The sequence below is a fragment of the Pseudomonas fluorescens genome (assembly GCF_902497785.1).
Taxonomy (GTDB): Bacteria; Pseudomonadota; Gammaproteobacteria; order Pseudomonadales; family Pseudomonadaceae; genus Aquipseudomonas; species Aquipseudomonas fluorescens_BO.
This window is the reverse complement of record NZ_CABVHK010000018.1, coordinates 115,008-157,255: the sequence shown is the minus strand read 5'-3', so window position 1 is coordinate 157,255 and position 42,248 is coordinate 115,008. Positions and strand designations below refer to the sequence as shown.

At 60.4% G+C, this 42,248-nt stretch carries 33 protein-coding genes and 1 pseudogene; 21 read left to right on the top strand and 13 right to left on the bottom strand.

The features are described 5' to 3' along the window. Positions 1-412: 412 nt before the first annotated feature. Positions 413-1,300, top strand: coding sequence for a threonine/homoserine exporter RhtA (gene rhtA / locus F8N62_RS24935; RefSeq protein ID WP_150713163.1), 888 nt, complete (start codon positions 413-415; stop codon positions 1,298-1,300). 169 nt (positions 1,301-1,469) lie between these two features. Beyond that, on the top strand, positions 1,470-1,751 hold the full coding sequence (locus F8N62_RS24930; RefSeq protein ID WP_150713162.1) for a hypothetical protein: 282 nt from the start codon (positions 1,470-1,472) through the stop codon (positions 1,749-1,751). 14 nt (positions 1,752-1,765) lie between these two features. Here the strand turns inward: F8N62_RS24930 and F8N62_RS24925 are convergent, their stop codons facing one another. After that, on the bottom strand, positions 1,766-2,326 hold the full coding sequence (locus F8N62_RS24925) for a TetR/AcrR family transcriptional regulator (RefSeq protein WP_150713161.1): 561 nt from the start codon (positions 2,324-2,326) through the stop codon (positions 1,766-1,768). 92 nt (positions 2,327-2,418) lie between these two features. Between F8N62_RS24925 and F8N62_RS24920 the strand changes: the two genes are divergently transcribed. Together F8N62_RS24920 and F8N62_RS24915 are read left to right on the top strand one after the other, a co-directional pair. Then, positions 2,419-3,147, top strand: a complete 729-nt coding sequence (locus tag F8N62_RS24920) for an SDR family oxidoreductase (RefSeq protein ID WP_150713160.1) — start codon at positions 2,419-2,421, stop codon at positions 3,145-3,147. Between the two features lie 36 nt (positions 3,148-3,183). Beyond that, a complete protein-coding gene (locus tag F8N62_RS24915; RefSeq protein WP_150713159.1) occupies positions 3,184-3,774 on the top strand; it encodes a 2-hydroxychromene-2-carboxylate isomerase in 591 nt (196 codons plus the stop codon). Between the two features lie 18 nt (positions 3,775-3,792). Here F8N62_RS24915 and F8N62_RS24910 read toward each other — a convergent pair whose 3' ends face one another. The 4 genes from F8N62_RS24910 to F8N62_RS24895 form a co-directional block, all read right to left on the bottom strand. Next, complete coding sequence (locus tag F8N62_RS24910; protein ID WP_150713158.1) at positions 3,793-5,601, bottom strand: aminopeptidase P family protein; 1,809 nt, start codon at positions 5,599-5,601, stop codon at positions 3,793-3,795. Between the two features lie 63 nt (positions 5,602-5,664). Further along, on the bottom strand, positions 5,665-6,822 hold the full coding sequence (locus F8N62_RS24905) for a cysteine desulfurase family protein (RefSeq protein ID WP_150713157.1): 1,158 nt from the start codon (positions 6,820-6,822) through the stop codon (positions 5,665-5,667). 161 nt (positions 6,823-6,983) lie between these two features. Beyond that, the gene (locus tag F8N62_RS24900; protein ID WP_150713156.1) at positions 6,984-7,598 is read right to left on the bottom strand and encodes a LysE family translocator; all 615 of its coding nucleotides are present in this window, start codon (positions 7,596-7,598) and stop codon (positions 6,984-6,986) included. Positions 7,599-7,696: 98 nt separating this feature from the next. Then, a complete protein-coding gene (locus F8N62_RS24895; protein ID WP_150713155.1) occupies positions 7,697-7,966 on the bottom strand; it encodes a hypothetical protein in 270 nt (89 codons plus the stop codon). A gap of 311 nt (positions 7,967-8,277) precedes the next feature. Between F8N62_RS24895 and F8N62_RS24890 the strand changes: the two are divergent. Further along, positions 8,278-8,832: pseudogene (locus tag F8N62_RS24890) on the top strand (sigma-54-dependent Fis family transcriptional regulator); the annotation flags it as partial. A gap of 10 nt (positions 8,833-8,842) precedes the next feature. On the opposite strand, the gene F8N62_RS24885 reads toward F8N62_RS24890, so the two are convergent. Then, on the bottom strand, positions 8,843-9,208 hold the full coding sequence (locus tag F8N62_RS24885; protein WP_150713154.1) for an antibiotic biosynthesis monooxygenase: 366 nt from the start codon (positions 9,206-9,208) through the stop codon (positions 8,843-8,845). 96 nt (positions 9,209-9,304) lie between these two features. On the opposite strand from F8N62_RS24885, the gene soxR reads away from it, so the two are divergent. The 10 genes from soxR to F8N62_RS24835 all read left to right on the top strand — a co-directional run bounded on the left by soxR (position 9,305) and on the right by F8N62_RS24835 (position 16,995). After that, positions 9,305-9,772, top strand: a complete 468-nt coding sequence (gene soxR, locus F8N62_RS24880) for a redox-sensitive transcriptional activator SoxR (protein WP_150713153.1) — start codon at positions 9,305-9,307, stop codon at positions 9,770-9,772. Between the two features lie 243 nt (positions 9,773-10,015). Next, complete coding sequence (locus F8N62_RS24875; RefSeq protein WP_150713152.1) at positions 10,016-10,474, top strand: VOC family protein; 459 nt, start codon at positions 10,016-10,018, stop codon at positions 10,472-10,474. A 278-nt stretch (positions 10,475-10,752) separates the two neighbouring features. Beyond that, positions 10,753-11,955, top strand: coding sequence for a PepSY-associated TM helix domain-containing protein (locus tag F8N62_RS24870; RefSeq protein ID WP_150713151.1), 1,203 nt, complete (start codon positions 10,753-10,755; stop codon positions 11,953-11,955). After that, the gene (locus tag F8N62_RS24865; RefSeq protein ID WP_150713150.1) at positions 11,952-12,494 is read left to right on the top strand and encodes a thiamine pyrophosphate-binding protein; all 543 of its coding nucleotides are present in this window, start codon (positions 11,952-11,954) and stop codon (positions 12,492-12,494) included. The genes F8N62_RS24870 and F8N62_RS24865 overlap by 4 nt, the downstream gene beginning before the upstream one ends. Further along, on the top strand, positions 12,491-12,820 hold the full coding sequence (locus F8N62_RS24860) for a hypothetical protein (RefSeq protein ID WP_150713149.1): 330 nt from the start codon (positions 12,491-12,493) through the stop codon (positions 12,818-12,820). The genes F8N62_RS24865 and F8N62_RS24860 overlap by 4 nt, the downstream gene beginning before the upstream one ends. After that, complete coding sequence (locus tag F8N62_RS24855; RefSeq protein WP_150713148.1) at positions 12,817-13,389, top strand: DUF6162 family protein; 573 nt, start codon at positions 12,817-12,819, stop codon at positions 13,387-13,389. Before F8N62_RS24860 ends, F8N62_RS24855 begins: the two co-directional genes overlap by 4 nt. A 35-nt stretch (positions 13,390-13,424) precedes the next feature. Beyond that, positions 13,425-14,351 carry a metal ABC transporter substrate-binding protein gene (locus F8N62_RS24850; protein ID WP_150713147.1) on the top strand — a complete coding sequence of 309 codons (927 nt, stop codon included), beginning with the start codon at positions 13,425-13,427 and terminating at the stop codon, positions 14,349-14,351. 83 nt (positions 14,352-14,434) lie between these two features. After that, positions 14,435-15,193, top strand: a complete 759-nt coding sequence (locus tag F8N62_RS24845) for a metal ABC transporter ATP-binding protein (protein WP_191632436.1) — start codon at positions 14,435-14,437, stop codon at positions 15,191-15,193. Next, complete coding sequence (locus F8N62_RS24840; protein ID WP_003226663.1) at positions 15,193-16,092, top strand: metal ABC transporter permease; 900 nt, start codon at positions 15,193-15,195, stop codon at positions 16,090-16,092. The genes F8N62_RS24845 and F8N62_RS24840 overlap by 1 nt, the downstream gene beginning before the upstream one ends. Next, entirely contained in the window at positions 16,093-16,995 is a 903-nt protein-coding gene (locus F8N62_RS24835; protein WP_150713145.1) for a metal ABC transporter substrate-binding protein, read from the top strand. A 234-nt stretch (positions 16,996-17,229) separates the two neighbouring features. On the opposite strand, the gene F8N62_RS24830 is transcribed toward F8N62_RS24835, so the two are convergent. The 5 genes from F8N62_RS24830 to F8N62_RS24810 form a co-directional block, all read right to left on the bottom strand. Further along, positions 17,230-17,457 carry an MbtH family protein gene (locus F8N62_RS24830; RefSeq protein WP_150713144.1) on the bottom strand — a complete coding sequence of 76 codons (228 nt, stop codon included), beginning with the start codon at positions 17,455-17,457 and terminating at the stop codon, positions 17,230-17,232. Between the two features lie 81 nt (positions 17,458-17,538). Next, entirely contained in the window at positions 17,539-18,951 is a 1,413-nt protein-coding gene (locus F8N62_RS24825; RefSeq protein WP_150713143.1) for an aspartate aminotransferase family protein, read from the bottom strand. 41 nt (positions 18,952-18,992) lie between these two features. After that, a complete protein-coding gene (locus F8N62_RS24820; protein WP_150713142.1) occupies positions 18,993-19,514 on the bottom strand; it encodes a GNAT family N-acetyltransferase in 522 nt (173 codons plus the stop codon). Between the two features lie 193 nt (positions 19,515-19,707). Further along, positions 19,708-21,033, bottom strand: coding sequence for an ATP-binding protein (locus F8N62_RS24815; RefSeq protein WP_150713141.1), 1,326 nt, complete (start codon positions 21,031-21,033; stop codon positions 19,708-19,710). Beyond that, positions 21,030-21,713 carry a response regulator gene (locus tag F8N62_RS24810; protein WP_150713140.1) on the bottom strand — a complete coding sequence of 228 codons (684 nt, stop codon included), beginning with the start codon at positions 21,711-21,713 and terminating at the stop codon, positions 21,030-21,032. The genes F8N62_RS24815 and F8N62_RS24810 overlap by 4 nt, the downstream gene beginning before the upstream one ends. Positions 21,714-21,977: 264 nt before the next feature. Here F8N62_RS24810 and F8N62_RS24805 point away from each other — a divergent pair, with 264 nt between their 5' ends. From F8N62_RS24805 to dsbG, 6 genes are all read left to right on the top strand, one after another. Further along, positions 21,978-22,700, top strand: a complete 723-nt coding sequence (locus tag F8N62_RS24805) for a hypothetical protein (protein WP_150713139.1) — start codon at positions 21,978-21,980, stop codon at positions 22,698-22,700. A 48-nt stretch (positions 22,701-22,748) separates the two neighbouring features. Then, complete coding sequence (locus F8N62_RS24800; protein ID WP_150713138.1) at positions 22,749-23,483, top strand: hypothetical protein; 735 nt, start codon at positions 22,749-22,751, stop codon at positions 23,481-23,483. Positions 23,484-23,653: 170 nt separating this feature from the next. After that, positions 23,654-24,607 carry a sel1 repeat family protein gene (locus F8N62_RS24795; protein ID WP_150713137.1) on the top strand — a complete coding sequence of 318 codons (954 nt, stop codon included), beginning with the start codon at positions 23,654-23,656 and terminating at the stop codon, positions 24,605-24,607. Positions 24,608-24,695: 88 nt separating this feature from the next. Further along, positions 24,696-26,432 (top strand): protein-disulfide reductase DsbD, encoded by a 1,737-nt coding sequence (dsbD, locus tag F8N62_RS24790; protein ID WP_150713136.1) that lies wholly within the window; start codon positions 24,696-24,698, stop codon positions 26,430-26,432. Next, entirely contained in the window at positions 26,432-27,298 is an 867-nt protein-coding gene (locus F8N62_RS24785) for a TlpA disulfide reductase family protein (RefSeq protein WP_150713135.1), read from the top strand. Before dsbD ends, F8N62_RS24785 begins: the two co-directional genes overlap by 1 nt. Next, a complete protein-coding gene (gene dsbG, locus F8N62_RS24780; RefSeq protein ID WP_150713134.1) occupies positions 27,274-28,044 on the top strand; it encodes a thiol:disulfide interchange protein DsbG in 771 nt (256 codons plus the stop codon). The genes F8N62_RS24785 and dsbG overlap by 25 nt, the downstream gene beginning before the upstream one ends. Before the next feature lie 113 nt (positions 28,045-28,157). On the opposite strand, the gene F8N62_RS24775 is transcribed toward dsbG, so the two are convergent. Further along, positions 28,158-28,970 carry an alpha/beta fold hydrolase gene (locus F8N62_RS24775; RefSeq protein WP_150713133.1) on the bottom strand — a complete coding sequence of 271 codons (813 nt, stop codon included), beginning with the start codon at positions 28,968-28,970 and terminating at the stop codon, positions 28,158-28,160. Between the two features lie 173 nt (positions 28,971-29,143). Beyond that, on the bottom strand, positions 29,144-42,142 hold the full coding sequence (locus F8N62_RS24770; protein WP_150713132.1) for a non-ribosomal peptide synthetase: 12,999 nt from the start codon (positions 42,140-42,142) through the stop codon (positions 29,144-29,146). Positions 42,143-42,248 lie beyond the last annotated feature (106 nt).

Sequence of the window (42,248 nt, the reverse complement as noted above, 5' to 3'; positions counted from 1 at the left end):
TGCAACTTCAACCACTTGCGCTTCCGATCTCTCGTTAGCGGGAGGCGAATTCTACAGCGTTACTCGCTGCTGTCAACACCTCTTTTTCTCCGCTTTCGACCGAGAAGATCGAATCGTCAATAAGGCGAAAACACACTGCCTGATCAACTCCTTCTGGGCTTCGATGATCTGAAGCAACTCGCTGTCGAAAACCGCGTAACTCTTTGTTTACCAAGGAGTTTTCCGTTTCGACTGCGCCGGAAGTGGGGCGAATTATAGACTTCCAGAATCTGCCGTCAACCCCTAATTTACCTTCTCCATCAGATTGTTCGAAATCACTGCTTATATATAGACGCGCCCGCCACGAATGCGCAGTATATTGCCCAACACGCGAAACCATACTCTCGTTTCCTGCCTCGGACGATGCCCCACCATGAATGATCAACCCCGCAGCCTAGCCTCGACCCTGTTCTCGGTCGCACTGCTATTAATAGCCATGGCGTCGATCCAGTCTGGCGCCTCTCTGGCCAAAAGCATGTTCCCGCTTATCGGCGCACAGGGGACGACGACCCTGCGACTGATCTTCGCCAGCCTGATCATGCTGGTGTTACTGCGCCCATGGCGCGCGAAACTCACGGCCAAATCCCTGCGCACTGTCATCGTTTATGGAATGGCGCTGGGAGGCATGAACTTCCTCTTCTATATGTCATTGCGCACAGTGCCCCTCGGTATCGCCGTAGCGCTGGAGTTCACCGGTCCGTTGGCGGTTGCCATCTATGCGTCCCGTCGAGCGATCGATTTTTTGTGGATCGCCCTGGCCGCCGTTGGCTTGCTGCTGCTAATCCCTACAGGAGCCACCACCGCAGGCATCGATCTGACAGGCGCTGGCTATGCCCTCGGCGCAGGTGCGTGCTGGGCCTTGTACATTCTGTTCGGCCAGAAAGCCGGTGCAGACAATGGAGTGCAGACTGCCGCGCTCGGGGTGATGATCGCTGCACTGTTCGTTGCGCCCATCGGCATTGTGCATGCCGGCGCCGCGCTGCTGACACCCTCGCTGATTCCTGTGGCCATCGGCGTCGCCATATTGTCCACTGCCCTGCCCTACACGCTGGAAATGGTGGCCCTCACCCGCATGCCTACCCGCACCTTCGGCACACTGATGAGTATTGAACCTGCAATCGGCGCTCTTTCAGGTCTGCTTTTCTTGCAGGAGTACCTCTCACTGTCGCAGTGGATGGCGATCATGTGCATCATTTTGGCTTCAGTCGGTGCGACAATGACGATGGGCAGCGCCGCCAAACCAGCCGTCGCAGCAGATTGACAGGGGATGTGACGAAGCTCTGGCATTTAGCGCGCATTTAGGCCATGTTTAGGCCCGCAACCGACATCGGACATGGATTTTTCAGGACAGGGATTTCAGAAACGCTTCAAGTGAAAGCGAATGCAGCCAGACCCGGGCGCAAAGATCCGGGGACGCTTTAAGGACAGTAATGAAACGAATTTTGATACTGATCGCCGTACTCGCAATTGCGGGCTGCGCGGCGACCTCGGAAACTCATACCAAACGTGGCAAGAAGGGATTGCATATCAACTGTTCCGGCCTGTCTTCTTCCTGGGACAAGTGCTACACCAACGCCGCCAATTCGTGCGCGCCCAAGGGATACAAGGTCATCGCCAAGTCGGGTGATGGCGTGGAGGAACCGGGCGACTATCCATTCGGACTCAATCCTGCCGGCTATACCAGTCGCAGCATGATCGTCATCTGCAAATAGGCTGACCGGATTTATCAGGCCCGCGGGCCTGCGATCTGACGGCCAATCTCGTCGTAGCTGGACTTCAATACTGTGCGCTGAATTTCCGGAGTGGCCAGCATTCGCGCCACCACCAGCGCACCGATGCATTGCGACAGAATCGCCCAGGCCAGGCTGTCGCTCTGCAGGATCTGCGCCCAACTCTCCTGTAGTCGACAAATCCAGTGCTCCGCCTGCTGACGCACCAACACGTCTGACCGGGCAATTTCGGCACCCAATGCCGGCAACGCACAACCGGACTCCGGGTGCTCGACATGGGACATGCTCAGGTAATGCTTCAGGCAGCGCTCGAGTTTGTCACGGTCCTTGTCTGCCCCAAGTCGCTCCAGACTTTGGCCCAGCTCCCGCTCGACGATTGAAGCAAACAGCTCATCCTTTGATGAGAAATGACTGTAGAACGCGCCGCCACTCAAGCCGATTGCCTTCATCAGGCCGTCGACACCGACCGTGGCGAAACCCGATTTTTTCGCAGAAACCGCGCTGCTATCCAGCAACTTCTCTTTGGTTTCCAGTTTGTGACTGGCCGAGTAACGCATTGTCTTGCCCTCAGGATTGATCGTCTTGACGCCTGACGGATCGTAGCATAACGTTCGTTTAGTTAACGATCGTTTAGCAAAGAGGACCACGCATGAATAATAAGAAGGTCGTACTGGTTGTCGGCGCAGGGGATGCTACCGGCGGCGCTATTGCCAAACGTTTTGCGCAAGAAGGTTTCGTCGCGTGTGTGACGCGGCGCAGCGCGGACAAACTGCAACCCTTGGTCGACACCATCATCGCCGAAGGGGGTGAAGCCCATGGTTTCGCCTGCGATGCGCGCAAGGAAGACGACGTGATTGCACTGGTCGAGCAGATTGAAAGCGAGATCGGTCCCATCGAAGCCTTTGTGTTCAATATCGGCGCGAACGTGCCGTGCAGCATTCTCGAAGAAACCGCCCGCAAGTATTTCAAGATTTGGGAAATGGCCTGTTTCTCAGGCTTTCTCAATGCCCGTGAAGTCGCCAAGCGTATGGCCAAGCGTCAACGCGGCACCCTCTTGTTTACTGGCGCTACCGCCGGCGTGCGAGGTGCCGCTGGTTTTGCAGCTTTCGCCGGGGCCAAGCACGGCATTCGCGCGCTGGCGCAGAGCATGGCCCGCGAACTGGGGCCGATGAACATTCACGTTGCGCATATCGTCGTCGACGGAGCCATCGATACCGATTTCATTCGCGAAGGCTTTCCAGAGAAATACGCCACCAAGGATCAGGACGGCATCCTCAACCCCGAGCATATCGCCGAAAACTATTGGTATCTGCACAGCCAGCCCCGCGACGCCTGGACCTTCGAGCTGGATCTGCGTCCCTGGAGCGAACGCTGGTAAGCCCTCCCCCAACAACAATAAACAGAGCGCATCGACATGAGCAAAACCGTGGAGTTTTACTTCGACCTCGGCAGCCCCGCTACTTACCTGGCGTATACCCAACTGCCGAAGATCTGCGAGCAGACTGACAGCCAGCTGATTTACGTTCCGATCCTGCTGGGCGGCGTGTTCAAAGCGACCGGCAACGCGTCCCCTGCGACCATTCCGGCCAAAGGGCTGTACATGTTCCAGGACCTTGACCGTTTCGCCAAACGTTATGGCGTGCCGCTGAAATTCAATCCGCAGTTTCCCATCAATACATTGATGCTGATGCGCGCGGTTACCGGTATACAGTTGCGCCATCCCGCACGCTTCCAGGCTTTCATCGACTGCCTGTTTCACGCTCTTTGGGTTGAGGCTCTCAGCCTCAATGACCCCGAGACCGTGGCCTCCGTCCTGGCGCAGAACGGCTTCGATCCCCATGCAGTTCTTGCCCTGACCGCCGACGAAGAAGTCAAAGCGGCGCTCAAAGACAATACCGAGAAGGCTGTGAAACGGGGCGTGTTCGGCGCCCCTAACATGTTCGTCGATAACCAGTTGTTCTTCGGTCAGGATCGCCTGGACTTCGTCCTTGAAGCCCTGCGTTAACCGCTGATAACCAGCCGATCAGATAGCCGCGGTGCGGGTGTTCAACCACTCCAGCGCCGCACCATCGAGCAACGGGCTCAAGCGTTCGCGCACTTCGGCGTGATAGCTGTTGAACCACTGTTTTTCATCCAGCGTCAGTAGCGATGGCTCAAGGCAACGCGTGTCGATCGGGCACAGGGTCAGGGTTTCAAACTTCAGGAACTCACCGAACTCGCTCTTTCCTGCTTCACGGTTCAACACCAGGTTCTCGATCCGCACACCCCATCGGCCCGGGCGGTAAGTACCGGGTTCGATGGAGGTGATCATGCCCGGCTGCATCGCGGTTTGCGGTGCAGCGGCGGCTTGATAGGCGATCACTTGCGGCCCTTCGTGAACGTTAAGGAAATAGCCGACGCCATGACCGGTGCCGTGACCGTAATCGACGCTTTCGGCCCAGATCGGCGCCCGGGCAATGGCGTCCAGAAACGGCGACAAAATGCCTCGGGGAAATTGCGCACGGGACAACGCAATCACGCCTTTCAACACACGGGTGCAATCGCGTTTCTGCTCAGCCGTCGGCGTACCGACCGGCACCATCCGCGTGATGTCGGTGGTGCCGCCCAGGTATTGGCCGCCAGAGTCGATCAGCAACAGGCCGTCGCCCTCGATCACCGCGTGTTCTTCTTCCGTGGCGTGGTAATGCGGCATCGCCCCGTTGGCGTTGAACGCGGCAATGGTGTTGAAGCTCAACGACACGTAATCCGGACGACTCATGCGTGCGGCCGTCAGATGCTCGTCGATGGTCAGTTCGGTGATGCGCTCACGACCCCAGGCCGATTCCAGCCAGGCGAAAAACTCGCACAGCGCCGCGCCGTCCTGCTCCATGGCTTTACGGATGTGTTCAGCATCCGCCAGGCTTTTCTGCGATTTGGCCAGTGTCGTCGGATTCAGGCCTTCGACCAGTCTTACCCCGCTGTCCAGGTTGTCCAGCAGGCCCGCCGTGACGCGCGCCGGATCGACTTGCAGGCTCGCGCCACTCGGCACCGCGCACAACGCCTCGGTCACTTCGCTGTAGTCGCGCAGGGTCACGCCGTCCTGCTCGAGGATCGTGCGCAGCTCGGTACTGACTTTGCTCAAGGCGACGAACAAGGTGGCCTGCTCTTGGCTGATCAACGCGAAGGACACAAATACCGGGTTGAACGACACATCACCACCGCGCAGGTTGAACAGCCAGGCGATGTCGTCGAGGGTCGCGATGAAATGCCAGTCGGCGCCGCGCTCTTTCAGTACTTCACGCAGTTTGGCGAGTTTTTCGCCACGGCTGACGGTCGCTTGTGGCGGCAAATGCTGATAAATCGGCTCGTTCGGCAGCGTTGGACGATCGCTCCAGACTTCGCTCAACAGATCGATGTCGGTGCGCAGACGGGAGCCACGTTCTTCAAGTTTGCCACCCAGCGTGCGCGCCGAGGCCACCGCCATGACCGCACCGTCTACCGCGACCACGCCGCCTTCAGGGGTTTGTTCAGCCAGCCAGTCCAGCGGCCCCGGCTGACCCGGTTGCAGCTTGACCAGCTCGATGCCGCTGCCGTTGAGTTCCTTGGTCGCTTGCTCCCAATAGCGGCTGTCCGCCCAGACACCGGCAAAATCCGGCGTCACGATCAGCGTGCCGACCGAGCCATGAAAGCCCGACAGCCACTGCCGCCCCTGCCAATAACCGGGCAAGTATTCCGACAAGTGCGGATCGGCCGACGGCACCAGCAGAGCATGGATGCCCTCCCGACTCATCAGCTCGCGGGTATGTGCCAGGCGCTCTGGCACCGATCCATTGATCAAAGGCTGCGTACTCATCGTGTCTCCTGCTAATCACTTCATCATTATTGTCGAGCGCCGATCAACGCCGGCACTTAAGGCTTATTGCCAGAATGCCGGAGCACTGGCGCAGGCCGCTTGAATCAGATGCACCGCCTGGTCGATATCTTGCTCGGTCGTGAAACGCCCCAGGCTCAAACGAATGGTGCGACTCGCCGAGCGGGCGTCATGCCCCAGGGCCAACAGGACATGGGAGGGAGCATTACTCGCGGAGTTGCACGCCGAGGTCGCGGAAAACGCGATCGAGGTGCTCAACGCCGCGGCGTTGAACGCGCCTTCGTTGAAGGTCAGGCTCAGGGTATGGGGAATGCGCCGGGTCGGGCTGCCGTTGAGGCGCACGCCCGGAATGCTCAGCAGCGGCTCGAGCAAGCGTTCGCGCAGACGCGCGATGGTGGCTTTCTCTTCCTCGAACAGTTGCGCGGCCAGCGCGAAGGCCGTGCCCATGCCGGCAATCTGATGCGTCGCCAACGTGCCGGAACGCAACCCTCCTTCATGGCCACCGCCGTGAATCTGCGCCTGCAAGCGCTGCTGCGCGCGAGCACCGACATACAAAGCGCCGATGCCTTTGGGGCCATAGATTTTGTGCGCGGAGAACGACATCAGGTCGACCGGCAAACGCGTCAGATCGATCGCCACTTTGCCCGCGCCCTGAGCGGCATCGACATGAAACAGCGCGTCGCGAGCGAGCACCACCTCGCCGATGGCCTCAATGTCATTGACCGTGCCCAGCTCGTTGTTGACCAGCATCAGCGACACCAGGAAGGTGTCCTCGCGCATCGCCTCGCTGACGGCTTGCGCTGTGATCAATCCATCGGCGTCCGGCACCAGATACGTCACGGCAACACCGGCGTCCTGCAATTGTTTTGCAGTGTCGAGAATCGCCTTGTGTTCGATCTGGCTGGTGATGACATGGCCGCCGGACATCCCGCGGGCCTGGGCGACACCCTTGAGGGCAAGGTTGTTCGATTCGGTGGCGCCGGAAGTCCAGACGATCTGGTCTGATTGCGCTCCGACCAGTTCGGCCACCTGTTGGCGCGCCTGCTCGACCGTTTGCCGGGCCTGCTGGCCGAACGCATGGGAGCTGGACGCCGGGTTGCCGAAGTTTCCGGTGAAACCCAGACACTCGACCATGACATTGATGACTCGCTCATCCACCGGCGTAGTGGCGGCGTAGTCGAAATACAGCGGACGTTTATTCATAAAAGACTCGCAGAGCTTGTTCCGGGACCCGGTGCTGGAAACCATGCAACCAGCAATACCTGATCGGATGCGTAAAAGAAGTACGACTTCATTTAAAAGTGCGTAGGAACGCTCCTGAAGTCGAGCTTAACAGGCATCGGGCAACCGGTTGAAGCAATGCGTCAGCTAAAGCTTTCAAGCAACAACGGATACAGCGAAACCACCAGCAGCGCGGCCATGCCCCAGTTGAACAAGCGCAACCAGCGCCGGTCTTTGAGCACGTTGCGCAATAGCGTGCCGCACGCCGCCCAGACCCCGACGCTCGGCAGGTTGATCACGGCGAAAACCGCTGCGATCACGATGACGTTGGTGAAATAGCCCTGCATCGGCGTGTAGGTGCTGATGGCACCGATGGCCATGATCCAGGCCTTGGGGTTGACCCATTGAAACGCCGCGGCGCCCAGGTAGCTAATCGGTTTGCTCTTGCCGTTATCACTGTCGGACACCGGGCCGGAATGGGCGATTTTCCACGCCAGGTACAGCAAATACGCCGCGCCGACGTAGCGCAGCACGGTGTACAGCAAGGGATAAGTTTGAAACACCGCGCCCAGACCGAAACCCACTGCCACCACGAGCACGAAGAAGCCGCAAGTAATGCCCAGCATATGGGGGATGGTGCGGTTGAAGCCGAAGTTCACACCCGAAGCCAGCAACATGGTGTTGTTCGGGCCGGGGGTGATCGAGGTCACGAGGGCAAACAGGGCGAAGCCAAGCAGCAGATCGAGCGAGAGCGTCATCGGTGGCAGTCCATCAGGGTCAGTCAGGTATTGACCCTATCGCACACCTTGGGGGAAGCCCACGGACAGTTGCGCGAAAATTCGAGCAGTACAGTCGATCAGCTTGGACGCCCGTGAAGCTGAACAGCACGTTCGGCGTTCATTTCGCCTTGTTTGTCGAAGCTGAACGATTTTTGCGGCTGACCGAGCAATGCAGCTTTTTTCGCGTGGTACTCGTCGAAGGACAAACCGCGACGATTCAGCGATTCCAGCGCCAGTTGCCGGGTTTCGTCGGCGGTGTACGGCCGCAGTTCCGGGGACACGTGGCTGGCACATCCGGCAAGTACGGAGACTGCGGTCAGCAACAAAACGGCGAATGTGGTTTTCATGATGTGGCGTCCTGGCAACTGGGTTCGGGGCAATGAACACAGGCTACTCGCGCCGCTGGACGGGCAGAAATCAACGCTCTCGATAGTGGGTATTGAGAGTGAAATACCTGCTCCTGCAAAATTGAATTTATTCCAATTGGATCTATAAATATTAACCACTGGCCTTCTGATTAATAACAAACAGCCTTTATAACAACCCCATCCCCTTAACCAACCGGCTTACGGCTGCTGCGCAGCCGAGCGGGAGCAAGCTCCCTCGCCACAAACGACCGTCCCCAGGATCTGCGTCGATTTCCAAAAGGAATACCCGGGTGACAGCCAATCCGCTGAGCCCGCGGCGCGACCGTCCCGGCGACATCCTGCCGCTGACCCGGCACTTCGTCGAAACCTACAGCCAGCGCCTCGGCTACGGCACCATCACCATCAGCAAAGAAGCCGAACTGAAACTGCGCGGTTACAGTTGGCCGGGCAACATTTGCGAACTGGAAAATGTCATTCACCATACCTTGCTGATCTGCCGCAACGGTGTGATCGAGCGTGACGATTTGCGTCTGTCGAACATGCGCATCGAGCGTCAGAACGACTACCGCGGTAATGTCGACGATTCACCGGAAGCCTTGCTCGATCAGGCGTTTCAAAAACTCTTCGAGCAACAGGCCGGCGCGCTGCATGAGAAGGTTGAAGACGCCCTGTTGCGAGCGGCCTATCGCTTCAGCCATTACAACCAGGTGCACACCGCGGCGTTGCTTGGTCTGAGCCGCAACGTGACCCGCACGCGCCTGATCAGGATAGGCGAACTGGCAGTGAACAAACGCCGCCCCACCTTGAATGTGCAAGGCGAGCGCTTGATGCAGCTGTCGATTTAGGCGCTGACCTTCAAAGCACGAGATTGCACTGCAGCGCATCATCGTGGCTGCGTTCCAGACTGTGCAGCACCTGGAACGAGCCGAAGGTCACGGTTTTCGCCTGATGCGCGCGAATCAATTGCCAGAAATCCTGTTCGCCGCTCTCAAAGCTCTGAAACGCGGCTTCCCCTGCCTCGCGAGATTGCCATTGCAAGTAATTGAGCACCCGCCGGCCGTCGTCGCTGGCCTGGATACTGGCGCTCAGAAAACCGCTGTAGCCCTGGGCCAGACGTTCGGTTTGGGTGGATAACGCCAACACCAGCGCATCTTGCTGATGGGGTTCGATCTCGAATTCGATCAACTGGGTGAAGCTGCGATTGTTGTCTGACGCGTGCATGAAGAATCCCCACTGACGTGTAAGCCAGATCTTGCGATCCGAAGGCCTGCAGGGTAAAACCTCTAGTTAAGTCAAGGTCAAGAGGTGTTTTCAAAATTGATTGCTCCGCAACATCTGCACAAAGACCTCTCGGTCGGCCAAGTCGCCGCGCGCAGCGGTGTGGCGGTCACGGCGCTGCACTTTTACGAGTCCAAGGGACTGATCAAAAGCATGCGCAATCAGGGCAACCAGCGGCGTTATCCGCGGGAAGTCTTGCGGCGGGTGGCGTTGATCAAGGTGGCTCAGCGCTTGGGCATTCCGTTGGCAGAGATTGGCGCGGCGCTGAAATCGCTGCCGGATAATCGCGCGCCGACGGCCGCGGACTGGAAGCTGTTGTCGGCGCAATGGAGCCGGGAGCTGGATGAGCGGATCAATCAGTTGACCCTGCTCCGGGACCAGCTCAATGGCTGTATTGGCTGTGGGTGTCTGTCGATGGAGGCGTGTCCGCTGCGCAATTGCGGGGACGTGTTGGGGGATCGGGGGACTGGGGCGCAGCTGTTGGAATCCGGGGTTGATCCGGCATAAGCGCCACGGCCTTCGCGAGCAGGCTCGCTCCCACAATGAAATGCGCGAAGGCATTTTCAGGCACAACCTGTTGCATCGCGATTGATGGCTCATGTAGGAGCTGCCGAAGGCTGCGATCTTTTGATCTTGATTTTGACGTAGGCGATGAAAGGTCAAGATCAAAAGATCGCAGCCTTCGGCAGCTCCTACTATCTTTGTACGTTCGCGACATCTTTATCCCACAACAAATCAGGGAGAACCGTCATGAGCGTCAAACCCATTCCAGAGGGTTATCACAGCATCACCCCCTATCTGGGCATCCAGAAAGCTGCCGAAGCCATCGAGTTCTACAAGAAAGCCTTTGGCGCCACTGAAGTCATGCGCCTGTCCATGCCCGACGGCGGCATCGGCCACGCCGAGCTGCGCATTGGCGACTGCCCGATCATGCTGGGTACACCGTGCGATCAGGGGCCGTTGAGCAATCCGGACACATCGCCGTCCGTGGGGCTGCATTTATATGTGAACGATGTGGACAAGTCCTATCAGCAGGCTATCGCAGCCGGCGGCACGGTGGTGTCCGAGGTCAAGGATCAGTTTTACGGCGACCGTTCGGGAACGTTGAAAGATCCGTATGGCCATTTGTGGTTTCTGGCTACGCGCAAGGAGGATTTGACCCAGGAACAGATTGAGCAACGGGCGCAGGAGATGTTTGAGCAGGGTTGAGATCTGCTGGATTCAAAGGCCCCTCGCGGGCAAGCCACGCTCCCACAGGATTGGCGGCACGACAGGGTTCTATGCCCGACCACAAATCCCTGAGGGAGCGTTGCGTTCAACGTAACAGGAAACATTTACTTTCATATACCGGTTCGGGATTTCTGATTCTCATTCGTCTTATATAGATGCAGTCGGTTCGCGTAGGCAAAAGCCACGACCGTACTTTTCATGGACTCCCGCTGGGAAACTCACAGCAGAGGCCCTCTCATCGATACAAGACCTTAATCATGTCGAAGAAATCCCGTTCCAAACTCTGGTTTCTGGTTCACAGCTGGCTGGCCCTGCCCATCTGGTTTTTCGTGCTGATCGTCTGCGTGACCGGCACACTCGCGGTGATCAGCCAGGAAATCGTCTGGCTGGCCAACCCGCAAATGCGCGCCAGCCAACCCTCCGCCGATGCGCCCCTGCTGAGTTATGACCAGATCATCGCAGAGATGAAGAAGGCCGAGCCGAACACGCTGGTCGAGTCCATCAGTCGACCGGACGAATCGCACTTCGCCCTAGACGTGGAGGTCACCTACCCCGACGGCCGCACCACCACGGTCTACGTCAACCCGTACAGTGGGGTGATCCAGGGCACCGCGCCACAATTCAACTTCCAGGCGTTTACCCGCGCATTGCATGGCTGGTGGCTGGTGCCGTTCACCAACGGCTACAGCTGGGGTTGGTACCTGGTGTCGTTCCTGAGCCTGCCGCTGCTGGCGTCGCTGATTACCGGACTGGTGGTCTACAAGCGCTTCTGGAAAGGTTTCTTCCGGCCAACCCTGCGCATTCGTCACGGCGCACGTATTTTCTGGGGCGACTTTCACCGCCTCAGCGGGATCTGGTCGATCTGGTTTATCGCGGTGATTTCCGTCACCAGCACCTGGTTCCTGATCGAAGCGTTCATGTTCGATAACCAGATCACGATTTCCACCGCGCCTGTGGCCCTCGTGGTTCCGCGCGAAAGCGTGCCGGTGACTGCCGACGGCTCGCCCGCGCCGATGATCAGCCTGGAGGCTGCGATCCAACAGGCCAAAGAACGTATTCCCGGCCTCGAAGACAGCTTCGTCAGCCTGCCCGCGAATGCCTACAGTTACCTGTCGGTGGGGGGGCGCAGTTGGTACCCGTTGATGTTCCAGACGGCCGACATTAACCCCTACACCGGCGAGATCGCCGCCACCCGCTTGCTCTCGGACCGTTCGGGCCTGGAACTGGTGACCGAATCGATGCGGCCGCTGCACACCGGGGACTTCGGTGGCCTGTGGATCAAGTTGATCTGGTTCTTCTTCGGCCTGCTCCTGAGCATGATGGTCCTCAGCGGCCTGCTGATCTGGACCAAACGCACCGCCCTGGCCACCGCAAACGCCCTCAAGCGCAGCCATAAACGCCCGCGCGCTGCCGATGCCGCTCCGGTCACAAGCCGCGACACCACGGAGGTCAGCCAATGAGCCTGTTCATCGCGGATAAACCGGGCTCGAAGTTGAGTCGTTTCTGGCACAAATGGCGCTTCCACATCAACGTCCTGCTCTTACTGGTGCCGCTGGGGTTCATGCCCAAGTATTTCGCCGACGCCGCGCTGTTTCGCGGTGATGCCGGTTTGGGTGAACGGGAAATCGGTGAGGTGCAGGTCGGGCCATGGAGCCTGCGTCTGGCGGAATTTCGCAACGAGGCACCGCGGCTCGACGGCCCGGCCGGTCACATGAAGAGCTTCAACGCGGCGTTGTGCGACAGCTGCCGCGAGCAGGTCAAGGCGACTTACCTGCGCATCGGCAAACCGCGCAGCCTGCGCGCCGCCGGGGTGATTTTCTTCGGCACTCCGTACCGCATGGGCGCGATGTTGCCGATCCCGGAAAAAACCAAGGCCGACGCTGAGCTGTGGATCACGATGGAAGGCTGGGACGGCACGATGCATCAAGCGTCAATCCCTCTGAGCCAGGCATCCCCGGCCACCCTCGAATGGCTGAGCAAACAAGGAGGCAAACCATGACCAACGCATTTCGCCCTCTCCCCGCCGTACTGCTGTTGCTGTGCGCCGGTTTCAGTGCCAGCGCCCTGGCCCACAACCCGATGTGCGAGTGCAAGGCCATCGATGCCGAGCAGATCGAATGCACCGGTGGTTTTTCCGACGGCAGCGGCGCACCGGGCGTCACCCTCGATGTGATCGGCTATGACGAAACCATTCTGGTGCCGGGCAAGCTCGGGGCCGACTCCAAGTTGACCTTCAAGAAACCCGGCGCCGAGTTCTACGTACTGTTCGATGCGGGCCCCGGCCACGTGGTCGAGATTGACCAGGCGGACATCCAGACCCCATGAGCACGCCCACTACCCATGTCGTCCGCCCAGCCGGGGCCGGCCACGAAACCCTATTTGTGTTGCTGTTGTGCCTGATGATTCTCGCGGTCGCCGGCTCGGTGGTCGCCTGGCGTCACGAGCCCCAGGAAACCGTCAGCGTCAACAGTCACCAACTGGACGCCCGCCGCGACTTGAGCGCGTCCGAGCAAGGTATCTACGCCGACCTGCGGGTGACGCTGGACGAAATCCACTTGCTGCGTCAGGAACAGCAGGCATTGCCAACACCGGACGTCCTCGCCGGGGAAGGTTTTGCGCCGTTCGCCCAAGACGCCAGCTCCGTCAGCCGTGGCGCCCATGCCTGGCAGTTGCTCGAGGCCAAGGCGTATTTCGGCCAGAGCCAGGCCCCCACGGTGGCGGGCTCGTTTCTGATGCGCCTGACCGCTGACGACGACGCCCCAGACATCTGGCTCAGCCGTGCCGCCGAGCTCAAAGCCCCGGCCGACCTGACTGACGCCGCGCTCGAAAGCGCTGGCTGGCAGCAGATCGTCGCGCAATTCGATGCCGGCGTAACCCGCCAGCACCGGCACTGAACCCTCGCCTTCACCCGAGAGAAGACCGCTTTCCCATGCCTATTTCATCTCAACGTTCATTCTTGCGACCACTGCTGGTCGGCCTGCTTGCCTTGCTGCTGACGCCACTGGCCAGCGCCGACGAAGCCAAGCGTCTGCGCATCGGCATCACCTTGCATCCTTATTACAGCTACGTAGCGAACATTGTCGGCGACAAGGCCGAAGTGGTGCCGCTGATTCCGGCCGGTTTCAACCCGCATGCCTACGAACCCCGCGCCGAAGACATCAAACGCATCAGCGGGCTCGATGTGATCGTGCTCAATGGCGTCGGGCATGACGACTTCGCCGACCGCATGATCGCCGCCAGCGAAACGCCGAACGTGGCCGTGATCGAAGCCAACGAAAACGTACCGCTGCTGGCCGCCACCGGCGTTGCCGCGCGCGGTGCCGGCAAGGTGGTCAACCCGCACACCTTCCTGTCGATCAGCGCGTCGATAGCCCAGGTAAACAACATTGCCCGCGAACTCGGCAAACTCGATCCAGCCAACGCCAAGACCTACACCCAGAACGCCCGCGCCTACGGCAAACGTCTGCGGCAGATGCGTGCCGATGCACTGGCGAAGCTGACCCAGGCGCCGAACGCCGAGCTGCGCGTGGCCACGGTTCACGCGGCTTACGACTACCTGTTGCGTGAGTTCGGCCTCGAAGTGACCGCCGTGGTCGAACCGGCGCACGGCATCGAACCGAGCCCGAGCCAGCTGAAAAAAACCATCGACCAACTGCGCGAACTGGACGTGAAAGTGATCTTCTCGGAGATGGATTTCCCATCCTCCTACGTCGACACCATCCAGCGTGAATCCGGGGTGAAGCTGTACCCGCTGTCGCACATTTCCTACGGCGAATACACCGCCGACAAGTATGAAAAGGAAATGACCGGCAACCTCGACACCGTGGTCCGGGCGATACAGGAGTCGGGGGCATGACGGCCAAGGAAATCATCACCACAGACACCAAATCCCCTGTGGGAGCGAGCCTGCTCGCGAAGAGGGAGTGTCAGTCGACATCGATGTTGACTGACCCATCGCAATCGCGAGCAAGCTCGCTCCCACAGGTCTGCGGGCCTACGCTGGATTTTGCTGAGGTCAGCCTGACGCTGGGCCGCACGACGATCCTCGACCAAGTGACTTTCCAGGTTCAGCCCGGCAGCGTGCACGCGCTGGTCGGTCCGAATGGCGGCGGCAAGAGTTCGCTGATCAAAACCCTGCTCGGGCAGATGCCTCATCAGGGTCGCCTGAGCCTGCAATGGCCGGGCGCACCTGGAACCATCGGTTATGTGCCGCAAGCGCTGGAATTTGATCGCGGCTTGCCGATGACCGTTGACGATTTCATGGCGGCGATGTGTCAACGCCGTCCGGCGTTCCTGGGGCTGAGCAAGCATTACGCAGCAGCGATCGGCGAGGCGCTGGAACGGGTCGGCATGCAGGACAAACGCAAACGGCGCATGGGCGCGCTGTCCGGCGGCGAGCGCCAGCGCGTGTTGCTGGCGCAAGGGCTGATTCCGGCACCGCAATTGCTGGTGCTCGATGAGCCAATGTCGGCCCTCGATGAGGCCGGCATTCGGGTGTTTGAAAAGCTACTCGGCGACTGGCGTGAAAGCGGCATTACCGTGCTGTGGATCGAACATGATCTGGAAGCGGTCGGGCGTCTGGCAGACCGCGTCACGGGGCTCAATCGCCGCGTTTTGTTCGATGCCACACCGAAACAGGCACTGACCCCGGAACGCTTGCTGACCCTGTTTTCGACCCATCCACGGAGCGCTGCCTGATGAGTTACGAAGCCTTTCGTTTAATGGTACAGGGCTGGGCGTCTTCGGGTTATCTGCCGGAAGCGCTGGCGTACGGATTCGTCGTCAACGCCCTGCTCGCCGGTCTGCTGATCGGCCCGGTGCTGGGAGGTTTGGGTACGCTGGTGGTGGTCAAGCGTTTCGCTTTTTTCTCCGAAGCGGTGGGGCACGCGGCATTGACCGGGGTGGCCATCGGCATTTTGCTCGGCGAACCCTACACCGGGCCTTATGGCAGTCTGTTCGGTTACTGCCTGTTGTTCGGGATACTGCTCAACTACCTGCGCAACCGCACCGGCCTGGCGCCGGATACGCTGATCGGCGTATTCCTGTCGGTGTCGTTGGCGCTGGGCGCGAGTCTGCTGCTGATTCTGGCGGGCAAGATCAACGTGCACATTCTGGAAAACGTGCTGTTCGGTTCGGTGCTGACGGTCAATGGCAATGACCTGCTGGTGTTGGCCATCGTCGGTTCGCTGGTCATGGCGCTCGCCCTGCCGCTGTACAACCGCATCATGCTCGCCAGTTTCAACCCGCAACTGGCGGCGGTGCGCGGCGTGGCGGTGAAGACCCTGGATTATCTGTTCGTGATTCTGGTGACGCTGATCACCGTGGCGGCGGTGAAAGTCATTGGCGCGATTCTGGTCGGTGCACTGTTGGTGATTCCAGCGGCGGCGGCGCGGCTGCTCAGTCAATCGTTGAAGGGTTTCTTCTGGTGCTCGGTGCTGATCGCCACGGTCAGCACCCTCTGCGGAATTCTCGCACCGATTGTCTTCGACCTGCCTATCCCGTCCGGCGCCGCGATCATTCTGGTCGCCGGTATCGCCTTCGCCCTCGCCGCCATTGCGCGCGGTGTCGTCCCAAGCCTGAAAGGGAACCTCGGATAAATGTCATTTTCTCTGCGTCGACTGACCCTGGCCGTTGCACTGTGCGGCCTGGTCACTACCTCGTTTGCGGCGGACAACGCCAAACCCTTGCACGTGCTGGCGTCTCTGCCGATCACTTATGGTTTGGGCGAAGTGTTGCTCAAAGGCACTAACGTTATTCTGGAGCGTGCTGCGCCGGCGAACCTGCCGGGCAGTCGTCAGACCGCTTACTTCACCGGCCGTGGCGCGCCGGCGCTGGCCAAACTGGCGAGCGACGCCGATGCAGTGATCGGGCTGCGCTCGCTGTGGGCGGATGATCCGCTGTACCCGATCTCCCGGCGCAGCAACATTCGCATCATCGAAGTCGACGCTGCGCGGCCGGTGGACGGTGCACTGCCCGGCATCGCCGTGCAGCCGGGCAACAAGGTCGATGGCTTGAACAGCCAGCCATGGTTTTCCAGTAACAACATGGGACGGATGGCGGACGTGATGGCGGCGGACCTGGTGCGCCTGGCACCGGAGGCCAAACCGAAAATCGAAGCCAACCTTGCAGCGCTGAAGCAGCGCCTGCTCAAATTCAGCGCCGACAGCGAAGCGCGGCTCGCCAAAGCCGACAATCTGAGTGTGATGAGTCTGAGCGATCATTTTGGCTATCTGATTGGCGGGCTCAATCTGGAACTGGTTGGCCTTGATGCACGACCGGATGCCGAATGGACGCCAGAGGCGTTGAAAGCATTGGGTGCGACACTGAAGGACAATGAAGTAGCGGTGGTGCTGCATCATCGGCAGCCGTCGGACGCGCTCAAAGCAGTGATTGACGAATCGGGCAGTCGATTGGTGGTGTTGAGTGTGGACGCGGCGGATCCGGTGGCCGAACTGGAAGGGAATGTGGATTTGGTGATCAAGGGGTTGAGCGGGGCGTAACGCCAGTCGCCTCGCGTTATTGCTTTTTACCCAGGCTGTGAGTGCGCTGAAGATCCTGTGGGAGCGAGCCTGCTCGCGAATGCGGACTCACATTCAACATTGATGTTGGCTGACCCACCGCCTTCGCGAGCAGGCTCGCTCCCACAGGTTTCGTATCAGATTCACGCAAATACCAGTCCCAAAAAAAGCCCGCTGACCTTACTGGTCCAGCGGGCTTCTTTTTGCTCGAGATCTTCAGGAAGCCACTGCCGCCTGCTCTTCCATCTTCTTGCGCAAACTCAACGGGCGCATGTCCGTCCAGGTCTCTTCAATGTAGGCCAGGCATTCCTTTTTAAACCCACTCTTGCCCACGGTGCGCCAGCCAGCCGGCACGGCTTTGTAGTCAGGCCAGATCGAGTACTGCTCTTCGTGGTTGACCACGACCTGAAAAAGGATGTCCTCGCGGTCGAATACTGACGTCATGGTGTCTCTCCATCGCTGTAAGGTAGGTCGCACTGCGTGTGCAGCCGTTATGTAGAAAGAACGTTGCGCAGCCCGAAAAATTTAGAGGCTGGCGGTTGCGGCGGTCATGGCCCGGCCGAAAATCTGCGCTACATGATCAATTTCCGCTGCGGTAATCACCAGTGGCGGCAAGAAGCGCACCACCCCGCCATGACGCCCACCCAGCTCAAGAATCAACCCACGCTTGAGGCATTCACGCTGCACCAGCGGCGCCATACGACCGAAAATCGGCGGGTGTCCAAGTGCATCCGGCGCGCCCGTCGGGTCAACCAGCTCGACACCGAGCATCAAGCCGCGACCGCGAATATCGCCCATCTGCGCAAAATCCCGCTGCAGAATCCGCAAGTGTTCGCTCAAGCGTTCGCCCATCGCAGCGGCATGCTCGCAGACCTTGTGTTCAACCAGAAAGCGCATCACCGCAGAACCCGCCGCCATCGCCATTTGATTGCCGCGGAACGTCCCGGCATGGGCGCCCGGCAGCCAGGTGTCGAGCCAGTCGCGATAAACCACCACCGCCAGCGGCAGGCTGCCGCCGATGGCCTTGGACATCACCACCACATCCGGAATGATCCCCGCGTGCTCGAACGCGAACATTTTGCCGGTGCGGGCAAAACCGCTCTGGATCTCATCGACGATCAGCGCCACACCGGCCTTTTCGGTGATACGGCGCACGCCGCGCAACCAGTCAAGATCCGCCGGAATCACCCCGCCCTCGCCCTGCACGACTTCGACGATCACCGCAGCCGGCAATTGCACGCCGGCCTCGGGATCGTTCAGCAGAGTGTCGAGATAGTTCAGATTGACCTGCACGCCCTGCGCGCCCCCGAGCCCGAACGGGCAACGGTAATCGTAGGGGTACGGCATAAATTGCACGCCGCTGCTCAGCAGAGCGCCCAAGGGTTTTTTCGGCCCCAGACTGCCCATCAGGCTCAGCGCACCCTGGCTCATGCCGTGATAGCCGCCCTGAAACGACAACACAGTGCTGCGCCCGGTGGCGGTGCGAACCAGTTTCAGCGCGGCTTCCACCGCGTCGGTCCCGGTCGGGCCGCAGAACTGGATTTTCGCTTCCGCCGCCAGGGCCGGCGGCAACAGACCGAACAGGTCCTGGACGAATTGATCCTTGACCGGGGTCGTCAGGTCGAGGGTGTGCAGCGGCAGTTCATCGGTCAGCACTTGCTGGATCGCTTCGATCACCACCGGATGGTTATGCCCCAACGCCAGCGTGCCCGCGCCGGCCAGGCAATCGATGAAGCGCCGGCCTTCGACGTCTTCGACATAAATGCCCTTGGCGCGCTTCAGGGCCAGGGGAATGCGTCGCGGGTAGCTGCGGGCATTGGACTCCTGCTGGCTCTGGCGCACCAGCAGTGGCGAATCGTTGAACTCATACAACGTTTCGGTCGGCGCCGGGGTGATCCGGGCCGACTGATCTTCCATAAGGCTGGTAGCGACTGACATCTCTCGACCCCTCAAAAAGGTTTTCCTGTTCTGGAAACGCATCAAGGCGTCGGGGATTTAGACCCTTGATCAGCTTTCGATGGAGGCAAGGTCAGCGCCTTGTGCATGGGGATGGCATGGAGCCCGGCAACGGTGAAGGCTTGCCCGCAGGGCTGATAACCCAGATGCCGGTAAAACGCTTCGCTGGTCCGGGTGCTGTTTAGCCGGGCCTGCGCCAGCCCGTTGTCGATCAGCCAGCTTTCGAGATCGCGGACCAGCGCCAGTCCCGCACCGCGTCGAAACCATTCCGGCTGCACATAGCAGAACGCAACCTTGCCGCTGATCGTCGCCATGGCGACACCGACCGGTTTTTCCTGCAGCAGGGCGATATTCAGGTACAGGCGCTGGTCGGTCAGCCACGGCTGGATGTTTTCGATGGCCTTGTGGCGGATCCAGGTGTCGACAGTTGACGGGTCGTTGCGATGGTCCAGGGCGCAGCCGACGCGGATGGAACGCTCGATGATCCGGCTGATGATGCCGGCGTCGGCGGGGGTGGCCTTGCAGATGTGTAGGGAGGCATCCATGGCGCTGTGACCTCAATCCATTGAGAAAAAGCTGTCGGCGACGATAGCGCCGCTCGCCGCCGGAACGCCAATGAAGAGAGGTTACATTTGATGTGCAGCCCTGTAGGAGCTGCCGAAGGCTGCGATCTGTTGACCTTTTTTTCGAAGCCAAATCAAAAGATCGCAGCCTTCGGCCGCTCCTATGCGGGGGGAGTCAGATGGACTGCAACGGCATGCTCAGCTCAACGCGCAGCCCATCCGGCCGGCTGTCGAAATGCAGGGTGCAGCCACACCGCTGGACTATCGCCTGGACAATCGCCAGACCCAGACCGCAGCCGGTGCTTTGACCGTTGCGCCAGAATCGTTGGGTCAGGTGTTGCAGATCGTCTGCAGCAATGCCCGGGCCATGGTCGCGGACCACGAAACGTACGCGGTTGCCGGTGGTTTCCAGGTTGAGTTCCACGGCACCGTTATTCGGGGTATGACGCAGTGCGTTATCCAGCAGGTTGCGCAGCGCCGCAATCGACAGCACGGCAGGCATTTGCACCGGGGCATGGGAAAGGGTCGCCGGCATTTTGAACGTGATGCGTTGACGATCACCGCCAGCGGCATCCTGAATCGCCAGTTTTGCCACTTGTTCGGCGCTGCATTGCACGCCGTCATCGAATGACAGACTGCCCTCGACCCGCGCCAGCAACAACAACTGCTCGAGCGTGCGATGCAAACGGTCGGCGCCCTCTTCGGCCCGGGCCAGGGACTGATCCCGCGCCGCGCCATCGGTCATGCGCGCCACTTGCAGATGGGTCTTGATCGCCGTCAGCGGGCTGCGTAACTCGTGAGCCGCATCACCGGTCAGGCGGCGCTCGCGCTCGATGGTCTTGCCGATGCGCAAGAACAACTGGTTCTGGGTGTCCAGCAAGGGTTGCAGTTCACTGGGCAACGGCTGGATCTGCAAGGGCTCCAGCGAGTCGGCACTGCGGCGCATCAAGGCATCGCGCATGCGGTTCAGCGGCGCCAGTCCCTGCCCGATCCCCAGCCACAACAGGCACAGACAACCGATCAACGCTACGCCCACCGGCACCGAAGCGGCGAGCAGGATCGACATGTTCAAGGCTTCACGCTCAATCTGCCGATCGGCGGTGGTGATGCGCACATCGCCACGGGCCAGGGTAAAGCTGCGCCATGGCGCGCCATCGATCATCTGATCGTGGAAACCCAATCGTTCGGCTTCCAGGGTTTGCTGCGGATCGGCGTGACTGCGGGCAAGGATTTCACCGCGCAGCGAGCTGACCTGACACGCCATGCCACCCGGAATGTTCAGCTGTTCGGCACTGAAGTGAGTGCCGTCGCCCTTGCTCGGCAATGCCGGCAGTTGTTCCATCAGGCCGGCAACCATGCGCGCCGACGCCACCAGCCGCTGGTCGAGGGAAAACATCATTTGGTTGCGCAGGTCACTGAGCATCCAGGCCGCCGCCAGCGCCCAGATCAGTGCAAAAGCGGCGCCGAGTGTCAGGCTCAGGCGCAAACGCAGGCTCATCACTTTTTCAATTCCTCACCACCATCGGCCGGCCCCAGGCGATAGCCCAGGCCGCGCACGGTCTCAACAATGCCATTGCCGAGTTTGCGCCGCAGATGATGGATATGCACGTTGAGCGCGTTGCTTTCCAGTTCGTCGTTGAAACCGTAGACGCTGTCCTTCAATTGCTCAGTGGACAGCACCCGGCCACGGTTATGCAGCAAGGCTTGCAACAGCGACTGTTCGCGGCGGGAAAGGTCCACCGACTGACCGCCGAGCATGGTTTCGCGGCTGCTCGGGTCGTATGTCAGTCGACCGTGTTCGATCAGGTTGACGCTGCGTCCCGCCACTCGCCGCAATAAGGTGTGCAGGCGTGCGGCGAGTTCGCGCAGGTCGAACGGCTTGAGCAGGTAATCATCGGCGCCCGCCTGAAGTCCGTCGACACGGTCGGTGACCGAATCCCGCGCGGTGAGAATCAGCACCGGGATTTCCAGCCCGCCATGGCGCAGCTGTTGCAGCAACTTCAAACCGTCTTCATCGGGCAGACCGAGGTCGAGCACCATCACGTCGAACTCGGCGACCTTGAGCATCGCCCGCGCCGCCGAGGCGGTGGCCACGTGCTCGACCGTCAGGCCCTGAGCGGTGAGGCCGGCGACAATGCCGCTGGCGATCAGCTCGTCGTCTTCGCAAACCAGTACGTGCATGCGGGAGCCCCCAAGGCAAAAACGCGAGTCAAACAGGTGAGGATTAAGGCGCAATTATGGCAAACGCTCCCGGCAACGAACAGCACTGTTTTCATCCATTAATTAGAACAAACAAGCGTTCTAACCAAGTTGCAAACCGAAACACTCAACCCTAAAAAAAGTCTATAAAAAACCCAATACTTAAATATAAGATTTGCTCGACAGCAAAACACCCAATCAAACAACTCACCCACAACTACCCACTAAACAGAATGGAAAAAAATCATGCCTAAACTAAATAATTTTGTCGCCGTCGACTGGCGCTCAGGAAAAGATCGTTGCTACTTCTTCTTCAAAGATACAAACACTTTTTCGCGATACAACAACAGTGATGATAGCGTTCCAGCGGGCTATCCCGCCGCGATAAATCAAAACAGCTGGGGAGCCTTCCACCCGCACGCAAAAAACTTGCGCTTCGGATTCTCCACAGACCGGATCGTCGGGAGCGACAGAGTTGGATGGGATACCGATATCCTTTGGTTATTTTATTACGATGGAAAAACGCCCATGGTATGCGAATACGATCAGGATTCAGACGTGCCCGTCAGTTTCACGCCCGTCAGCGAATCGATATGGAGCATGCTACTGCCCTACTTCGATAACATTATTGCAGGCACCTTCTGGCAACGACCTTTTAGATCCAGCGGCGACACCACTTTCAGATTCATTTTAAACAATGGCAAATACCTCGAACTTGACTGGCACAGCAAAAAACTTGTCGTCGCCGACATCAACAACAGTACCTGGCCAGGTCTCGCACCGTACGCCGCTTATGCTGAACAATTCATCACCGCGGTACAGATAGATGGCGACCTATTGAACGACAGATTTCTGTATATCTTCATGACCGGGCATGTTTACCTGAAATACAACATCAGTAAAAGCCGCCTGGAGGGCGGGGGTGTAAAAAACGTCGGCGATCACTGGAACGGGCTGCTCCGCGGTTGAATTGCAAATACCCATTTAACAACCCTGAAAAACAGAAAGGAATCTGACATGCCAGCACTCAAAAATTTTGTTGCCGTCGATTGGCGAGCCGGCAAGGATAAAATTTACTTTTTCTTCAAGGACATCAACAAATATTCCCGTTTTGATCTTGCTGTCGGTGCGGTCGAACCGGGATATCCCAAAAATATCAACGCCAGCAACTGGCATGACTTTCACTCGCACGCCAAGGACCTGCGTTTCGGTTTCACGACGACCGCATTTCATTCGAAAATAGACGGTTCGCACACTGAGAGTGCATTAGAACTTGATGTTTTATGGCTCTTTTATTACGTGGACGATACACCCACGGTGTGCCGGTACGACCAGGATCTGGACAAGGTCCTTAGCGTTCAGCGCGTGAAAGACTCGAAATGGCATCAGTTGCTTCCCTATTTCGACCGAATCGTTGCCGGCACATGGTGGTATCCTCGTGGCCACCCTAACGCCTTTCGCTTTTTCTTAAACGACGGCAACTTCCTCAACCTGGAACTCATCTACGAGGGCGTCTACAAGTTTCCGAAGATCAACCACGTCCCTATCACGGACAAATACTACCCGGGACTAGAGCGCTACAAAAATCGAATTATTGGCGCCGTTCAAAATGACCACCCAACCTTTAACCGTTATTACTATATTTTCCTGACAAACAACGAGTGCATCAGATACAACATCGGAGACAACCGAATCGAGACTGGTCCGGTCAAAATCAACGACGAAACCTGGCCAGGCTTGTTGCGCGACTGAATGCCTGGCGAGCTTTCAACACGCGGTTGATCGTGCCTCATCTGTTTGTTTCTAGTCTCTCGATAGAAATTTCAGCAACGCCATACATATATACCGCACATAGGGGCGCACTGTTCAATAGTCTGAGTCGGGTAGCAATCAATCCAATTCAACTGAAACAGGTACTTATCATGTATTCCCATGCAAGCGTTTTAGCGACCCTATTCAACCTCTGTGACACCCTGAGCAGCCGCGTGAACCAAATTAAAGATCAAACCAGTGAAGCCGCCGCCAAGGGGTTGGCGTTATATAACCTCGGCGAATTTGCACAGGCGAAAACTTATCTGACGATTGGTGCCAGCGCCGGCGACAGTGCCTCGCAATACGCGCTGGGTGAGGTAACAAGGCGCCAGGCAGGTAGTGTGACCGACGACGCAAAAAAATGGTTTCAACTGGCTGGCGCCCAGAACCACGTTTACGCCCTGATACGACTGGCGGACGCCGCCTCACTCAAAAAAGCCAAGGACCTGGCACAGGCCAATGCCGATAAAGGCGATGCTGAAGCCATGCTTGAGCTTTACGAAATGGATCAAAAGATCGAAACCCTGAAAAAGGCAGCGGACGCCGGCTCCATGGAGGCCAAGTACATCCTCGCGGTCAAATACGACAAAGACCAGACGCTGATTGCCGATGGCGTATTACGTCGCTCGACCATCGACACCCTGTTGCAAACCGCCGCCGTTGGCGGTTTTTCGAAAGCGATCCACTGGTATGCCAACCGCCCTCCTGTCAGCGTGAATCTTCCCGTCAGGCGCCAATGGATGGAAAAACGCGCAGCGCTCAGCGACGTCAATGGGCTGTTGGAATACGGGTATGCACTCGGCGGTGTCTACGCCAATGACGACGGCGTCGATACCGAATACGGAACCACGCAAGACCTGGTCAAAGGGTACGGCTTGATCTGGCTGGTTATCGAAACCACGCGAGAGTTTCGTCGACACACCGAAGCAAGGGGGAACCTCGCGGCTATCGCCGAGGATATGACGCAAGAACAAATCACCGCGGGTAAAGCTTTCGCGAAACAATGGGAGCTCACTCATCCTGCGATGTCCGAGTTCAGGCTGACGTTCAACGACGTCGGCTAATCCGGCCCGGTGTACAGGCGCGCGGTTAATCATCGGTTAATCGCCGCCTCCCATTGTGCACCCCACCTGCACAGGGAAAGGCTTACCCATGCGTCGTCTGTTTTTATTTTTTGTTCTCTTGATCTCGGCTGTGGCCCAGGCAGGGACCAGTCCGTTCGATACCAAACCTGAATTTCTGCCGGTGGAAAAGGCGTTTGTCTTCACCTCCGAGCGCCTCGACTCCGGTGAAACCCAGCTCTACTGGCAGATCACCGACGGTTATTACCTTTACCAGAAACGCATGAAGTTCGACGGGTTGCCCGCCGAGCTGCATCCGGTATTGCCTGAAGGCGAATCCCACAGTGATGAATTCTTCGGCGAACAGCCGGTTTATCGGCAGGGGCTGGAACTGAAGATCCCAGCCGGAGCTACCGGCCAGATCAAGGTTGGCTTCCAGGGCTGTGCCGATGCCGGTTTGTGTTACCCGCCGCAAACCCAGGTCGTGGACCTTGGCGGTAATGCGGCCACTCTTTTAAAGAATGAAGCGCCGGATCAAACGCTGGCCAGCGGTCTGCAAACACGGGCGTTGGGCTGGAGTCTGCTGGTGTTTTTCGGACTCGGCCTGCTATTGGCCTTCACCCCGTGTTCATTGCCGATGTTGCCGATTCTGGCTGGCCTGATCGTCGGCAGCGGCGCCTCGCCACGACGCGGGTTTGCCTTGGCCACCAGCTATGTCGTATGCATGGCGCTGGTGTATGCCGCGATGGGTGTTGTGGCCGCACTGCTCGGGGCGAATGTGCAGGCGCTGTTGCAGAACCCCTGGTTGCTGGGCAGTTTCGCCGCGGTGTTTGTGTTGTTGGCGTTGCCGATGTTCGGCTTCTTCGAGTTGCAACTGCCGGTGGCGGTGCGTGATCGACTGGAAAACGTCTCGCGCAATCAGCGCGGTGGCAGCCTGATTGGCGCCGGCGTGCTGGGCGCATTGTCCGGTTTGCTGGTCGGCCCGTGCATGACTGCGCCGCTGGCGGGCGCCCTGCTTTACATCGCGCAAAGCGGCAATGCGCTGCACGGTGGCTTGATCCTGTTCGCCATGGGCATCGGCATCGGCATACCGCTGTTGTTGCTGGTGACGGTCGGCAATCGCTTCCTGCCCAAACCCGGCGCCTGGATGAACCTGCTCAAAGGTGTGTTCGGTTTTCTGTTTCTCGCCACAGCGCTGTTGATGTTGCGGCCGGTGCTGGATGAGTCGCTATGGGTCGGCCTGTGGGGTGCGTTGCTGTTGATTGCCGCCTACAGTGCCTGGAAACAATCGGACGGTTTCGGCCGCGTGGCGCAACTGTTCGGAGCCAGCTCCTTGCTGCTCGGCGTGTGGGGCAGTTTGTTGATGATTGGTGCGGCGGGCGGCAGCGATGATCTGTTCAAACCGTTGCAGGTCTACAGCGCTTCAAACTCAAGCACCGTTGCCGGTCCCGTCGGTCATGAGGCCTTCACCACCATCAAGGATCCCGCCGCGCTGCAACGGGAACTCGACGCGGCACAGGCGCAAGGCCAGTGGGTGCTGCTCGACTACTACGCCGACTGGTGCGTGTCGTGCAAAGTCATGGAAAAAACCGTCTTCGGCAAACCTCACGTCCTCGCCGCCTTGAGCGATGTGCGCTTGCTACGGCTGGACGTCACCGCCGACAATGCCGCCAGCCGCGAACTGCTCGGCCGTTATAAAGTGCCGGGGCCGCCGAGTTTTCTGTGGATCGGCGCCGACGGCATCGAACGGCGCAGCCAGCGCATCACCGGAGAGGTCGATGCCGACACCTTCCTGCAACGCTGGACCACCACCCGAGACGCCCGTTAATGCTGACTTTTACCCTCGGCACGTTTGCCATCGCGCTTAACCATCTGCTGCTGATCAGTGCCCTGGCACTGGCGACGTTTGTCGGCTGGCGGGTGGCCAAACGCGGTGGTGAGAATCCCGAGTCGGTACTGTTCAGCCTGTTTTTATTGGGCATGCTGGCAGCCCGGATCAGTTTCGTGGCGCTTTACTGGGCACATTATCGGGATGATCCGTGGCAAGTCATCGACCTGCGCGACGGTGGTTTTCTCGCCTGGCCAGGGGTCATTGCGTTGGTGCTCGCCGCGATGTATCGCGGCTGGCGTCGCCCGGGCCTGCGCCGTCCGCTGGGCTTCGGCGTCGGCAGCGGCCTGGCATTCTGGCTGCTCGCAACCTTCTCCCTGACGATTTACGAACAAGGCACGCGCCTGCCCGACATTACATTGCGCAATGCCGCTGGTGAGACCGTGCAACTGGCCGACTACAAGGGTGGCCCGCTGGTGATCAATCTCTGGGCCACCTGGTGCCCACCGTGCCGCCGCGAAATGCCGGTGCTGGAAAACGCCCAGCAACACCGCCCGGACCTGACCTTCCTGTTCGTCAATCAGGCGGAAAGCATGCAAAGCGTCAGTACTTATCTGGAAACCCAGGGCTTGAGCCTGTCCAACGTGTTGTTCGATGGCGGCGGCCGTCTGGGTCAGGCCGTCGGTTCCATGGCGTTGCCGACTACGCTGTTCTATAGCCCCGAAGGTCGCTTGTTGGGCAGCCATCTGGGCGAACTGTCGGAAGCGAGCCTGGCTCGCGCCCTGGAAAACTTTGACACCGCGAATCCGGCCACACCTTCCACCTCTTCAAGGAAACTGCCATGCCCCGCCTCCGCCACTTGCTGACGCTGACCCTGGGCGCCGCCCTGCTGCACCTGCCGTCGGTACAGGCTGCCGAAGAATTGCCCGAAGCGATCAAGAAGATCGAAGCCAAAGGCGCGAAGATCGTTGGCCAGTTCGATGCGCCTGACGGCCTGCGCGGTTATGCCGCCCAGTACCAGAGCCGCGCCATGGCGCTGTACCTGACGCCGGATGGCAAGCACGTGTTGCTGGGCAATCTGTACGACGCCGAAGGCAACGACCTGAGCAGCGCGCCGTTGCAGAAACTGGTTTACGCACCGATGGCCAAGGAAGTCTGGGGCAAGATGGAAGCCAGCAACTGGATCGGTGACGGCAACAAGGACGCACCGCGCGTGGTGTACCTGTTCAGCGATCCGAACTGCCCTTACTGCAACATGTTCTGGGAACAGGCGCGGCCGTGGGTGAAGGCCGGCAAGGTGCAGTTGCGGCACATCATGGTCGGGATCATCCGCGAAGACAGCCCGGGGAAATCCGCCGCGCTGCTCGCAGCCAAAGATCCGCAAAAAGCCCTGCAGGACCACGAAAGTGCCGGCAAGGCCAGCTCGCTCAAGGCCCTCAAAGACGTCCCGCCCGCGATTCAGGCGAAACTGGCGGCGAACATGCAGTTGATGGAAGACCTGGAACTGCAGGCCACACCAGCGATTTTCTACATGGACGACAAGGGTGAGTTGCAACAGCAACAAGGCGCGCCTTCACCAGAGAAGTTGGTGAAGATCCTCGGGCCAAAATAAATAGTCCTGCCGCAGATTTTGTGGTGCCACCTTCGCGAGCAGGCTCGCTCCCACCTTGGAATGCATTCCTCCTGTGGGAGCGAGCCTGCTCGCGAAGACGTCAGTACAAACGACTAATTTCTCTGGACCAGAAACTCCACAAGCACCTCAGTCACAAACCGCGGATTCTCCAGATTGGAGATATGCCCTGCCTCCGGCACCAGCACAAACGGGCAACCGATCAGCCCGGCCATCTCTTTCCCTTCGGCCGGCGGCCGCGGGATGTCCTGATCGCCACCCATCACCAGCGTGGTATGGCCCTTCAACTCGCCCAGACGCGACAACAGGTCATCGCGCCCAAAGGTAATCCGGCCCATCGGCACGATGCTTTCGCGCAGACGATCCGCTGGCAGTGCGGCCAGCGCAGCCCGGAAACCCTGATAGAGCGCCGACTGCGGATCGATGCCGGGACGGAAGAAGATCGGCACGATGATATCCAGCAACGCAGGGGTTACCTCGCCGGTGTCTTCGATCTGCTTTAACAATGAGAAATAATAGTCGCGGGTCGGCTCCGGCTCACTGCCGAGATAAGTGTCCATCAGCACCAGACCCTGGATGCGCTGCGGCGCCGCCAACGCCAGACGCGCTCCCCACATGCCACCGACCGAAAGGCCGATCAGCGTGACGCGATCGATCTCCAGATGATCCAGCAACTTCAGCTGCTGACGTGCGATGTCATCCAGCGATGTGGTGCCGGCGGGCAGTGGCCCGGATTGACCATGGGCCCACAGGTCCGGGGCGATCACCCGGTAATGTTGCGACAGGGCAAGAACCTGTGGCACCCATTGGGCGTGGTCCCACAGGTAGCTGCCGGCCAGCAGCACGGCCGGGCCGGTGCCTTGATCGATGTAGTGAAGCTTTTGTCCGTCAATCGTAACGAAGGGCATTGGCTGTCTCCGCAGGCAGAAATGGAGTGGGGAGACTGGTCTGCCAGTCACCCACAGTCAATCGCGAAAATGTACGGGTTTGTACCGTTGGATTTTTGGTGTTTGAACTGACGTCTTCGCGAGCAGGCTCCGGGCGGCGTTCCGACGATGGGGCCGCTAAAGACATTGGAGAACTACAACCCCTCCAGCTCCGCCATCAAATCATTCAACCGGTCCACCTTCTCCTCGGTGATATCACTCGCCGCCAACCCGTCGATGTACTCAGCCAGTGCCTCCACTGTGCTGCACTCGAACATCGCTCGCAGCGGCACATCCCGTTGCAGCGCTTTCTGCACCCGCGAAGCGATCTGCGTTGCCAGCAACGAATGCCCGCCGAGCTCGAAGAAGTTGTCGCGAACCCCCACCCTCTCGACCTTCAACACCTCGGCCCAAATGGCAGCCAGCGTTTGTTCCAGCGCGTTGCGCGGCGCCTGGTAATCCCGGCTCTGCAACTGACCGATCTCCAGCGCCGGCAGCGCCTTGCGATCCAGTTTGCCGTTGGCATTGAGCGGCATGTGTTCCAGCCACAGCCAGTGCAGCGGCACCATGTACTCGGGGAGTTCAGTGCGCAGACGCTGCTTGATGCGTTCCAGCCGCTCGCTCGAATCGAGCGCCGAATCGGCCGCCACCAGATAACCCACCAGATGCTTGCCGTTGACACCGTCCTGCACACCGACCGCCGCCTCGCGGACTTCCGGTTGCTCATGCAGACGCGCTTCGATTTCACCGAGCTCGATGCGATAGCCGCGAATTTTCACCTGATGGTCGATTCGCCCGACGTATTCCAGCACACCGTCGCTGCGCCGCCGGGCCAGGTCGCCGGTGCGGTACAAGCGGTCACCTGGCTCACCGAACGGATTCGGCACAAACACCTGCGCGGTGCGCAACGGATCGCTGACATAACCGCGTCCGACCCCGGTGCCGGCCACGCACAGCTCGCCCACCGCACCCAGCGGCACCAGGTCCAGCGCGCCATCAAGCAGGTACAAACGGTTGTTGTCGGTCGGCGTGCCGATCGGTAAATAACTGCCGCGGGTCGAGGCCATGTCGACCCGGAAAAACGCCACATCGTCCGAACATTCTGCCGGGCCATAAGCATTCACCAACCCGATGTCCGGATAGCGCAACAGCCATTGATGGGCCAGTTCCGGCGGCATCGCTTCGCCGGTTGGCAGCATCCAGCGCAGGCCGTCAAGGCTCATGCGTTCCTGGCCGAGCATGCCCTGAATCAGCGAAGGAACGCTTTCCAGAACACTGATGCCCTGGGCCGACACATGCGCCAGCAAGCCTTGCGGATCATGGGCGATGGTGTTCGGCACGATGTCCACCCGCGCCCCGAACAGCGGCGCGGCGAGGAACTGCCAGACCGAAATGTCGAAGCTTTGCGAAGCGGTTTGCGCGATCACATCGGCCTCACTGAGATTCAGATAAGGCACCTTGCTCAACTGGTTATTGAGCATCCCGCGCTGCTCGACCATCACACCCTTGGGCAGGCCGGTGGAACCCGAGGTGTAAATCACGTAGGCCAGATTATCCGGCCCGCTGTAAACGCCCGGATTCGCCACCGGGAGATCGCTCGCCTGCACCGCTTCCCACACCAACAATTGCGGTCGAACAGCACTGGCGAACTCATCCAGCAACGCCACCGCCTGATCACGACACGCCTCGGTGCACACCAGCAACGGCGTGCGGCTCAGGTCGATGATCCGGCTCAGTCGCTGACCCGGCAGCCCCGGATCGAGCGGCAGATAACCCGCGCCAGCCTTGAAGCTGCCGATGATCATGCCCAGCAAATCGAGGTTGCGCTCGGCCAGCAATGCCACCGGTTGATCCAGCCCGACACCCGCCGCGATCAGCGCATGACCGAGGCGGTTACTGCGCTGGTTCAGCTCGAGGTAGCTGTGGTGCTGATCCAGGTAACTGGCGGCAATGCGTTGCGGATGTTTGCCGACTTGCGCTTCAAACAACGCAACGTAGCTCTGCTCCAGCGGATATTCGCGTTCGCTCTGGTTGCAGCCGTGGATCAGAAAGTCTTGTTCCTCGGCCGCCAGCAACGGCAAGTCCGCCATATCGCCGTGGAAACCTTCGACCAACGCCAGCAGCAAACGCTTGAATTCGCCGAGCATGCGTTCGATCGTCGACTCATCGAAATAACGCTGGTCGTAAGACAGGTGCAAACCCAAGTCATCGCCTGGATAGCACACCGCCGTCAACGGAAAATTGGTGTGGGTGCGGCCCGAATCCGAGGTCGCATTGAGGCTTTGCGCGCGGTCCAGCACCGAGACTTCCACCGGTGCGTTCTCGAACACGAACAGGCTGTCGAACAGCGGCTGGCCTTTGGGTAATTCGCTGCTTTCCTGAATGCTCACCAGCGGCAAGTACTCGTATTCGCGCAGCTGCATGTTGCTGTCGAGTAAGGCAGTGAGCCATTGGCGAACGCTGCAACGCTGATGGTCTTCCGGCATCATCACCCGCAGCGCAATGCTGTTGATGAACAGCCCGACGGTGCGCTGCATCTCTGGCATGTCCACCGGACGCCCGGCCACGGTGACGCCGAACAACACGTCGCGATCACCGCTCAAACGGCGCAGCACCAAGGCCCACGCCGCTTGGGCGAAGGTGTTGATGGTCAACTGATGGGCCTGCGCCAGTTCGCGCAGTTGCGCACCGTCGCGGGCGTCGAGCCGGGTGTAGCAGTCACCGACGATCATGCCGCCGCTGTCGCCGGCATGTTCGCGCAGGAACGGCCGGTCACTCGGAATCGGCGTGGTCCGTTCGAACCCTTGCAGGTTGGTTTTCCACCACTGCCGCGCCTCGCCCAGGCTCTGGCGTTGCAGCCAGCCAATGTAGTCGCGATAACGGGATGGCACGGCCAGTTGCGCTTCCCGACCTTCGCCCAGCGCGGTGTAGATCTCGAAGAAATCATTCATCAGCAGCGAGCGGCACCAGGCATCAATGAGGATGTGGTGGTTGCTCATCATGAACCAGTAGCGCGCCTCGCCCACACGGATCAATCGCAGGTGAAACGGTGCCTGGTTGAGCAGATCGAAACCCGCTTCGCGCTCACTTTTGAGCAATGCTTGCAGTTTCGGCTCCTGCTCGGCCTCCGCGATCAAGGTCCAGTCCAGGTACTCGATCGGCGTGCGGCCCGGCTTGTGGATAACTTGCAGCATGTCCTCGCCGACGTTCCAGCAGAACGACGCACGCAGCGCTTCATGGCGGGCGATCACGGCTTGCCAGGCCTGGGTAAATCGCTGCGGATCCAGCTCGCTGTTGATGCGGTAGCGGTCCTGCATGTAGTAGAGGCCGGTGCCCGGTTCGAGCAAGGTGTGCAGCAGCATGCCTTCCTGCATGGGCGTCAGCGGGTAGACGTCTTCGATATCAGCGGCCGGAATCGGCAGCGCATCGAGTTGCGGCTGAGTCAGTTTCGCCAGTGGGAAGTCTGATGGTGTCAGGCCGCCGGCGTCGTCGCGCAGACAATGCGCAATCAGGCTCTGCAACTCGCCGAGGTAAGCGTCCGCCAGTTCGCGAATGGTCTGCGGCTTGTGGCGTTCGGCGCTGAAGGTCCAGCGCAGCACCAGTTCGCCGCCGTACACCTGACTGTCGACGCTCAGTTCGTTGGGCAGCGGCGCACGCGGATCGTGGGCAGCACCGACCGGCTCATCCAGCGGCCGGAACAGCGCGTCGGCGCCGAAACTCTGGTCGAACTGACCGAGGTAATTGAACGTGATCTGTGCCACCGGCAACGCAGCCATGGCTTCCCGGCTCACGTCGTCGGCGAGGTAGCGCAACACGCCGTAGCCCAGACCTTTGTGCGGCACCGCGCGCAGTTGTTCCTTGATGGCTTTGATCGATGCGCCCTGCCCGGCGGCCTCTTCGATGTCGTGCGGCGTCAGGCGCAGCGGGTAGGCGCTGGTGAACCAGCCGACGGTGCGGGTCAGGTCGATTTCGTCGAACAGGGTTTCGCGCCCATGGCCTTCGAGTTGAATCAGTGTTGATTGATGACCGCTCCAACGGCACAGCACCCGGGCCAATGCGGTCAACAACAGGTCATTGACCTGAGTGCGATAGGCGCTCGGTGCCTGTTGCAACAGTTGCCGGGTGTGCTCGGCGTCGAGGCGCACGCTGACGGTTTGCGCATGACAATTCTGACGCCCGCCCTGCGGTCGATCGCACGGCAATTCAACGCTGGGCCCGGCCAGTTGCGACTGCCACCAGCCCAGTTCTTCGCGCAACGATTCGCTACCGGCATAGGCCTGCAAGCGTGAGGCCCAGTCCTTGAACGCGCTGGTTTTCGCCGGCAGTTTCACCGCCTGCTCCGCCTCCAATTGGCGATACACCGTTTGCACATCGTCCAGCAGCACGCGCCAGGATACACCGTCCACCACCAGGTGATGGATCGCGAAAAACAACTGTTGCCGGCCTTCGGGACCATCGACCAGCAACACCCGCATCAACGGCCCTTGCTCAAGATCAAGGCTGCGCTGGGCTTCGGCGAACAGTGCCGCGCGTTGATTCAGCGTCGTCACCCGCACTTGCCACAACGCCGGCGCGTCGGACCGGTTCTGGTGCGCCGCCGTCCATTCGCCTGCGGTCCGGGTGAAGCGCAAACGCAAGGCGTCATGCTGTTCGATCACCGCCAGCAGCGCCTGCTCCAGGCGATGCGGTTCCAGCGCCACAGTCGGTTCCAGCAGCAATGCCTGGTTCCAGTGCTGACGCTGGGGAATGTCGGTGTCGAAGAACCAGTGCTGAATCGGCGTCAGACGTGATTCACCGGTAAGCAGACCTTGCTCGGCCATGACCTGTTCGGTGCGGCTCGCGACAGCGGCCAGGGTTTGCACGGTCTGGTGCTGGAACAGGTCACGCGGGCTGAAATGAATGCCCTGCTGCCGCGCGCGGCTGACCACCTGAATCGACAGGATCGAGTCGCCGCCCAATTCAAAGAAGTTGTCGTTGACACCGACCTGCGCAACGTTCAGCACGTCGCACCAGATCTGCGCCAACGTCAGCTCGAGTTCATTGCTCGGCGCCACATAGTGTTGACGGTTCAACTCCAGGTCCGGTGCTGGCAATGCGCGGCGGTCGAGTTTGCCGTTGGCGGTCAGCGGCATGCTCGCCAGCAGAATCAAGTGCGTCGGCACCATGTAATCCGGCAACTGGGATTTGAGGTGATTTTTCAGGGCTTCTCGCAGTGCGGCCTGTTGCACTTCGTCCTGCTCGGCGACATCCGACACCAGATAGCCGACCAGCTGTTTGCCACTGGGTGCGTCCAATGCCAGCACCACCGCTTCACGCACAGAGTTATGTTCCAGCAGACGGGTTTCGATTTCGCCCAACTCGATGCGGAAACCGCGAATTTTCACCTGATGGTCGATGCGTCCGAGGTATTCCACCAGACCGTCGGCGCGCTGCCGCACCAGGTCACCAGTGCGGTACAGACGCCCGCCATTGGCAGCAAAAGGGTCGGCAACAAACCGCTCGGCCGTCATGCCCGGGCGCTGGTGATACCCCTGCGCCAGACCGGCGCCACCGACATACAGTTCGCCGGTCGCACCTTGCGGTACCAAGGCCAGATCAGCGTCGAGGATGTACGCCACCCGCGCACCGACCACGCTGCCGATGGGCACGCTGCCCATGCCTTCCTCCAGCAAGTCAGGCGCGAGACTGGCCAGCGGCATGACCACGGTTTCGGTCGGGCCGTAGGCGTTGAAGAACAGATCGGGTTTGAACGCCGCGCGAATCCGCGCCAGGTGTTCGCCGGTCAAAGCTTCGCCGCCGGTGATGCACATGCGCACCCGCAGGGTTTCGCCCTGAGTCGCCAGCCACTGCGCCAATTGGCTGCCGTAGCTCGGGGTGAAACCAAGGACAGTGATCCGGTGACGACGGATCAGCGCGCAGATGTCTTCCGCGTCCCACTGCCCCTGGGCCCGCAGGACCACTTGCGCACCACTCAACAGCGGCACCAGCAAACGCTCCGTCGCGGCGTCGAAGTTGATCGAATAGAAGTGCAGTTCGCAATCGTCCCGGCGCATGCCGAAACGCTCGATCACGGCGCGGCAGTGCATGGCGATTTCACCGTGGGACACCACCACGCCTTTCGGTTTGCCGGTGGAGCCGGAGGTGTAAATCAGGTACGCCTGATGTTGCGGCAGGCTGATGAAGGGCAGTTCGGTCGCCGGGTAACCGGCGAGTGCGGCGGCGTCTTCCTCCACGCACCAACGGGCGACCGTGGACGGCAAATCACCGAGGGCTTTGAACATTGCCGCATCGCTGAGCAGCAAACCGACGCCGCTGTCTTCGATCATGTAATGCAGGCGGTCGAGCGGGTATTCCGGATCCAGTGGCACATAAGCGCCACCGGCCTTGAGAATCGCCAGCAGGCCGATGACCATTTCCAGCGAACGTTCAAGCGCCAGACCGACACGCACCTGCGGCCCCACGCCACGCTCGCGCAGCATCCAGGCCAGACGATTGGCGCGGCTGTCGAGCTCGGCGTAACTCAGGGTTTGCCCGGCGAATGTCAGCGCCGGCGCATCCTTGCGCACCAGCGCCTGCTCGCTGAACAGCTGATGAATGCACTGATCCAGTCGATGTTCGCCCGGCTCGACGCCAAGGCTGTCGAACAGGTTCTGCTGCTCGGTGGCTTCGAGCAATGGCAGCTCACTGAGGCGCTGTTGCGGGTCGGCCAGCAACGCTTCAAGCAGATTGCGCCAGTGCCCGGCCATGCGTGCAATGCGTGGCTCGTCGAACAGATCGGTGCTGTAAGTCAGGCAGCAACCGAGGCGATGATCGAGGTCGGTGACCTCAAGGTTGAGATCAAACTTGGTCGCGCGCGCATCGTTGGCCAGGTAGTCGACCGTCATCCCGGCGAGCGTGCGGCTCTGCTGGAATTCCCAGCGCTGCACGTTGCACATCACCTGGAACAAGGGGTTGTACGCAGCGCTGCGCGGAGGTTGCAAGGCCTCGACCAGGTGATCGAACGGCAGGTCCTGATGGGACTGGCCTTCGATCACGGTGTGACGCACCTGCTCGAACAATTCGCCGACGGACATCTGCCCGTCGAGCTGGCAACGCAGCACTTGCGTATTGAGGAACGCACCGATCAGCCCTTCGCTTTCCGGGCGAATGCGGTTGGCCACCGGTGCGCCGATGCGCAGGTCGGTCTGGCCGCTGTAGCGGTAAAGCAGCACCGCCAGCGCGGCAGTCATGGTCATGAACAGGGTCAGGCCGTTTTGCGCATTGAAAGCGCGCACCCGTGCGGCGAGGTCATCGCTCAGGTCGAAACGGAACAGCTCACCCTGATGGCTTTGTACCGGCGGACGCGGACGATCGGCGGGCAATTCCAGCAACGGGTGTTCGCGGCCCAGTTGCGCGGTCCAGTAGTCGAGCTGACGCTGGCGCTCGCCAGACTCCAGCCACTGACGCTGCCAGACGCTGTAATCGAGGTATTGCACCGGCAGCGGCGCCAGTGGCGACTCGCGGTCATCGACGAACGCTTCGTACAGCGCGCTGAGTTCCCGGGCGAAGATGTCCATCGCCCAGCCTTCGGTGACGATGTGGTGCAAGGTCAGCACCAGGTAATGTTCCTGCTCGGCGGTCTTGACCAGACAGGCTCGCAGCAGCGGACCGGTTTCCAGATTAAAGGGGGTATGCGCTTCGCTGTCGGCCAGTGCCTGGACCCGCTGTTCGCGCAGGTCGGCGTCCAGCATCGAAAAATCTTTCCAGTCCATGCGCATTGCGGTTTCCGGATGCACTTTTTGCTGCGCCACGCCACCCACGCTCGGGAAGGTGGTGCGCAGGGTTTCGTGACGCATGATCAGCGCTTGCAACGCTGTCTCGAAGCGCCTGACGTCCAGCACCCCGCGCAGCCTTGCCATGCCGCCAACGTTGTAGGCCGGGCTGTCCGGCTCCATCTGCCAGAGGAACCACATGCGCTGCTGGGAATAGGACAGCGGCACCGGCTGGCGGCGGTCGACTGTCGCGATGGGCGGTTGTTTGTTGGTGCTGCCGCTGGCCTGGATCAACTGAACCTGATCGGCAAAAGCGCCCAGCTCGCTGTGCTCGAACAACGTTCGCAACGGTAACTCGACATCGCAGCCCTGACGGGTGCGGGAGATGATTTGCGTGGCCAGCAACGAGTGGCCGCCGAGGGCGAAAAAGTCGTCGCGCAGACCGATCTGCTGCAAGCCCAGCACCTGGCGCCAGATCGCGGCGATTTGCTGTTCGAGTTCAGTCACCGGCTCAACGTGTTCGCGTACTTGCCACTGGGGTTGCGGCAAGGCGCGGCGGTCGAGCTTGCCGCTCGGGCTCAGGGGCATTTCGTCCAGGCGCATCAGTTGCGCCGGGACCAGGTATTCCGGTAATTCAGCCGCCAGCGCGGATTGCAGGCGTGCGGTTTGAGTGTCTGCGCTTTCGCTGGTTTCGCAGGCGGTGTAATAGCCAATCAGTTGCCCGCCGACGGCGGTTTCGCGCACCAGCACCACGGCTTGAGCGACCCCGTCCTGAGCCAGCAGACGCGCTTCGATTTCTTCCGGTTCGACGCGAAAGCCACGCAGCTTGACCTGCTGATCGAGGCGACCGAGGTATTCGATTACGCCATCGGCGGTCCAGCGTGCGCGGTCGCCAGTGCGATAGAGACGTGCGCCCTGCTCGTTCAGCGGATCGACGACGAATCGTTCTGCGGTCAGGCCCGGACGTCCCAGATAACCCCGGGCCAAACCGATGCCACTGATGCACAACTCGCCGGGCACACCGGCCGGCAGCGGATTGAGTTCACTGTCGAGTACCCGGCAAATGACGTTGCCCAGCGGCCGGCCAATCGGCGAACGCTCGCCATCGGCTGTGGTGCAGTGCCAGTGCGTGACGTTGATCGCGGTTTCGGTCGGGCCGTAGCGGTTGTGCAGTTGCACGGCAGGCAGTTGTTCCAGCACACGGTTGCGCAGTTCCGCCGGCAAGGCTTCGCCGCCGGAGAACACGCGGCGCAGGCTGGTGCATTCGGCGCTCAGCGGTTCGTCGATAAACAGCGAAAGCAGCGGCGGTACAAAGTGCAGCGTGGTCACCCCGTACTGCTGAACCAGCTGCGCGATGCGCTGCGGGTCGCGGTGTTCACCGGGGCCGGCCATCAGCAAGCGGCTGCCGGTGATCAGCGGCCAGAAGCATTCCCACACCGACACGTCAAAACTGATTGGCGCCTTTTGCATCAGCACGTCGCTGTCGTTCAGGCGATAGGTGTTTTGCATCCATTGCAGGCGTTCGGCGAGCGCCGCGTGGGTGTTGCCGACGCCCTTGGGTTGGCCGGTGGAACCGGAGGTATAAATCACGTAAGCGAGGTTGTCGCCGTGCAGATGCAGGCCCGGCGCCTGGCTCGGCCAGTTCTCCAGGTGCAGCGCATCCATGGCGATCACGCTGACGCCGTCGGTGGCCGGCAGTCGGTCGAGTAACTGAGTCTGGGTCAGCAGCAATTCGACGCCGCTGTCGCTGAGCATGTAGGCCAGGCGTTCGGCGGGATAATCCGGATCCAGCGGCACGTAGGCGCCGCCGGCCTTGAGGATTGCCAGTAAACCGATCAACAGCTGCGGCGAACGCTCGGCGGCGATGGCCACGCACACGTCGGGGCCGACGCCTTTGTCGCGCAGGTAATGGGCCAGACGGTTGGCCTGGGTGTGCAATTGGCCGAAGTCGAGGCTGCCGCCTTCCCACATCAGCGCAGTGCGATCCGGGGTCAGTCGGGTCTGATGGTCAAGCAGTTCCGGCAGCCATTGGCTGGCCGCGGCGCAGGGTGCGGCGCTCCACTTTTGTTGCTGATCGTGCTCGGTTGGCGTCAGCAGGGGCAAGTCACCGACAGTGGTCTCGGGTTGCTCGCACACCGCGCGCAGCAAGTTGCTGAAATGCCCCGCCAGGCGCTCGATGGTTGCGCCATCGAACAGTTCGCTGGCGTAGTCGAACGACAGACTCAGGCGACCGCTGCGGTCTTCTTCGCTGTGCAGTTGCAGGTCGAACTTGGCTTCGCGGCTGTGCCACGGCAGCTCTTCGGCGAGCAGGCCGGGCAATCGGCGCAGAGCGCTCAGATCCCGTTGCTGGTGGTTAAACATGACTTGGAACAAACCTTGTTCGCGCGCCTGTGGAAACGCTTCGACCAGTTGTTCGTAGGGCAAGTCCTGATGCGCTTGCGCGTCCAGTACCGCTTGCCGGGTTTGCCCCAGCAGTTCCACAAAGGACTGCCGCGAATCGACCTCGGCGCGCATTACCTGGGTGTTAATGAAGAAGCCGATCAGCCCTTGGGTTTCCAGGCGCGGACGATTGGCATTGGGCACGCCAATGCGAATATCGCGTTGGCCGCTGTAGCGGTGCAACAGGCTTTGCAACGCGGCGAGCAAGAGCATGAATGGGGTGGATTGGTGAGCCAGGGCAGTTTGGCGAATCGCAGCGCTCAGGTTCACGTCCAGCTTGACGGTGTGACGGGCGGCGCTGCGCAACTGTTGCGCCGAACGCGGGTGATCGGTGGCCAGGCTCAAGACTGGATGCTCGTCGCCCAACTGTGCTTTCCAGTACGCCAGTTGCCGTTCGCCCTCGCCTTGCGCCAGCCATTGGCGCTGCCAGCTGCCGTAGTCGGCGTACCGGGTCAGCAATGGCGCAAGCGTCGCCGTCTGGCCTTGGGACGCTGCGGCATACAGCCGGGAGAATTCGTCTATCAATACGTTCAGCGACCAGCCGTCGGCGATGATGTGGTGCAACGTCACCAGCAACTGGTGATCTTGCTCATCCAGGCGCACCAGCGTCACCCACAGCAGCGGACCCTTCTGCAGATCGAACAGGGTGCGCGCTTCGTCCTCGCGGATCTGTTGCGCGCGGGCCTCACGTTCGGCCACGGGCAAGTCGCTGATGTCGATCGTTTGCAGGTTGAAAGTGCTCGCCGCGTCGACCTGTTGCAGCGCCACGCCATCGCGCTCGAAGAAGCGCGTGCGCAGGGATTCGTGGCGCTCGATCAATTGCTGGAAACTGACGCGCACCGCATCTTCGTCCAGTTCGCCGCGCAGGCGCAGTGCACCGGGAATGGTGTAGGCGCTGCTCTGTGGGTCCAGTTGCCAAGTGATCCACAAACGGTTTTGCGCCAGGGATTGCGGCAGCGCTCCGCTGCGCGACAGGGTATTGATCATGCCTTGGGCGAGGCCGCCGTCCTGTTGCTGCCGAACAACCGCCGCGGTGAACGCGCCCAGCGTCGGCGCTTCGAACAGCAAGCGCAGGCTCAGCTCCAGACCGAGTGCTTCGCGCAGACGCGCCACCACTTGCGTGGCCGCGATGGAGTTGCCGCCGAGCAGGAAGAAATGGTCGTCGGCATTGACCTTTTTCACCTGTAACTGCTCGCCCCAAATCTGCCCAATGAGGGTTTGCAGCTCGGATTGCGGCTCGGTTGCCGCTGCGTTTTCAGGCGCCGCCGACGGGAACACCGCGTAGCTGTCAAGGCTGCCATCCACCAGGCGATTGCGGCACGCCGAACGCTGCAGTTTGCCGCTGGAGGTCTTCGGCAGCGAACCCGGATTAAGCAACACCACCACACTTGGGGCTTGCTGATACGCCTCGGCGACCGCTTGGCGAATGGCTTTGATCAGCGCCTCGGGCGCAAGGATTTTCTGCACACTGCGGCTGATTTCCGCGGCGATGCCGATACCTTCCTCGCCGTCGATATTCACCGCGAACGCAGCGACGCGCCCCTTGCGCACCACTTCCACCTCGCGCTCGAGGGTCTGCTCGATGTCTTGCGGGTACAGGTTGTGGCCGCGCACGATCAGCAGGTCTTTCAGGCGCCCGGTGATGAACAGCTCACCGCCGCGCATGAAGCCCAGGTCGCCGGTGCGCAGCCAGGTTTTCCCCGCGTGCCGGACAAAGGTGTCGGCGGACGCTTCGGGGTTGCGCCAGTAACCGTGAGCGATGCTCGGCCCGCTGGCCCAGACTTCGCCCACCGCGTTGTCGGGCAATTCGTTGAGTGCTGACGGATCGACAATCAGCACCGCGTGACCCGGCTGGCTGATGCCGCAACTCATGATCGCGCTGCCCTCGCCCGGTTGGGCACTGTTCTGCGCCAACGCCTGGTCGTCCACGCGCAAGTTGCCAATGCCTTTGCCACGGGGTGTGCCGGCGACGAACAAGGTCGCTTCGGCCAAGCCGTAAGTCGCCATGAAACGGTCCGCGGTAAAACCGCACGGGGCAAACTTCTCGGCGAAGCGTTCCAGTGTGTCGAGACGAATCGGCTCGGAGCCCGAATACGCCACGCGCCAGCCGCTCAGGTCGAGACGTTCCAGCGCCGATGCGCTGACTCGTTCGCTGCACAGGCGATAGGCAAAATCCGGCCCGCCGCTGATGGTGCCGCCGTACTCGCTGATCGCCTCGAGCCAGCGCAATGGCCGGCCGAGGAAGTACGCCGGCGACATCAACACGCACGGCACACCGCTGAAAACCGGCTGCAGCAAACCGCCGATCAAGCCCATGTCGTGGTACAGCGGCAGCCAGCTGACGATCACGTCGTCCGGGTTCAAGTCGATACCGAAGCCGTGGCGAATCAGCAGTTCATTGGCCACCAGGTTGCCGTGACTGACCTGCACGCCCTTGGGCAACGCCGTGGAGCCAGAGGTGTATTGCAGGAAGGCGATGTGATCGTCTTCCAGGTTCGGCTCGATCCAGCGCTCGGCCAGTGCAGCGTCAAGCGTGTCGACGCACAAAAGAGGCGGTGCGCCTTCAATCTGCTGCAACGCATCGCCCAAATCTGCGCGGGTCAGCAGCAGGCGCGGTTCGGCATCGTTGATGATCGAGAGCAGACGTTCCTGGTGATGACGTTTGGCCGACTCCGGCGGATAAGCTGGCACCGCGATCACGCCCGCGTACAGGCAGCCAAAAAACGCCGCGACGTAATCCGCACCACTGGGAAACAACAGCACCGCGCGATCGCCAAAATCGGTCTCGGCCTGCAACGCACCGGCAATGGTGCGCGCCCGTTGGTCCAGCTCGCGATAGGTGAGCACCACGGCCTGTTCCGGGGTTTCGGCGAGAAAACGCAAGGCCACCCGATCCGGCGTCAGGGCCGCGCGGCGTTGAAGGGCTTGGACCAGAGTGCCAGGTATTTCGAACGCGTCGGTCATGGGGTTTCCTGCCTGAATTCGGCTTGCAAATGGAATCGGTTTTCTCGTGTCACGCCCATCGAGGAGCGTGCAGGACGCAGTCTTCGCCGACCGCGCGAGGCATTGG

Coding starts and splice junctions, on each gene's coding strand:
- F8N62_RS24845 (WP_191632436.1), top strand. CDS start 14,435: ATGTTGACTGACCCATCGCAATCGCGAGCAAGCTCGCTCCCACAGGTC.
- F8N62_RS24930 (WP_150713162.1), top strand. CDS start 1,470: ATGAAACGAATTTTGATACTGATCGCCGTACTCGCAATTGCGGGCTGC.
- F8N62_RS24925 (WP_150713161.1), bottom strand. CDS start 2,326: ATGCGTTACTCGGCCAGTCACAAACTGGAAACCAAAGAGAAGTTGCTG.
- dsbD (WP_150713136.1), top strand. CDS start 24,696: ATGCGTCGTCTGTTTTTATTTTTTGTTCTCTTGATCTCGGCTGTGGCC.
- F8N62_RS24830 (WP_150713144.1), bottom strand. CDS start 17,457: ATGACGTCAGTATTCGACCGCGAGGACATCCTTTTTCAGGTCGTGGTC.
- F8N62_RS24875 (WP_150713152.1), top strand. CDS start 10,016: ATGAGCGTCAAACCCATTCCAGAGGGTTATCACAGCATCACCCCCTAT.
- F8N62_RS24840 (WP_003226663.1), top strand. CDS start 15,193: ATGAGTTACGAAGCCTTTCGTTTAATGGTACAGGGCTGGGCGTCTTCG.
- F8N62_RS24775 (WP_150713133.1), bottom strand. CDS start 28,970: ATGCCCTTCGTTACGATTGACGGACAAAAGCTTCACTACATCGATCAA.
- F8N62_RS24835 (WP_150713145.1), top strand. CDS start 16,093: ATGTCATTTTCTCTGCGTCGACTGACCCTGGCCGTTGCACTGTGCGGC.
- F8N62_RS24865 (WP_150713150.1), top strand. CDS start 11,952: ATGAGCCTGTTCATCGCGGATAAACCGGGCTCGAAGTTGAGTCGTTTC.
- F8N62_RS24850 (WP_150713147.1), top strand. CDS start 13,425: ATGCCTATTTCATCTCAACGTTCATTCTTGCGACCACTGCTGGTCGGC.
- F8N62_RS24860 (WP_150713149.1), top strand. CDS start 12,491: ATGACCAACGCATTTCGCCCTCTCCCCGCCGTACTGCTGTTGCTGTGC.
- rhtA (WP_150713163.1), top strand. CDS start 413: ATGAATGATCAACCCCGCAGCCTAGCCTCGACCCTGTTCTCGGTCGCA.
- dsbG (WP_150713134.1), top strand. CDS start 27,274: ATGCCCCGCCTCCGCCACTTGCTGACGCTGACCCTGGGCGCCGCCCTG.
- F8N62_RS24820 (WP_150713142.1), bottom strand. CDS start 19,514: ATGGATGCCTCCCTACACATCTGCAAGGCCACCCCCGCCGACGCCGGC.
- F8N62_RS24910 (WP_150713158.1), bottom strand. CDS start 5,601: ATGAGTACGCAGCCTTTGATCAATGGATCGGTGCCAGAGCGCCTGGCA.
- F8N62_RS24855 (WP_150713148.1), top strand. CDS start 12,817: ATGAGCACGCCCACTACCCATGTCGTCCGCCCAGCCGGGGCCGGCCAC.
- F8N62_RS24885 (WP_150713154.1), bottom strand. CDS start 9,208: ATGCACGCGTCAGACAACAATCGCAGCTTCACCCAGTTGATCGAATTC.
- F8N62_RS24920 (WP_150713160.1), top strand. CDS start 2,419: ATGAATAATAAGAAGGTCGTACTGGTTGTCGGCGCAGGGGATGCTACC.
- F8N62_RS24825 (WP_150713143.1), bottom strand. CDS start 18,951: ATGTCAGTCGCTACCAGCCTTATGGAAGATCAGTCGGCCCGGATCACC.
- F8N62_RS24900 (WP_150713156.1), bottom strand. CDS start 7,598: ATGACGCTCTCGCTCGATCTGCTGCTTGGCTTCGCCCTGTTTGCCCTC.
- F8N62_RS24870 (WP_150713151.1), top strand. CDS start 10,753: ATGTCGAAGAAATCCCGTTCCAAACTCTGGTTTCTGGTTCACAGCTGG.
- F8N62_RS24800 (WP_150713138.1), top strand. CDS start 22,749: ATGCCAGCACTCAAAAATTTTGTTGCCGTCGATTGGCGAGCCGGCAAG.
- F8N62_RS24785 (WP_150713135.1), top strand. CDS start 26,432: ATGCTGACTTTTACCCTCGGCACGTTTGCCATCGCGCTTAACCATCTG.
- F8N62_RS24915 (WP_150713159.1), top strand. CDS start 3,184: ATGAGCAAAACCGTGGAGTTTTACTTCGACCTCGGCAGCCCCGCTACT.
- F8N62_RS24895 (WP_150713155.1), bottom strand. CDS start 7,966: ATGAAAACCACATTCGCCGTTTTGTTGCTGACCGCAGTCTCCGTACTT.
- F8N62_RS24770 (WP_150713132.1), bottom strand. CDS start 42,142: ATGACCGACGCGTTCGAAATACCTGGCACTCTGGTCCAAGCCCTTCAA.
- F8N62_RS24795 (WP_150713137.1), top strand. CDS start 23,654: ATGTATTCCCATGCAAGCGTTTTAGCGACCCTATTCAACCTCTGTGAC.
- F8N62_RS24905 (WP_150713157.1), bottom strand. CDS start 6,822: ATGAATAAACGTCCGCTGTATTTCGACTACGCCGCCACTACGCCGGTG.
- F8N62_RS24805 (WP_150713139.1), top strand. CDS start 21,978: ATGCCTAAACTAAATAATTTTGTCGCCGTCGACTGGCGCTCAGGAAAA.
- F8N62_RS24810 (WP_150713140.1), bottom strand. CDS start 21,713: ATGCACGTACTGGTTTGCGAAGACGACGAGCTGATCGCCAGCGGCATT.